General features: G+C 70.6%; 56 protein-coding genes and 2 tRNA genes (1 of these 58 cut by a window edge). 15 read left to right on the forward strand and 43 right to left on the reverse strand.

The features are described from left to right. Positions 1-351: 351 nt before the first annotated feature. The 7 genes from AC1ROY_RS31370 to AC1ROY_RS31400 all read right to left on the reverse strand — a co-directional run bounded on the left by AC1ROY_RS31370 (position 352) and on the right by AC1ROY_RS31400 (position 5,254). Positions 352-426 (reverse strand) — tRNA-Gly (locus AC1ROY_RS31370). 55 nt (positions 427-481) lie between these two features. After that, entirely contained in the window at positions 482-1,573 is a 1,092-nt protein-coding gene (locus AC1ROY_RS31375; RefSeq protein WP_493152883.1) for an enolase C-terminal domain-like protein, read from the reverse strand. Between the two features lie 52 nt (positions 1,574-1,625). Further along, on the reverse strand, positions 1,626-2,522 hold the full coding sequence (locus AC1ROY_RS31380; RefSeq protein ID WP_493152884.1) for an SAM-dependent methyltransferase: 897 nt from the start codon (positions 2,520-2,522) through the stop codon (positions 1,626-1,628). Continuing rightward, positions 2,519-2,857 carry a DUF423 domain-containing protein gene (locus tag AC1ROY_RS31385; RefSeq protein WP_493152885.1) on the reverse strand — a complete coding sequence of 113 codons (339 nt, stop codon included), beginning with the start codon at positions 2,855-2,857 and terminating at the stop codon, positions 2,519-2,521. Before AC1ROY_RS31385 ends, AC1ROY_RS31380 begins: the two co-directional genes overlap by 4 nt. Before the next feature lie 9 nt (positions 2,858-2,866). Then, positions 2,867-3,532, reverse strand: coding sequence for a deoxyribonuclease V (gene nfi / locus AC1ROY_RS31390; RefSeq protein ID WP_493152886.1), 666 nt, complete (start codon positions 3,530-3,532; stop codon positions 2,867-2,869). Continuing rightward, positions 3,525-4,448: a metal ABC transporter solute-binding protein, Zn/Mn family gene (locus AC1ROY_RS31395; protein WP_493152887.1), complete on the reverse strand. Its 924-nt coding sequence runs from the start codon at positions 4,446-4,448 to the stop codon at positions 3,525-3,527. Before AC1ROY_RS31395 ends, nfi begins: the two co-directional genes overlap by 8 nt. Positions 4,449-4,501: 53 nt before the next feature. Continuing rightward, positions 4,502-5,254 (reverse strand): hypothetical protein, encoded by a 753-nt coding sequence (locus AC1ROY_RS31400; protein WP_493152888.1) that lies wholly within the window; start codon positions 5,252-5,254, stop codon positions 4,502-4,504. Between the two features lie 152 nt (positions 5,255-5,406). On the opposite strand from AC1ROY_RS31400, the gene AC1ROY_RS31405 reads away from it, so the two are divergent. Together AC1ROY_RS31405 and pip are read left to right on the forward strand one after the other, a co-directional pair. Further along, the gene (locus tag AC1ROY_RS31405) at positions 5,407-6,048 is read left to right on the forward strand and encodes a class I SAM-dependent methyltransferase (protein WP_493152889.1); all 642 of its coding nucleotides are present in this window, start codon (positions 5,407-5,409) and stop codon (positions 6,046-6,048) included. A gap of 80 nt (positions 6,049-6,128) precedes the next feature. Continuing rightward, on the forward strand, positions 6,129-7,076 hold the full coding sequence (gene pip / locus AC1ROY_RS31410; RefSeq protein WP_131550120.1) for a prolyl aminopeptidase: 948 nt from the start codon (positions 6,129-6,131) through the stop codon (positions 7,074-7,076). Between the two features lie 143 nt (positions 7,077-7,219). Here the strand turns inward: pip and AC1ROY_RS31415 are convergent, their stop codons facing one another. The 5 genes from AC1ROY_RS31415 to rplU form a co-directional block, all read right to left on the reverse strand. Beyond that, positions 7,220-8,188, reverse strand: coding sequence for a Bug family tripartite tricarboxylate transporter substrate binding protein (locus AC1ROY_RS31415; RefSeq protein WP_493152890.1), 969 nt, complete (start codon positions 8,186-8,188; stop codon positions 7,220-7,222). Further along, positions 8,185-8,838, reverse strand: coding sequence for a polysaccharide deacetylase family protein (locus AC1ROY_RS31420; RefSeq protein ID WP_493152891.1), 654 nt, complete (start codon positions 8,836-8,838; stop codon positions 8,185-8,187). The genes AC1ROY_RS31415 and AC1ROY_RS31420 overlap by 4 nt, the downstream gene beginning before the upstream one ends. A 141-nt stretch (positions 8,839-8,979) precedes the next feature. Then, positions 8,980-9,972 carry a GTPase ObgE gene (obgE, locus tag AC1ROY_RS31425; protein ID WP_493152892.1) on the reverse strand — a complete coding sequence of 331 codons (993 nt, stop codon included), beginning with the start codon at positions 9,970-9,972 and terminating at the stop codon, positions 8,980-8,982. A 69-nt stretch (positions 9,973-10,041) separates the two neighbouring features. Then, entirely contained in the window at positions 10,042-10,311 is a 270-nt protein-coding gene (rpmA, locus tag AC1ROY_RS31430) for a 50S ribosomal protein L27 (protein ID WP_493152893.1), read from the reverse strand. A 12-nt stretch (positions 10,312-10,323) separates the two neighbouring features. Then, on the reverse strand, positions 10,324-10,638 hold the full coding sequence (gene rplU / locus AC1ROY_RS31435; RefSeq protein ID WP_493152894.1) for a 50S ribosomal protein L21: 315 nt from the start codon (positions 10,636-10,638) through the stop codon (positions 10,324-10,326). 218 nt (positions 10,639-10,856) lie between these two features. Here rplU and AC1ROY_RS31440 point away from each other — a divergent pair. Next, a tRNA-Ser gene (locus AC1ROY_RS31440) sits at positions 10,857-10,946 on the forward strand. Positions 10,947-11,029: 83 nt separating this feature from the next. On the opposite strand, the gene AC1ROY_RS31445 is transcribed toward AC1ROY_RS31440, so the two are convergent. Together AC1ROY_RS31445 and AC1ROY_RS31450 are read right to left on the reverse strand one after the other, a co-directional pair. Further along, positions 11,030-11,674: a hypothetical protein gene (locus AC1ROY_RS31445; RefSeq protein WP_493152895.1), complete on the reverse strand. Its 645-nt coding sequence runs from the start codon at positions 11,672-11,674 to the stop codon at positions 11,030-11,032. A 49-nt stretch (positions 11,675-11,723) separates the two neighbouring features. Then, on the reverse strand, positions 11,724-12,788 hold the full coding sequence (locus AC1ROY_RS31450; RefSeq protein ID WP_493152896.1) for an LLM class flavin-dependent oxidoreductase: 1,065 nt from the start codon (positions 12,786-12,788) through the stop codon (positions 11,724-11,726). Positions 12,789-12,896: 108 nt separating this feature from the next. Between AC1ROY_RS31450 and AC1ROY_RS31455 the strand changes: the two genes are divergently transcribed. After that, the gene (locus AC1ROY_RS31455) at positions 12,897-13,835 is read left to right on the forward strand and encodes a Bug family tripartite tricarboxylate transporter substrate binding protein (protein ID WP_493152897.1); all 939 of its coding nucleotides are present in this window, start codon (positions 12,897-12,899) and stop codon (positions 13,833-13,835) included. Between the two features lie 40 nt (positions 13,836-13,875). On the opposite strand, the gene AC1ROY_RS31460 is transcribed toward AC1ROY_RS31455, so the two are convergent. From AC1ROY_RS31460 to fabI, 4 genes are read right to left on the reverse strand one after another with little or no spacing between them, the layout of a single operon-like run. Further along, complete coding sequence (locus AC1ROY_RS31460) at positions 13,876-14,325, reverse strand: hypothetical protein (RefSeq protein ID WP_493152898.1); 450 nt, start codon at positions 14,323-14,325, stop codon at positions 13,876-13,878. 39 nt (positions 14,326-14,364) lie between these two features. After that, complete coding sequence (locus AC1ROY_RS31465; protein WP_493152899.1) at positions 14,365-15,549, reverse strand: acetate/propionate family kinase; 1,185 nt, start codon at positions 15,547-15,549, stop codon at positions 14,365-14,367. Positions 15,550-15,552: 3 nt separating this feature from the next. Continuing rightward, positions 15,553-16,500: a phosphate acetyltransferase gene (locus tag AC1ROY_RS31470; RefSeq protein WP_493152900.1), complete on the reverse strand. Its 948-nt coding sequence runs from the start codon at positions 16,498-16,500 to the stop codon at positions 15,553-15,555. A 20-nt stretch (positions 16,501-16,520) separates the two neighbouring features. Further along, complete coding sequence (gene fabI / locus AC1ROY_RS31475; RefSeq protein WP_493152901.1) at positions 16,521-17,300, reverse strand: enoyl-ACP reductase FabI; 780 nt, start codon at positions 17,298-17,300, stop codon at positions 16,521-16,523. A 352-nt stretch (positions 17,301-17,652) separates the two neighbouring features. Here fabI and AC1ROY_RS31480 point away from each other — a divergent pair, with 352 nt between their 5' ends. Next, complete coding sequence (locus AC1ROY_RS31480; protein WP_493152902.1) at positions 17,653-18,687, forward strand: NAD/NADP octopine/nopaline dehydrogenase family protein; 1,035 nt, start codon at positions 17,653-17,655, stop codon at positions 18,685-18,687. A 170-nt stretch (positions 18,688-18,857) separates the two neighbouring features. Next, positions 18,858-20,444, forward strand: a complete 1,587-nt coding sequence (locus AC1ROY_RS31485; RefSeq protein ID WP_493152903.1) for an ABC transporter substrate-binding protein — start codon at positions 18,858-18,860, stop codon at positions 20,442-20,444. A gap of 48 nt (positions 20,445-20,492) precedes the next feature. On the opposite strand, the gene AC1ROY_RS31490 is transcribed toward AC1ROY_RS31485, so the two are convergent. Genes AC1ROY_RS31490 through AC1ROY_RS31500 form a run of 3 tightly spaced genes read right to left on the reverse strand, consistent with a single transcriptional unit; the run spans position 20,493 to position 22,938 of the window. Then, positions 20,493-21,008, reverse strand: coding sequence for a DUF421 domain-containing protein (locus AC1ROY_RS31490; RefSeq protein ID WP_493152904.1), 516 nt, complete (start codon positions 21,006-21,008; stop codon positions 20,493-20,495). Between the two features lie 59 nt (positions 21,009-21,067). Further along, entirely contained in the window at positions 21,068-22,018 is a 951-nt protein-coding gene (locus AC1ROY_RS31495) for a tripartite tricarboxylate transporter substrate binding protein (RefSeq protein ID WP_493152905.1), read from the reverse strand. A 56-nt stretch (positions 22,019-22,074) separates the two neighbouring features. Next, positions 22,075-22,938, reverse strand: a complete 864-nt coding sequence (locus AC1ROY_RS31500; protein WP_493152906.1) for an isocitrate lyase/PEP mutase family protein — start codon at positions 22,936-22,938, stop codon at positions 22,075-22,077. 198 nt (positions 22,939-23,136) lie between these two features. Between AC1ROY_RS31500 and AC1ROY_RS31505 the strand changes: the two genes are divergently transcribed. After that, positions 23,137-24,438: an alkaline phosphatase family protein gene (locus AC1ROY_RS31505; protein ID WP_493152907.1), complete on the forward strand. Its 1,302-nt coding sequence runs from the start codon at positions 23,137-23,139 to the stop codon at positions 24,436-24,438. Here the strand turns inward: AC1ROY_RS31505 and AC1ROY_RS31510 are convergent. The 21 genes from AC1ROY_RS31510 to AC1ROY_RS31610 all read right to left on the reverse strand — a co-directional run bounded on the left by AC1ROY_RS31510 (position 24,435) and on the right by AC1ROY_RS31610 (position 44,361). Further along, positions 24,435-24,713 (reverse strand): hypothetical protein, encoded by a 279-nt coding sequence (locus AC1ROY_RS31510; RefSeq protein ID WP_493152908.1) that lies wholly within the window; start codon positions 24,711-24,713, stop codon positions 24,435-24,437. The genes AC1ROY_RS31505 and AC1ROY_RS31510 overlap by 4 nt on opposite strands. Before the next feature lie 339 nt (positions 24,714-25,052). After that, positions 25,053-25,931 (reverse strand): ABC transporter permease, encoded by an 879-nt coding sequence (locus AC1ROY_RS31515; RefSeq protein WP_493152909.1) that lies wholly within the window; start codon positions 25,929-25,931, stop codon positions 25,053-25,055. After that, positions 25,931-26,863 carry an ABC transporter permease gene (locus tag AC1ROY_RS31520; protein ID WP_493152910.1) on the reverse strand — a complete coding sequence of 311 codons (933 nt, stop codon included), beginning with the start codon at positions 26,861-26,863 and terminating at the stop codon, positions 25,931-25,933. Before AC1ROY_RS31520 ends, AC1ROY_RS31515 begins: the two co-directional genes overlap by 1 nt. Position 26,864: 1 nt before the next feature. Beyond that, positions 26,865-27,836, reverse strand: a complete 972-nt coding sequence (locus AC1ROY_RS31525) for an ABC transporter ATP-binding protein (protein ID WP_493152911.1) — start codon at positions 27,834-27,836, stop codon at positions 26,865-26,867. Further along, on the reverse strand, positions 27,833-28,801 hold the full coding sequence (locus AC1ROY_RS31530; RefSeq protein WP_493152912.1) for an ABC transporter ATP-binding protein: 969 nt from the start codon (positions 28,799-28,801) through the stop codon (positions 27,833-27,835). The genes AC1ROY_RS31525 and AC1ROY_RS31530 overlap by 4 nt, the downstream gene beginning before the upstream one ends. After that, positions 28,794-30,347: an ABC transporter substrate-binding protein gene (locus AC1ROY_RS31535; protein WP_493152913.1), complete on the reverse strand. Its 1,554-nt coding sequence runs from the start codon at positions 30,345-30,347 to the stop codon at positions 28,794-28,796. Before AC1ROY_RS31535 ends, AC1ROY_RS31530 begins: the two co-directional genes overlap by 8 nt. Positions 30,348-30,351: 4 nt before the next feature. After that, positions 30,352-31,968, reverse strand: coding sequence for an ABC transporter substrate-binding protein (locus AC1ROY_RS31540; RefSeq protein WP_493152914.1), 1,617 nt, complete (start codon positions 31,966-31,968; stop codon positions 30,352-30,354). After that, complete coding sequence (locus tag AC1ROY_RS31545; protein ID WP_493152915.1) at positions 31,965-33,197, reverse strand: alkaline phosphatase family protein; 1,233 nt, start codon at positions 33,195-33,197, stop codon at positions 31,965-31,967. The genes AC1ROY_RS31540 and AC1ROY_RS31545 overlap by 4 nt, the downstream gene beginning before the upstream one ends. Then, a complete protein-coding gene (locus AC1ROY_RS31550; RefSeq protein ID WP_493152916.1) occupies positions 33,197-34,738 on the reverse strand; it encodes an ABC transporter substrate-binding protein in 1,542 nt (513 codons plus the stop codon). Before AC1ROY_RS31550 ends, AC1ROY_RS31545 begins: the two co-directional genes overlap by 1 nt. A 14-nt stretch (positions 34,739-34,752) precedes the next feature. Continuing rightward, a complete protein-coding gene (pehA, locus tag AC1ROY_RS31555) occupies positions 34,753-36,321 on the reverse strand; it encodes a phosphoric/sulfuric ester hydrolase PehA (protein WP_493152917.1) in 1,569 nt (522 codons plus the stop codon). A gap of 89 nt (positions 36,322-36,410) precedes the next feature. Then, on the reverse strand, positions 36,411-36,674 hold the full coding sequence (locus AC1ROY_RS31560; RefSeq protein WP_493152918.1) for a MoaD/ThiS family protein: 264 nt from the start codon (positions 36,672-36,674) through the stop codon (positions 36,411-36,413). A 4-nt stretch (positions 36,675-36,678) separates the two neighbouring features. Continuing rightward, positions 36,679-37,758: a WD40/YVTN/BNR-like repeat-containing protein gene (locus AC1ROY_RS31565; protein ID WP_493152919.1), complete on the reverse strand. Its 1,080-nt coding sequence runs from the start codon at positions 37,756-37,758 to the stop codon at positions 36,679-36,681. 4 nt (positions 37,759-37,762) lie between these two features. After that, a complete protein-coding gene (locus tag AC1ROY_RS31570) occupies positions 37,763-38,242 on the reverse strand; it encodes a DUF1579 domain-containing protein (RefSeq protein ID WP_493152920.1) in 480 nt (159 codons plus the stop codon). Between the two features lie 24 nt (positions 38,243-38,266). After that, complete coding sequence (locus AC1ROY_RS31575) at positions 38,267-38,713, reverse strand: SRPBCC family protein (protein ID WP_493152921.1); 447 nt, start codon at positions 38,711-38,713, stop codon at positions 38,267-38,269. Continuing rightward, positions 38,710-39,060 (reverse strand): ArsR/SmtB family transcription factor, encoded by a 351-nt coding sequence (locus tag AC1ROY_RS31580; RefSeq protein ID WP_493152922.1) that lies wholly within the window; start codon positions 39,058-39,060, stop codon positions 38,710-38,712. The genes AC1ROY_RS31575 and AC1ROY_RS31580 overlap by 4 nt, the downstream gene beginning before the upstream one ends. A 41-nt stretch (positions 39,061-39,101) precedes the next feature. Beyond that, positions 39,102-39,902 carry a DUF72 domain-containing protein gene (locus tag AC1ROY_RS31585; protein WP_493152923.1) on the reverse strand — a complete coding sequence of 267 codons (801 nt, stop codon included), beginning with the start codon at positions 39,900-39,902 and terminating at the stop codon, positions 39,102-39,104. 24 nt (positions 39,903-39,926) lie between these two features. Beyond that, entirely contained in the window at positions 39,927-40,691 is a 765-nt protein-coding gene (locus AC1ROY_RS31590; protein WP_493152924.1) for a GntR family transcriptional regulator, read from the reverse strand. Beyond that, entirely contained in the window at positions 40,681-41,646 is a 966-nt protein-coding gene (locus AC1ROY_RS31595; protein WP_493152925.1) for a Gfo/Idh/MocA family protein, read from the reverse strand. Before AC1ROY_RS31595 ends, AC1ROY_RS31590 begins: the two co-directional genes overlap by 11 nt. Continuing rightward, the gene (locus tag AC1ROY_RS31600) at positions 41,643-42,512 is read right to left on the reverse strand and encodes an NAD(P)-dependent oxidoreductase (RefSeq protein ID WP_493152926.1); all 870 of its coding nucleotides are present in this window, start codon (positions 42,510-42,512) and stop codon (positions 41,643-41,645) included. Before AC1ROY_RS31600 ends, AC1ROY_RS31595 begins: the two co-directional genes overlap by 4 nt. Beyond that, positions 42,509-43,399, reverse strand: a complete 891-nt coding sequence (locus tag AC1ROY_RS31605) for an amidohydrolase family protein (protein ID WP_493152927.1) — start codon at positions 43,397-43,399, stop codon at positions 42,509-42,511. The genes AC1ROY_RS31600 and AC1ROY_RS31605 overlap by 4 nt, the downstream gene beginning before the upstream one ends. Next, positions 43,396-44,361: a Bug family tripartite tricarboxylate transporter substrate binding protein gene (locus tag AC1ROY_RS31610; RefSeq protein ID WP_493152928.1), complete on the reverse strand. Its 966-nt coding sequence runs from the start codon at positions 44,359-44,361 to the stop codon at positions 43,396-43,398. Before AC1ROY_RS31610 ends, AC1ROY_RS31605 begins: the two co-directional genes overlap by 4 nt. 153 nt (positions 44,362-44,514) lie before the next feature. On the opposite strand from AC1ROY_RS31610, the gene AC1ROY_RS31615 reads away from it, so the two are divergent. Both AC1ROY_RS31615 and AC1ROY_RS31620 read left to right on the forward strand, forming a co-directional pair. Next, entirely contained in the window at positions 44,515-44,907 is a 393-nt protein-coding gene (locus AC1ROY_RS31615) for a carboxymuconolactone decarboxylase family protein (protein WP_493152929.1), read from the forward strand. Beyond that, a complete protein-coding gene (locus AC1ROY_RS31620) occupies positions 44,904-45,764 on the forward strand; it encodes a TAXI family TRAP transporter solute-binding subunit (protein WP_493152930.1) in 861 nt (286 codons plus the stop codon). Before AC1ROY_RS31615 ends, AC1ROY_RS31620 begins: the two co-directional genes overlap by 4 nt. Positions 45,765-45,768: 4 nt before the next feature. Here the strand turns inward: AC1ROY_RS31620 and AC1ROY_RS31625 are convergent, their stop codons facing one another. After that, on the reverse strand, positions 45,769-47,382 hold the full coding sequence (locus tag AC1ROY_RS31625) for an ABC transporter substrate-binding protein (RefSeq protein ID WP_493152931.1): 1,614 nt from the start codon (positions 47,380-47,382) through the stop codon (positions 45,769-45,771). A gap of 304 nt (positions 47,383-47,686) precedes the next feature. Here AC1ROY_RS31625 and AC1ROY_RS31630 point away from each other — a divergent pair, with 304 nt between their 5' ends. The 6 genes from AC1ROY_RS31630 to AC1ROY_RS31655 form a co-directional block, all read left to right on the forward strand. Then, positions 47,687-48,658, forward strand: coding sequence for a Bug family tripartite tricarboxylate transporter substrate binding protein (locus tag AC1ROY_RS31630; protein ID WP_493152932.1), 972 nt, complete (start codon positions 47,687-47,689; stop codon positions 48,656-48,658). A gap of 8 nt (positions 48,659-48,666) precedes the next feature. After that, entirely contained in the window at positions 48,667-49,347 is a 681-nt protein-coding gene (locus AC1ROY_RS31635; RefSeq protein WP_493152933.1) for a TetR/AcrR family transcriptional regulator, read from the forward strand. Between the two features lie 112 nt (positions 49,348-49,459). Then, on the forward strand, positions 49,460-50,230 hold the full coding sequence (locus tag AC1ROY_RS31640) for an enoyl-CoA hydratase/isomerase family protein (RefSeq protein ID WP_493152934.1): 771 nt from the start codon (positions 49,460-49,462) through the stop codon (positions 50,228-50,230). Between the two features lie 3 nt (positions 50,231-50,233). Beyond that, positions 50,234-51,412, forward strand: a complete 1,179-nt coding sequence (locus AC1ROY_RS31645) for an acyl-CoA dehydrogenase family protein (protein WP_493152935.1) — start codon at positions 50,234-50,236, stop codon at positions 51,410-51,412. Positions 51,413-51,414: 2 nt separating this feature from the next. Next, complete coding sequence (locus tag AC1ROY_RS31650; RefSeq protein WP_493152936.1) at positions 51,415-52,488, forward strand: acyl-CoA dehydrogenase family protein; 1,074 nt, start codon at positions 51,415-51,417, stop codon at positions 52,486-52,488. 2 nt (positions 52,489-52,490) lie between these two features. Next, positions 52,491-53,632 carry the 5' portion of an acetate--CoA ligase family protein gene (locus AC1ROY_RS31655; RefSeq protein WP_493152937.1) on the forward strand. 952 nt of this gene lie beyond the right edge of the window, so 1,142 of the gene's 2,094 nt are visible here — the first part of the coding sequence; its start codon is at positions 52,491-52,493; its stop codon lies off the right edge, out of view.

Raw genomic sequence — 53,632 nt, forward strand, 5'->3', positions numbered from 1 at the left:
ATGTCGGCCATGAAATTCCTGGCGTGCTGCAAGAATGGAAGCGCCTGACAACGTTTGGTCGGGCGCTGATGGAACTCGCGCGATGCACGCTGGTTTTTTCCAGTCGATCGCTAGGCGATGTTAGCCCCAAGCAAAAATGAGTAGGCTAGGAAAAATGATCAACGAAATCAGTGGTTAAAGCTTGAGGGTAAAATCGGGCTACCCTCAAGGTTTGGAGAGTGTCTGCCCTCCGGAGAGAGAAAATGGTCTCCGTTCCGGCATCGAACCATCAAGGTAGTTCCGCGGAACTCGGCCAAACCTGCGCCTTAGCGCGCTGCCAACCGATGAGAGAAAGTTTGTTCGGGGAAAGACTGGAGCGGGCGAAGGGATTCGAACCCTCGACCCCGACCTTGGCAAGGTCGTGCTCTACCCCTGAGCTACGCCCGCCCGCTCCGTGGGGCAGCATGTGCCACGGGGTTTCGCGGTTGGCAACCCGCCCCCGTCATGCATTTGCAGCATGGTGCCGCAGCGCGGATTCATCCCATTCGAGGCCCAGCCCGGGCCGGTCCGGGATCGCCGCGCAGCCGTCCTTCACGACCAGCTTCTCCTTCAGCAGAACGCCCGCGATATCGAGGTGCTCCAGGTAGTGCCGCTGGGGCGAGACGCTCAGCAGATGCGCGCTCGCCTCGATGAAGATGTGCGACGACAGCGGCACCCGATGCGCCCCCGCCAGCGCCATCCCGCGCAGGAAGCCGGTCACGCCGCCCATCTTCATCACGTCGGGCATGCAGAGGTCGGTCGCGCGGGCGGCCAGGCTGCGGGCCATGCCGGTGACGCCCCACCAGTTCTCGCCGCCCTGCACCGGCATCTCGAGCTGGTTCGCGAGCCAGGCCAGCCCCTCGTCGTCGGTGACGTGCAGCGGCTCCTCGATCCAGCGCACGCCCTCGGCCTGGAGCGCGAGGCCGCGCCGCAGCGCCTCGGGCCGGTCGAGGCCCTGGTTGTAGTCCACCAGGATCTCCACCTCCGCGCCGACGGCCTCCCGCACCGCGCGCACGGTCGCGAGATCGTCGGCGAGTCGCGGCGCGCCCAGCTTGAACTTCACGGCCTTCACGCCGAGCGCCGCCACGGTCCGCCCGGCCTCCTCGGCCACCATGGCGGGCCCCCAGCCGCGCAGGCTGCCATAGGCCGGGATCGGCGTGAGATCGCCGCCCAGCAGCCGCGCCAGCGGCATCCGCGCGGCCTTCGCCAGCGCATCCCACAGCGCCATGTCGAGGACGGAGAGGGCCATCTCCACCAGCCCCTCGGTGCCGAGCAGGCGGTGGCCGTTCTGCAGCTCGTCCCAGAGCGCGGCCGGCGCCACCGCGCGCCCCACCAGCGAGGCGCCGATGTTGCGCGCCAGCGCGGCGAGCGGGCCGAGGGCGGTCGGCGCATAGGCGAAGGCATAGGCGGTGCCGCGGGGCCCCTGCTCGGTCTGGATCTCCGCGATGACCAGCGGCGCGCGGTCGATGACGTTGAGGCTGTTGCGCAGCGGCGGATCCATGGGCGCGTCGACGGCGCGGATCTCGACGCTGCGGATGGTCAGCGCTGGTGTCATCTCGTTCCTCCCGGATTTCTTGCCGACACCTCAGCGCGAATCGGAGGCCAAGTCAGCCCAGCAGGACGAAGGTCAGCTCGTGCTTGTTGTGCGCGGAGTGGAACAGCATCGCGCCGGGGATCGCCGCGAACTCGGCCGCGATGTCGTGATCCGTCTCGCCCTGGAACTTGATCGAGCAGAAGAAATTCTTCGCGAAGCCCTGCCAGCGCCCGACCAGCCCGAGCAGCCGCTTCGGGTAGCAGATCACGTCGCTGAACAGCCAGTCGACGGCCTCGGGCTCGAGGCCGAAGGCGCTCTCCTGCCGCCAGGACACGCCGGGCATGGCCATCACGCTGAGGTCGATCGGCGCCTTGTCCACTGCCGTGACCGTGGCGCCGAGCTTCGCCAGCGCCCAGGTCCAGCCGCCCGGCGAGGCGCCGAGATCGAGGCAGGTCTCGCCCGGGCCGGGATGCCGCCCGATCCGCGTCAGCCCCTCCCAGAGCTTGAGGTAGGCGCGCGAGGGCGGCCCCTCGCGGTCCTCCACGAAGCGCGGCGCACCGCCGGGGAAGGGGGAGGATTTCGTCGGCGAGGCGAGGATCGTCTCCGCCGTCAGCAAGGTCCAGCCGCCGAGGTGCCCGGTCGGCGCCGGCTCAGGGAAGGCGAGGGCGCGCCCCTTCACCGGCGGCAGCCGCTCCTCGATGAGCGCGGCGCGGCGGTGATGCGCCTCGCCCGGCACCAGCGACCAGTTGCGCTGGATCGCCCGCAGCCCGTCCGCCGCCAGCTTCACGGAAGGGGCGGCGATCTCCCGCGGCGCGTCCCAGACGTCGAGCGCCCAGGCTGCCGGCGCCGGCGGATCGGGCGAGAGCGCGAGCCGGCCGTGCCAGGACGAGATGCTGCGCCCGGAGCGCGCCAGCTCCTCGGCGAGGGGCTGTTCCAGCCCTTCGTCGGCCAGGTAGGCGGCGGCGATCATCGGCGCCAGGCGAGGATCGCCAGCAGCGCCCATCCCGCCATCAGGATCGTTCCGCCCGTCGGCGCGACCGGCCCGAGCGAGGTTCCCGTGAAGGCGCGGAACAGCACCGCCCCGGCGAAGAGGATCATCCCCAGCGCGAGCACGCCGGCGACGAGAAATCCCTGCCGCCGGTTCCAGACGCCGAGCCCGATCAGCGCTGGCGCGTGCCAGCCCAGCAGCATGGCCACGCTCCGCACCATCTCCGGCGCGTCCAGCGGCAGGTGCGCGCCCACGGCGGCGAGGGCGACGGCGACGAGGCCGAAGACCCCGGCGAGGCTGAAGCTGAGACGTTGCATGGGACGAAACTACCCGCCAGCGGCGCGCCGCACCATGCCGGCTGCCTCATGGGCGAGCCGCGTCGGCTCGGGGAGTCGCCGCCCGGCCGATGTCGCGCGCACCCAGCGCAGCGCCGTCGGCAACGAGATCCGATGGCCGATGGAGATCCAGAGCGGATTGGCTCGTGCCCGCGTGCGCAGCAGCGCGCCCACCTCCTCGCCGCGGTCGTAGATTCGCGTCTCGCTGCCGGCCGCCTCGCCGAGCGGCTCGATGGGCGTGCCCAGCAGCCGCGACTTGCCCACGCCGATGGTCGGCAGGTCCAGCTTCACGCCGAGATGCGAGGCGATCCCGAGCCGCCGCGGATGCGCGATGCCTTGCCCGTCGACCATCAGCAGATCGGGTTTCACCGTCAGCTTCTCGAAGGCCTCCATCGCGGCAGGGACCTCGCGGAAGGCCAGGAAGCCGGTGATGTAGGGCAAGTCCGGTGTGGCAATGGATTCGGCCCGATCGACCTCGATCAGCCCCGGCCATTCCAGCACGACGATGGCCGCATAGACCTGCTGCGTGGGATCGAAGCGCGAGCAGGAGATGTCCACGCCGCCGATGAAGCGCGGCCGCTCCGGCAGCGCATCCTCCGCGATCACGCGCATGGCGAGCGCGCGCTGCTCCTCGCGCAGGGCCGCGAGATCAGCCATCCCCGCGCATCGCGGGGACCAGCAGCCCGACATTGTATCGCATCATGGCCTCGTAACTCGCGGCCGGGCCGTCGGTCGCGGAGAGCGCGTCGGCATAGAGCCGGCCGCGGATCCGCACGCCGGCCTCCTCGGCGAGGCGCCGCAGCGTGGCGGGGCTGCCGATGTTCTCCAGGAAGACGGCGGTGACGCCCTGGGCGCGGATCTGCCGGATCAGCGTCGCCACCTGCTGGGCGGAAGGCTCGGCGCTCATGGAAACGCCCTGCGGCGCCCGGAAGCTCACGCCATAGGCCGCGCCGAAATAGCCGAAGGCCTCATGGCTCGTGACGACCACGCGCCGCGCCTCGGGCACGGTCGCGACCTGCGCGCGGATCCATGCGTCGAGCGCCTCCAGCCGTGCGGCATAGCCGGCAGCGCGGGAGCGGTAGGCCTCCGTGCCGGCGGGATCGGCGCGGGTCAGCCCGGCCTCGATGTTACGCACGTACTGGATGGCGAGCCGCACGTCCTGCCAGGCATGCGGGTCCTGCCCGCCATGGCCGTGGCCGCCTGAGGCCGGCCGCAGTGCCACGCCCTCGGTCGCCGTCACCGCCACGCCGGCGAAGCGCGTCGAGGACAGCAGCCGGTCGAACCAGGCGTCGAAGCCGGCGCCGTTGCGGATCGCGATCCGTGCGCCGCGCAGCGCCTCGGCATGCGAGGGGCGCGGCTGGAAGTGGTGTGCGTCCATGTCCGGCCCGACGATCACCTGCGCCGCCAGGCGATCGCCGCCGACCTCGCGCAGCATGTCGCCGAGGATGGAGAAGGAGGCCACAGCCGGCACGGAAGCCTGCGCGCGCGCGGCGCCGAGGGAGGCGCCAAGGGAGGCGCCAAGGGAGGCGAGGGGGAGGGCGGCCGTGGCGGCCAGCAGGGTACGGCGGTGCATCGGGCACTCGAAGAATGTTACTTTATAACCTATCGACCGCCGAAGCCGAAAGGTCAACGCCCGAGCAGGCGCTTGATCCAGCCACGCAGGCCCTCGCCGCGCTTGATGCTCTTCTGGTGCGCCACATGCGGCCGCCGGAGCGGCGGGGGCAGGGCGGTCGCCACGCTGTGGCGCGTGGTGTCCTCGGCCTCGATCAGCCGGAGCTCCAGCAGCAGCACCTGCGCCACCGCCTCGGGCGGGTCGTCGCGCAGCAGGGCGCGGGCGGTGTTGGCCGCGTCGTCCCATTCCTCGGCGCGGCGCAGCGCGTCGACGATGCGCACCGTCTGCTCGGCGTCGAGCGGCGGCCCGCTGCGCCAGAGCGCCACGGCCTCCAGCCGCCAGGACCGCGCGAGGTCGAGCTTGCCCAGGTCGTCCGCCGTCCAGGCCGCGTGCAGCGTGGCCTCGGCGGCGGCGTGCAGCGCGCCCGTTTCCTCCAGCACCAGCGCCCAGGCGAGGAAGCGCCGGGCCAGCGGCGGGTGCGAAGCGTCGTTCAGCAGCGCGCGGAAATTGGCCGCGCCCACGGCCTGGGCGGCGGCCGGATGCGCCTGGGTGATGTCGGGCGCCGCATAGCCGCAATGCGGGCATTGCTGCAGCCAGCGCGGCATCGTCCCGCGCACGGGGTGGCCGGGCCGAAGGTCGAGGTCCGGCGCCTGCTCGGGCGCTCCGGGCCGGAAGGGGTTCTGGCGGCTCTCGGTGCCGCAGACGCCGCAGACAGCATCGCGCGAGGCGACGGAAGCAGAACTCTGTGCGGGCCGCGGTTGTGACATTTCCCCTAAATTAGGGAAGAGATGGCGTTTGGCGAAGGGGCAAAAGCGCGCCGGGCCGCATCATTCTTCATCCATCCGCGATCCCCCGGGGTTCCGGTGCGGCGCAGCAACGCCTAACTTTCGCGCCTTCCTGGCCGAGGAGCCGTTTCTTCATGGGCGACCGCAACGCCGAGATGCGCCGCGCCATCGGGATGGATTGGACGGAGGCGCCCTATTATCGCGACGCCGAGGCGTGGCTCAGCACCTTCTGGGGCACCGGCAGCGCCTTCCTGCCGCTGTTCCGCCGGCTGGACCTCACGCGGGTGATCGAGCTGGCCTGCGGCCATGGCCGCCACACCGCGCAGATCCTGGACCAGGCGGGCGAGGTCACGCTCATCGACTTCGAGCCCCGCAACATCGAGGCCTGCCGCGCGCGCTTCGCGGGGCAGGACAAGGTCCGGTACATCGTCAATTCCGGGAACGACCTGCCGGGCTGCGAGGACGGCGGCTACAGCGCCGTCTTCTGCTACGACGCCATGGTGCATTTCGAGCTGCTGGACGTGATCGACTACCTCAGGGAGACGCATCGCGTGCTCAGGCCCGGCGGGCGGGCACTGCTGCATGTCTCGAACAACCGGCAGAACCCGGGCGGCTTCTACCACCAGAACACCCATTGGCGGAATTTCGGCAGCCTCGACGTCTTCCTGCACGTCGCCGACCGGCTGGGCTTCGACCGGCTGGCTGGCCGGACGCTGGACTGGTCGAGCGCGCCGCAGCTCGACGGGCTCATGCTGCTGGAGCGGCGCGCCCCCTGATTTCATGATTGGCTCTGGAGGCCGCGCGCCGTCTGACCTACATTGACGCCGCTTCACTTCGGCCCCTGAACCGGAACCCAATGCCGCGCGGCGATCTTTTCCCCGACATAGCCCCCTTCGAGACGGGCCTGCTGCCTTTGGGCGACGGCCACGTCATGTACTGGGAGCAGGTCGGCAATCCGCGGGGCCAGCCCGTGCTCTTCCTCCATGGAGGCCCCGGCGCGGGCGCGGGGGCGGTGCATCGCCGCTTCTTCGACCCGGCGCATTGGCGGCTGATCGTCTTCGACCAGCGCGGCGCCGGCCGCTCCCGCCCGCTCGGCGAGCTCAAGGCCAACACCACGCCGCACCTGGTCGAGGACATCGAGACGCTGCGGCGCTTCCTCGGCCTCGAGAAATGGCTGCTCTTCGGCGGCTCCTGGGGCTCGACCCTGGCGCTGGCCTATGCCCAGGCGCATCCGCAATGCGTGACGGGCTGCGTGCTGCGCGGCGTCTTCCTCGGCCGTGACGAGGAGGTGGACTGGTTCCTGCACGGGTTGCGCCGCTTCTTCCCCGACGCCTGGGCCGCCTTCGCCGAGCACATCCCCGAGGCCGAGCGGCACGACCTGCTGGGCGCCTATCTGCGCCGCCTGACCGATCCCGACCCTTCGGTGCACCTGCTCGCGGCGCGCTCCTGGAGCCATTACGAGGGCAGCTGCTCCACCCTGCTGCCGAGCCCGGAGACGGTGGCCTCCTTCGCGCAGGACCGCACGGCGCTGGGCCTTGCACGGATCGAGGCGCACTATTTCGCGCACAAGCTCTTCCTCCGCGAGGGCGGGCTGCTGGCGGGCATGCAGTCCATCGCGCAGATCCCGGCCGAGATCATTCAGGGCCGCTACGACATGGTCTGCCCGGCCGAGACGGCCTTCGAGCTGGCCCTCAACTGGCCGCGCGCGCGGCTGACGGTGGTGCCCGATGCGGGGCACTCGGCGCTGGAGCCGGGCATCCGGACGGCGCTGGTGAGCGCGGTGGAGCGGTTCCGAAGGCGGTGACCTTGAGGGGGCGTTGCCCCCTCAAACTCCCCCACCAAGAAACTCAGTTTCTTGGATCTTCGATCAGTTGAAGGGTCCAGGGCCAAAAGCCCTGGCGGGGGTTGGCGCCGAAGGCGAGACAACCGAGGGCAGGGCCCCTCGCATCAATCCGCCGTGATCCCGGCCGCGCGGATCACGGCGCGCCAGGTCGTCACCTCGCTCCGCGTCAGGTCGGCCAGGGCCTCCGCCGTGCCGCCCATCGGCTGCACGCCCTGGCGCTGCAGCGCGGCGAGCGTGTCCGCATCGGTCAGCGCCGCGTTCACCAGCCCGTTCAGCCGCGCGACGATGGGCGCCGGCGTGCCGGCCGGCGCGTAGATCGCCCACCAGCCCTCCACGACGAAATCGGCGAGGCCGGCCTCGGCCATCACCGGCACCTCCGGCAGCACGGGGCTGCGCGCCCGGCCGGTCACCGCCAGGGGCCGGATCGTGCCGGCCTGGATGTGCGGCAGGAAGCCGAGCGGGTGGTAGAACATCGCGTCCACCTGGCCGGCGATCAGGTCCGTCACCGCCTGCGCGCCGTCGCGATAGGGCACATGGGTGGTGTCGACGCCGCCGCGCAGGTTGAACATCGCCTGGGAGAGATGCCCGGTGGTGCCGATGCCGGCCGAGGCGAAGGTCAGGTTGCGCCGCTTCCCCAGCGCCACCAGCTCCGTCACGCTGGAAACGCCGAGCCCGGGCCGCACGCCGAGCACGACCGGCGTCTGCACATAGGTGGAGATCGGCGCGAAGTCCCGCACCGGATCGTAGCCGACGTCGCGGACGATGTTCGGATTCACCGCGTGGGTGCCGATGGTGCCGAGCAGCAGCGTGAGCCCGTCCGGCGCGGAGCGCGCCACCGCAGCCGCGCCCACGCTGCCGCCGGCGCCGGAGCGGTTCTCCGCGATCACCGGCTGGCCGAGCCGCTGCGAGAGGAAGTTGCCCAGCAGCCGGCCGAGCGTGTCCGTCGTCGTTCCCGGCGCGAAGGGCACCACCAGCCGCACCGGACGATCCGGCCAGGCGGCGGGCTGCGCGGAGGCGGCCACCGGCAGCAGCGCCATGCCGCTCAGCCAGCGGCGACGGGACAGGATGCTCATGTTGTTTCCTCTGTGACGTAGCGCGCGATATCGCCCTGATCGACGCCGCGGCGCAACGGCACGCAGGCTTCGGGCGGCTCCTGCGTGAAGACGGCGCCGGCGTCGATCAGGCCGCCGAGAAAGCGGTCGAGATGCCGCATGGCGCCGTTCGGCATGTCATGCAGCACCAGCAGCACCGGCTGTTCCGCCGTCTCGATCATGGTGCGCGCGGTCACGGGCCAGCCTTCCGGGTTGCGGAAATCGCCCGGCACCGCATTCCACAACACGACCGTATGCCGGTGCGCCACGAGATATTCCAGCGCCGCCGCATTCAGCAGATGCGGCCCGATCAGGCCGCCTCCGCCGTTGGGGCGGAACAGCCGATCCGGCCCATGCAGCGGGCCCATCAAGGCATCGGTCTCGGCGATCTCGGCCACCGCCTCCGCCGCGCTGCGGCCCCCGAGCGGCGCGCCGTGGGTCAGGGTGTGGTTGCCGATGCGATGTCCCTCCGCCTTCGCCCGTTCGGCGAGGGCAAAGGCGCCCGGCGCGCGCAGCTTCTGGCCGACGACGAAGAAGGTCGCCGCCAGCCCGCGGCGCGCCAGCACGTCCAGCACGCCGGGCGTCACCTCCGGCTCCGGCCCATTGTCGAAGCTCAGGCAGATCGGCTGCATCACGACCGCTTCCGCGCGGCCCGTCGCCGACTCGCAAGCTTCAGAAAAGTCATGCCGCTTCCCACTGACCGGACGGGAACAGGAGCGCACCCCGGCTGGTCGCGCAAGGTGCCGGAGCGCGGGTGCAGAAAGGGTGAACGCCTACTTCGCGCGGACGCGGTCCATCACGGCGCGCAGCACCGCCGGCACGCCCTCGCCGGTGGCACCCGCGGCCAGCATCACCTTGGTTCCGCAGGCCTTCTCCAGAGCCTTCACGCGCGAGGCCTTGGCCTGCGGCGTCATCGCATCAAGCTTGTTCAGCACGACGATCTCGGGCTTCTCGTCCAGCCCGCCGCCGTATTCCGCGAGCTCGTTGCGGATCATGCGGTAGGCGGCGGCCGGGTCGGCCTGGCTGCCGTCCACGAGGTGCAGCAGCACGCGGCAGCGCTCCACATGGCCGAGGAAGCGCGTGCCGAGGCCCGCGCCCTCGCTGGCGCCTTCGATCAGGCCGGGGATATCCGCCAGCACGAACTCCTCCGTGGCGTTCAGCCTGACGACGCCGAGTTGCGGATGCAGGGTCGTGAAGGGGTAGTCCGCGATCTTCGGCCGCGCGGCCGAGGCGGCGGCGAGGAAGGTGGATTTTCCCGCGTTGGGCAGCCCCACCAGCCCGGCATCGGCAATGAGCTTCAGCCGCAGCCAGACCCATTTCTCCTCGCCCGGCCAGCCCTTGTCGGCGCGGCGGGGGGCGCGGTTGGTGGAGCTCTTGAAGTTGGCATTGCCGAAGCCGCCGTCGCCGCCCTTGGCCAGCAGCGCGCGCTTGCCCGGCGCGTCGAGGTCCGCGATCAGGGTTTCCTTGTCCTCGTCGAGGATCTGCGTGCCGACGGGGACCTTCATCACCACGTCGTCGGCGCCGGCGCCGGTGCGGTCGCTGCCCGCGCCGTTGCCGCCCTTGCGGGCCTTGAAGTGCTGCGCGTAGCGGTAGTCGATGAGGGTGTTCAGCCCCTCCACCGCCTCGGCGTAGACGTTGCCGCCGCGGCCGCCATTGCCGCCGTCCGGCCCGCCGAACTCGATGAAGCGCTCGCGTCGGAAGGCGATGACGCCGTCGCCGCCGTCACCCGACTTGATGAACACCTTGGCTTCGTCGAGGAACTTCATGATGGGCCTTCAAACGCAAAACGGGGGCCACGAGGGCCCCCGCTGCCGTACTTCTGAGGAAGCGCAGACTTACTCGGCAGCCTGCTTCATGGGCTCGACGGAGACGTGGACCCGGTCCTCCGCCTTGCGCTCGAACTTCACGTGGCCCTCGACCAGCGAGAAGATCGTGTGGTCGCGGCCCAGGCCGACATTGCGGCCCGGCTTCATCTTCGTGCCGCGCTGCTTGACGAGGATGTTGCCGGCCAGCACGTGCTCGCCGCCAAACTTCTTCACGCCAAGCCGCTGGCCGGGCGAGTCGCGCCCGTTGCGCGAGGAGCCGCCTGCCTTTTTATGTGCCATCTCTGTAGCTCCTTACGCCGCGATGGTGGCGATGCGCAGAACGGTCTGCATCTGCCGGTGGCCACGCTTGCGGCGGCTGTTCTTGCGGCGGCGCTTCTTGAGGATCAGCACCTTGTCGCCGCGGTTCTGGTCGATGACCGTCGCGGTGACGGTCGCGCCCGGCACGGTCGGCGCGCCGAGCTGCAGCCCGGCCTCGCCGCCCAGGGCCAGCACCTCGTGGAAGGTGACGGTCGAGCCGGGCTCGGCCTCGAGCTTCTCGACGGCGAGCACCGCGTTCGGCGTCACCCGGTACTGTTTTCCGCCGGTACGGATCACTGCGAAGGTCATCACACGCGTCCTTGGGGCCGCCCGCGAGAGCGAACTGCCCGTGAAACTTGAAAAGATTTCGGCCGCTTGCCGGGAGAAGAACCCCCATGAACGACCTCGGGCGACACGCATGCGCCGCCCGGGAGGGGCCGTTTAGGGGGGAGGGCGGGTTTGAGTCAAGTCGTCTTGCTGGCCCCGTTGCGCAAGAGGCGGCCTCAGCCTATACGGCGCGCCGGCCAGGACAGGTGGCGGAGTGGTCGATCGCGCCGGTCTCGAAAACCGGAGTAGGTGCAAGCCTACCGTGGGTTCGAATCCCACCCTGTCCGCCAGTTCCATATAGGCGTGCTCGCCATCCGACCGATTGACGCCTTAGGGAATAGGCTTCAAGTCCCGCAAGCCGTCAGATCGGCGTTCACGTAAAGCCCGTCTCGTGAATAAGTTCGTGCCGGCGGGCCTTCTTCCTGGACAGCCACACATCCCCTCTTGGGTCCATGAAGGTGCCTTTGATTTCGATGCGAGGCGGGTTTGGCATCGGCAGCTGTGTGCCGTTGTTATAGCCGTCGTCACGCCAACGCTCTGGCATCAGTAGATTGTAATCGCCCCAATCCCCTGCCTTCTCGGGCGCCCAAAGCTTGCTGTCTACGCCCAGCAGGGAGCGTCGCGCGTCGCCCCAGGGGACAGGACCCGCAGCGTCCGCACGCCAAGCGATCTCACATGCACTCTCGACTGCCTGAACAAGCTGATCGTTGAAGCGGCGTCCATCATCAACGGACAGCCAGTACGCAGCGCGGTAGCTGCTGCGGCCGTTGAAAAGCCAGTCGAAGAGTTCGCCGGTTAGAGGGCAGGTCACCTCGATGCGAAAGAAGCCTAGCTGGCAGTCTGCTTCCTGCCAGAAGAGATCGAGCGTTCCGGCCTCAGCTTCCTGAAGCGCGGTGGACGAGAAGCGGTCGATGATTGCTTCTGGGGGCGGCGCATTCTCAAGCAGGAGCTTGCGGCGGATGGCAGGGACAGAGTTCGCGATAAACCACTGAGCAACTGGCACCATGGGAAGAGGCATCTTATCCATACCTGCATGCAGCCTACAAAGGCGGTGTCAGCCATTGGCCTCACTCCGCCGCCAGCGGCACCGGCCCGGCAAACCGCGGCGCCACCTCCGCCATGAACAGCCCGATCGACCGCGCCGCGACATCCGCCGCCATGGGCCCGAGCCGGAAGGACCCGATCACCCCGCCCACCCCGGTCGCGTCGAGCTGTGCCATGCGCGCGGCCACCGTCTCCGGCGAGCCGCAGATCAGCGCATGCTCGGGATCCACCCGCGCGGCGAGCGAGACCTCCTTCTTCATCATGATGCCCTGCTCGGCGTAGATCTTCGCCCGGAGGCTCTGCCGGTGCGCCTGCATCTCCTCGAAGGCCGGGATGCCGATCCGCCGCGCCTCCTCGTCCGTCTCAGCCACCACGACGTTGCGCCAGACCCAGCTCTCAGACAGGCATTTCGTCACATGCGCGGCATCGAACCCCGTCTCCGCCATCGTCGCGGCATAGCGCGCCAGCCGCTGCCGCGTCGTCTCCAGCGACTGCACGTTCATCAGGAAGGGCAGCCCGCGCCGCGCCAGGTGCAGCGCCCCCTCCTCGGAGGAGGCCGCGCGGATCACCGTGGGATGCGGCTTCGTGTAGGGCAGGGGCCGCAGGCGCGGCACGTTCAGCGTCCAGAAGCGGCCCTCGTGGTGGAAGCCGTCCGGGCTGGTCCAGGCGCGGAGCATGATGCCCTCCGCCTCCTCGTAGCGCTCGCCCGCCTCCTCGGCGGCGATGCCGTAGCCCTGGTACTCGTAGACGTTGTAGGCCGTGCCGCGGCCGAGCCCCACGATCACGCGGCCCTTGGAGATGTTGTCCAGCAGCGACATCTGCTCGGCCAACCGCATCGGATGGTGCAGCGAGACCTGCGCCACCGCGAAGCCGACCTTGATGCGCTTCGTGCAGGCCAGCACGGCGGCGGCGAAGCTCACGGGGTCGACATAGGCGCAGTTGCCGTCGAAGTGATGCTCGGCCAGCCACAGCACCTCCACGCCCAGCTCGTCGCAGAGCCGCGCCTCGGCCAGGCTCTCGTCGATGACGCGCGCGTCGAATTCCGGCTCGCGGCTTTCGGGGAAGAGGAAGTTGCTGAAGCGGAGCATGGGCTGGCCTCGGGCTGTGCGCGGGAAAGCTTAGCAGCGGCGCGGGGCGTCACAACCGCTTGCCGAAGTGGGTTGCCCCTGGGGATCGTTACGATGCTAGCCTGAGCCATGCCCTATCGCCGCGCCCTGCTCGCCGTCCCGCTGGCCACGCCGGCCCTGGCCCAGGAGCGCAGCGTGCAGCTGATGGTGGGCTTCGCGCCGGGCGGCAATATCGACCTTGCCGCCCGCATGGCGCAGCCCTTCCTCGAGCGCTACCTCGGCCTCGGGCCTCTCATCGTCGTGAACAAGCCCGGCGCCGGCGGGATGATCATGCTCCACGAGATGCTGGGCGTGCCGGTCGATGGCCGCAACGCCGCGCTTGTCTCCTTCCCGGCGCTTGTGACGGCGCTCTACGACAGCGCGCCGCGCTACCGGACCGACAGCTTCGCCTATGTCGGCCTGCTGACGGACGAGCCCTATACCCTCACCGTCGGTCCGCAGGCGCCCTGGCGGACGCTGGGCGAGCTCGTGGAGGAGGCGCGCCGGAAGCCGGAGGAGATTGCCATGGCCGGCGTCGGTGTCGGCAGCGCGCCGCACCTGGCGCTCATGGGCTTCGAGCGCGCGGCCGGCGTGCGCTTCACCTGGATCCCGACCCAGGGCGCCAGCCAGGCGATGCAGCTGGTTCAAGGCGGGCACGTGGCCGGCTTCGTCTCCACCGTCAGCCTCACGGTGCCCGCGCATGTGCAGGGGCAGATGCGCGTGCTGGCGCTGCTGGAGGCGCAGCGCTGGGAGCGGGCGCCGGACCTGCCCACCGCCGTCGAGCAGGGCTTTCCCACCACCGCCGGCTCCGCCCGCGGCTTCGCTCTCCCCGCCGCGACGCCCGCGCCCATGCAGCGGCGCTGGGAGGAGGCCGTGCGCGCCACCGCCGAGGATCCCGCGTTCCGCGCCCTGGCCGATCGCGACTACCTCATCGTCCGGCACATGGGCCAGGCCGCGATGACGCGCTTCGTGGCGGAACAGGCGGAGCTCTACGGCAGGCTCTGGCGCAGCGCGCCGTGGCGACGGTAGGGGCGGTCACCCCGCCCGACTGGCATGTGGGTCCCGGAGCCTATGGCTTCGGCGGTTCCTCCCAGGCGAGGAACAGCGCGGCGTCGCCGGGGATGCCGTCCTTGTACTCGACGATGCGCGCCCGCAGCAGGAAGCCGCGCGGCTCGAGCTCCCGCTGGAAGAACTCGTAGGCGCGCGCCGCCCCGCCCGTCAGCTCCTGCGTCCAGTCGCCGTACAGCGAGGTCAGCGACCGGCCGTTGTCCTTCATGAAGTCGCTGGAGAAGCGGTAGACCTGCGCCTCCTTGTGCCCGTCCTCCAGGGCGCGCTCCACCAGCCGCATGACGCGCTGCATGGCGTCCGGCGGAACCTGCACCTTCTCGAAGGCCTCGCGGAGCGCCCGGTGGTTCGCCTCATGCGCCTCGTGCTCGGCGAGCTCCGCCGCCAGCTTCTCCTCGCGCTTGCGCTGCAGCCGCACCTTGATTCCGGCGGCCGTGAACTCGCTCGGATCCATCTTCCTGCTCCTCTTTCCGCAATTCCGTCCCTTGCGCCGTCAGCCCGGAACGCCCCGCAGCACCGCATCCGTGTGGCGGGCGATCATGGCTTCCTCGTCGGTGGGCACGACCCAGGCGGCGACGGCGGAGCCCTCGGCGGTGATCCGGCCGTTCCCCGCGCGGTTGCGCGCCTCGTCCAGCCGAAGGCCGAGCCAGGCGCAGCCCGCCACGACCTCCGCCCGCGTGGCCGCGTCGTTCTCGCCGATGCCGGCCGTGAAGACGAGCGCGTCGAGCCCGCCCAGCGCGGCGGCCAGGGAGCCGACTTCGCGGACGATGCGGTAGGTGAAGAGCGACGTCGCCTCCGCGGCCCTGGGGTCGGTGGAGGCGCGGAGCGTCCGCATGTCCGACGAGATGCCAGAGACGCCGAGCAGCCCCGACTCGCGGTAGAGCAGCCGCTCCAGCGCGCGCGCGTCCATCCCCTTGATGTCCATCAGGTGGATCAGCACGCCCGGATCGATGGTGCCCGAGCGTGTGCCCATCATCAGCCCGTCCAGGGCGGTGAAGCCCATGGTGCTGGCGACGCTGCGGCCGCCCTGCATGGCGCAGAGGCTCGCGCCGTTGCCCAGATGCGCGACGATCACGCGCTGCGCCGCCAGCGCCGGATCGAGCTCCGGCAGGCGGCCGGCGATGAACTCGTAGGAGAGGCCGTGGAAGCCGTAGCGGCGGATCCCGGTCTCGCTCAGCGCGCGCGGCAGGGCGAAGGCCTGCGCGATCTCGGCCTGGCTGCGGTGGAAGGCCGTGTCGAAGCAGGCGACCTGCGGCAGCTCCGGCGCGAGCTCCGCCAGCGCGCGGATGGGCGCCAGGTTGTGCGGCTGGTGCAGGGGCGCCAGCGGGCACAGCGCCTCCAGCGCCGCGAGGACGGCGGCATCGACGAGGACGGGGCCGGAGAAGCCCATGCCGCCATGCACGACGCGATGCCCGAAGCCGCGCGGCTTCAGCCCGGCCATCGCCTCCGGATGGAGCTCCAGCATCACCCGCATGGCCGCGGCGTGGTCGAAGCCCTCCGGCGGGAAGCGGCGCTCCAGCAGGGTGGCGCCGGCTGCGTCGCGCAGGCGCAGGTGCGGCGCGGTGCCGATGCCCTCGATCAGGCCGCGCAGCAGCTCCCGGAAGGGCGCCGCGGCGGCATGGACCGCGAACTTGATGCTCGAGGAGCCCGCGTTCACGACGATGAGGCAGTCCTCCATCGCTCAGCCCGCCACGGCCGCGACCGGGTCCGCGCGGCGCGCGGCGGCGGCGAGCGCGGCCACGGCGCAGGAGGCGATGCGCGTCGTCAGGCTGTCCGCGCGGCTGGTCAGGATGATCGGCACGCGGGCGCCGAGCACGATGCCGGCGGCCGTGGCGCCCGCGAGGAAGGTGAGGCTCTTCGCCAGCATGTTGCCGGCCTCCAGGTTCGGCACGATGAGCACGTTGGCCTGGCCGGCCACGGGCGAGACGATGTGCTTGGTCTCCGCTGCCGCGAGGCTGATCGCGTTGTCCAGCGCCAGCGGCCCGTCCAGCACGGCGCCGGTGATCTGCCCGCGATCGGCCATCTTGCACAGCGCCGCCGCCTCCAGCGTGCTGGGCACGTCGGGATTGACCGTCTCCATCGCCGAGAGGATGGCCACGCGCACGACCGGGAAGCCCAGCGCATGGGCGAGGTCGATGGCGTTCTGCGTGATGTCGGCCTTCTCGGCGAGCGTCGGCGCGATGTTGACCGCGGCGTCGCTGATGATCAGCGGGACGTCGTGGCCCGGCACGTCCATGATGAAGCAGTGGCTGATGCGGCGCTTGGTCCGCAGGCCGTCCTTCGCGACCACCGGGCGCAGCAGCTCGTCCGTGTGCAGGCTGCCCTTCATAAGCGCCTCGCACCGCCCCGCGCGCACCAGCGCGACGCCGGCCTCGGCCGCGGCGTCGCTGTGCGGGGCGTCCTCGAGGGGGATGCCGGCGATGTCGAGCCCGGCCTTGTCCGCGGCGGCCAGGATCTTCGCGCGCGGCCCTACCAGGACCGGGGCGATGAGGCCGAGCTTCCGCGCCTCCAGCACGCCCTCCAGCGAGCACGCGTCGCAGGGATGGACCACGGCCACCGAGGTCGGCGGCAGCCGGGCGCAGGCGGCGATGAGCTGGTCGTAGCGCGGACGGTGTTCCGGCTTGGCCATGATGCGGTCGGGCTCCGGGTTCAGGCGACGATGTTGGCGCCGCCGTCGACGTAGATCGTGCCGCCGGTGACGCGCCGCGCATGCTTCGTGGCGAGGTAGGTGCAGGTGAAGCCGACATCCATGATGTCCGCGAGCTGGCCGAGCGGCGCATGCTGCGCCGCCTCGACGAGGAGCAGGTCGAAATCCTTCAGCCCGGAGGCCGCGCGCGTCTTCAGCGGCCCCGGCGAGATGGCGTGCACGCGGATGCCCTGGTGGCCGAGCTCGTGTGCCAGGTAGCGGCAGGAGGCCTCCAGCGCGGCCTTCACCGGGCCCATCACGTTGTAGTTGGGCACCACCCGCGTGGCGCCGTAGTAGCTCATGGCGAACATCGTGCCGCCTTCGGCCATCAGCGGGGCCGCTAGCTTCGCCATGCGCACGAAGGAGTGGCAGGAGATGTCCATCGCCCTGGCGAAGCCCTCGGCGGAGCAGTTCAGCAGCCCGCCCTGGAGGTCCTCCTTCGGCGCGAAGGCGATGGAGTGGACCAGGATGTCGAGCCGGCCCCAGCGCTCGCGCACCGTGTCGAAGACGGCCTCCAGCTGGCCGGGCACGGAGACGTCGAGCGGCGCGAGGATCTCCGCCCCCAGATCGGTCGCGAGCGGCTCGACGAAGCGCTTCGCCTTCTCGTTCAGGTAGGTGAGGGCGAGGCCGGCGCCGGCCTCGCGGAAGGCCCTGGCGCAGCCATAGGCGATCGAATGCTCGTTCGCGACGCCGACCACGAGCGCCCTTTGGCCGGCCAGCACCGGATGGCCTGTCGGTTCCATGTCCTGCTCCTTCAGGCCGGGCGCTTCCGCGGCGCGCCGATCGGCCTCGCGGCCCCGGGGAGGCTGTCGTGGAGCGCCTGGAGGGACAGCGTGGGCACCGATTCGTTCATGGCATCTTCCTCAGCAGTGGCGCCGCGTCCCGGCGAAGGCTTCGTCCCCGACTGGAGCCCGGGGGCGGAAAAGCCCTGGCGCCCAGCCTATCACCGGTCTCACCGCCCCGCGCGGGCGGGGTGGTGAGAGTTCCATGACGCCTGTCGTGAACGGCGCGACCTTGCGCGGGACGAGGGGCTGCGCTCCTGATGGAGATCAGGACTCGGCGCCGTCCGGCTGCGCGGGTGGAAGGAGAGGCGTGATGCGTCTGGCGATCCTGGGGGCGGGCGCCATCGGCCCGGCCTGCGCGGCCCTGGCGGCGAGCCGCGGCCATGAGGCGGTGATCTGGTCCCCCTCCGGTGCCGGGACGCGCGGCCTCGAGGGCCGGCTCCACGCCGAGGGCCTGCTGGAGGGCGATTTTCCCGTCGCCGTCGCCGCCACGCTGGACGAGGCCTTCGCCGGAGCCGACGTCGCGCTGCTGACGGTGCCGGCCTATGCGTTGCCCGGCCTGCTGCCGCGCATCGCCGCCGCGATCCCCCGGACCCTGCCGCTGCTGATCTCGCCCGCCGCCTCGCTGGCGCCGCTCGCCTTCGCGCGGCTGCGCGGCCCGGGCGCGCCGGTCGGTGCCATGGCGACCACGCCGGTCACGGGACGCCGGCTCGCTCCGGACCGTGTGCGCATCGCCGCCATCCGGGCCGAGGCGGAGATGGGCGCGGTCCCCGGCGCCGCCGCGCCCGGACTGGCCGCGCTGGCCGAGGCGCTCTTCGGCAACCGCTGGCCGACCGTGCCGGACGCGCTCGCGGCTGCCTTCATCAACACCAACCCGATCGCGCATGCTGCCCTCGCCCTGGGCAATGTGACGCGGATCGAGACCCGCGAGTCCTGGGGGCAGTACGGCCTCATGACCGAGGCCGTCTGCCGCGTGATGGACGCGCTGGGCGCCGAGCGCGACGCGCTGGCCGCGCGCTTCGGCCATCGCCCGCCGAGCATGGCCGAGGCCTTCCACCGCACCAACGGCGTGCCGCGCGGCAGGCTGCACGAGATGGCGCTCGCGATCGAGCGGGGCCGCGGCTTCGTCGCCGGGCCGACCGACATGGCCACGCGCTACGTCACCGAGGATGTGCCCTACGGCCTGGCCTTCTACCTCGCCGTGGCGGCGGCGGTGGGCCAGCCCATGCCGGTGACCTCGGCGACCGTGACGATGCTGGAGACCTTGTGGGGGCAGGGGCTGCGCGAAAATCCGTTGCTCGCCGGCCTCGACCTCGCGGACCTCCCGGCGGCCCTCGCGCGCGGCTGATACACACTGGATCAGACGAGTTCGCATCCGCTCACTCATCATGATCCAGTCCTTTGTATTGTCGCGGGATTCGGACCTCCGGCGCCTTCGCGCCTCCGGTCATCCCGCTTTAGGTCCGTTTCGGCACGAATATTGCATCGCACAATTCTTCCAACCGGGAGACTTGAGCCATGCATCGACGCAGCCTGCTTGTCGCCGCCGCCTCTCTCACCACCGCCCCGCTGGTAACACCCCGCATCGCACAGGGACAGGCGCGGACGACCCTGAACTTCGTCCCCTATGCCGACGTCGCCTCGCCCGATCCGATCTGGAGCAGCACCTATGCGACGCGCACCTCCGCGCTCGCCGTCTTCGACACGCTGTATGGCGTGGACGAGAACCTCGTCGCGCGGCCGCAGATGGTCGAGGGCCATGTCGTCGCCGAGGACGGCCGGCTCTGGACCCTGAAGCTGCGCGACGGCCTGGTCTTCCACGACGGCGAGCGCGTGCTGGCGCGCGACTGCGTCGCCTCGATCAACCGCTGGGGCAAGCGCGACGCCTTTGGCCAGCAGCTCCTCGCCGCGACCGACGAGCTGAGCGCGCCCGACGACCGCACCATCGTCTTCCGCCTCAAGCGGCCCTTCCCCGCGCTGCCGGATGCGCTGGCACGCCCGAGCTCGCTGGTCTGCGCCATGATGCCGGCCCGCATCGCCGCGACCGACCCCTATCGCCAGATGCCCGAATGCATCGGCAGCGGCCCGTTCAGGTATGTCGCGAACGAGCGCATCCCCGGCGCGCGCGTGGTCTACGAAAAGCACGCCGGCTACCAGCCGCGTCCGGACGGCACGCCGAGCTTCACCGCCGGCCCGCGCATCCCCTATCTCGACCGCGTCGTCTTCAACGTGATGCCCGATCCCGCCTCCGCCGCCTCTGCGCTGCAGGCCGGCGAGGTGGACTGGATCGAGCAGCCGCTGATCGACCTCCTGCCGCTGCTCCGCCGCTCGCGCGACATCACCGTCGAGGTGAAGGACCGCTTCGGCTATCTCGGGCAGTTCCGCTTCAACCACCTCAATCCGCCCTTCGACAACGTGGCGATCCGCCGCGTGGTGCTGGCGGCCATCAGCCAGGTGGACTGCATGCGTGCGGTGGTGGGCAACGAGGAATCCATCGCCAACAGCCGGGTCGGCATGTACTCGCCGGGCTCACCGATGGAGACAGATTCCGGCATGCGCTCCGGCCTGCCGGACTTCGACGCGCTGAAGCGGGATCTCGCGGCGGCCGGCTACAAGGGCGAGCGCGTGGTGATGCTCGCCGCCGCCGAGGTGCCGCGCATCACCGCCGTCTGCGAGGTGACGCGCGACGTGCTGGTGCGGCTCGGCTTCAACGTGGACTACGTGCAGGCCGACTGGGGCACGATCGGCGCGCGCACCACCAGCAAGGAGCCGGTCGAGCGCGGCGGGTTCAGCTGCTACTGCACCTATGTCGGCGGCATCGACGCGATGACGCCGGCCATGCATTCCTACCTCCGCGGCAACGGCGTGAACGGCGGCCCGGCCGGCTGGCCGACCAGCGCACGCATCGAGGAGCTGCGCGCGCAGTTCTTCACCGCGCCCGATGCCGACGCGCAGAAGGCAGTCGCGCGCGAGATGCAGTTGCAGGCCTTCCAGGACACGCTCTTCGTTCCGCTCGGCCAGTTCATCCAGCCGATCGCCTACCGGAAATCGCTGACGGGGATGGTGCGGGGCGTGCCGCTCTTCACCAACATCCGGAAGGCGTAGCTGGAGCGGGATGACCGGCGGCCTGAATCCCGCGCCGAGACAAGAGGGCTACCGCACCAGGCCCTGGATCAGCCCCGGCGCCGGCAGATCGGCGCTGGAGCTGCGGATGATCGAGAGCTGCCCACGGGACTCCAGCACGGCGAAGCGGACCTCGCCTGGGTCCTGGATGCCCTGCTGGCGCAGCAGGCTGTGCAGGTCCTCCTGCGTGAGGCCGCAGCGGCGCAGCTCGCCATCCAGGATCTCGCCCCGGGCCACCAGCAGATGCGGCGCCCGGTCCATGACGCGCGCCATCGCCGGCACATGCCGCAGCCTGGTGACGACGCCGTGCGTCAGCAGCACAGCGGCCAGCGTGGCGAAGCCCGCGAGGTAGCTGGCATCATGTGCGTTGGGCACGCGCCCGACGATGGCCCCCACCGCGACGGCCGCCACGAAGTCGAAGGGCGAGAGCTGGGACAGGGTCCGGCGCTCGCCGAGGCGGAATCCGAACACCGCCGTCAGATAGAGCAGGACGGCCTTCAGGGCGATCCAGCCCAGCGTGTCCGCCTCGCCGAAGAGATGTTCCAAGCCCAGCCTCCGCCTCGATCCTCGAAGGAGGCAGGTTGCTCCCGCCCGGCGCGCCGAAGCTAGTGCCCGAAATACGCCCGGTACTTCGTGTCCTGCTCGCCGAGGAAGGACCCGAAGGCCGGCGCGTCCAGGAAGCGCAGCCCGAAGCCCTGCTGGGCCATGAAGTGCTGGAAGACCTCGTCCTGCAGCGCCGCCTGCACGGCGCTCTCCAGCCGCGCCAGGACCGACGCCGGCGTGCCCTTCGACGTCGCGAGGCCGCGCCAGGTGCTGACGTCGAGGTCCAGGCCCTGCTCTCCGGCCGTCGGCACGTTGGGATAGGTCCGCATCCGCTCCGGCGCGGCGACGGCGATCATCCGCGCCTGTCCGCCGCCCACCGGCGCCCGCACCTCCACGGCGCTGAAGGTCACCGCGTCGATATGGCCGCCGACCAGGTCCTGCAGCGCGGGTCCCGCGCTGGCATAGGGCACGTGGATCAGCTCGATCCCCGCCTTCTTCTCCAGCTCGAGCGAGAGCATGTGCCAGGAGCCGCCCTGGCCGCTGTTGCCCACGCGGATGCTGCGGGGGTTGCGCCGCGCGTCCTCCAGGAACTCCGGCAGCGTCCGCCAGGGTTTTCCCGCGCCCACCGTGACCGAGCCCGGGTCGGTGTTCAGCAGCGCGAGCGGCTGCAGCTCGCGCCAGGTGATCGGCACCGTGCCCAGCAGCGGCCCGGTGATGAGCTGCGGCGTGATGAAGCCGATGGTGTAGCCGTCCGGCGCCGCGTCGCGGATCGCGACATGGCCGACCGTGCCGTTGCCGCCGGCCCGGTTCATCACCGGCACCGGCACGCCGAGGTTCTTCGAAAGCGCCAGCCCCAGCGCCCGGCCGACGGCATCCGTGCCACCGCCCGGCGCCCAGGGGACGATGAGCGTGACCGCCCGTGCCGGCCAGTCCGCCGCAAGGGGATGACCGGACAGCGCGGCGGCGCCGGCGACGCCGGCCCCCGCGCGCAACCACCAGCGCCTGCTTTGCATGGCCATCTGCTTCCTCCCTGGGCGGATGTCTCTCCGCTTCCGTAACCGTATCGTGCTCAGCCTTTCAGCAGGAAGGGCTTCGCCTGCGTGTCGTAGTCGCCGTAGCCGAGCGTCGTGCGCAGCTCCGCCGGCGACAGCGCCGTCGCGGATTCCGCCCCGCCTGCCAGCAGCGCCGCGAGCCCGGCCTTCACGCCGGCGATCGAGGGCGAGAGCATGCCCGTCGGATAAGTGCCGATCTTGATGCCGAGCGCGATCGCCTCCTCGCGATTCGGGATGCGCCGCCCCGGTCCGGGCGAGAGCACCGCGAAGGACGGCCGCCCCTGCGCGGCCGCGACGGCGCGCTTGAATTCCTCGTCGTCGGCGGGGCTGTCGAGGAAGAGGATGTCGGCGCCCTCATCGAAGAACATGCGGATCCGCGCCTCGGCCTCGTCGATGCCCTGGGTCGGGCGGCAATCCGTGCGCGCCATGACCAGGATGCCGGAGTCCTTCGCGGCCTCCACGGCGGCGCGGAGCTTCATGCGGGCTTCCTCGCGCGGCAGGCAGGGCTTGCCCGCGGACGTCAGCTCGCGCGGGGTGATCTTGTCCTCGATGAGGATCGCCGCGGCGCCGGCGCGGCCATAGGCGCGCACCGTGCGCTGCACGTTCATGGCATTGCCGTAGCCGTGGTCGCCATCGGCCAGCACCAGCAGGTCCGGCGCGGCGCCGTGCACCATGTTGAAGCTGTCGAACATCTCGCCGAAGGAGATGAGGTCGAGGTCGGGCCCGCCGAGCCGGCTGGCGGCCACGCAGGAGCCGGACAGGAAGGCCGTCGCGAAGCCGGCGCCGGCGGTGAGCTTGGCGGTCAGCCCGTCCCAGACGGCGGGCATGGTGACGAAATCGGGCTTGGCCAGCAGGGCGCGCAGACGTTCGGGGGCGGTCATGGAGTTCCTCGGGGATGTTCCTTATGAGGAACGCTATCGCCGATCGGCGCGGCCACCAAGGTGCCGGCACGAATTCGTCGCCGGCATCCGCCGTGCGGATGCGGATGGGCCGCCCGCGAGTCGCGGGAGCTTCATCGAAGTGATGCGCCACTGCCACCGGCGCGCCCTACCAACGGGAGCTTCGGGAGGTGATCCGCGATGTCCCCAGCCGGCGAGCGCCTCGCCCTTCTGATCATCCTGGACGGGCTGCGGCGCGACGCGGTCTCGTCGGCCCGCACGCCGAACCTCTGGCGGCTGACGCGCCGCGGCACGCGCTTCGGCACCTACCGCTCCATGTTCCCCTCGGCGACGCGCGTGGTCTCCGCCTCGACGGCGACGGGCTGCCTGCCGGCGCGGCACGGGCTGCTGGGGAATTCCTTCGCGCTGCTGGACGGGCAGGGGCGGCTGCACGCGCACGACGCCGGCGCGCCGGGCTTTCTCGACGCGCGCCGGGCCCTGCGCGGCCGCGCCCTCGACATGCCGACGCTGGCGGAGCGCCTCGCGCTGGAGGGCGGCGCCTTCCTCTGCAGCAACGTCTCGCCCGGCGCTGCGCTGGCCCATGATCCGGAGCGCGCCGGCTGGCTTCTGCATCGTGCCGTCGCGCATGCGCCGCATCGCGAGATCGCGCCGCCCGAGGCCATCACGCTCAGCATCGCCGGCGACGCGCTGCTCACCGCGCGCTTCATCGCCGAGGCCGTGCTGCCGACCGGCCGGCGCCCCGCCTTCGGCCTGCTCTGGCTCGGCGAGCCCGACGCCGCGCAGCACGCGCACCCGCCCGGCTCGCCCGAGGCCTGGGCGGCCATCGCCGCCGCCGATGCGCGCCTCGGCGAGGTGCTGGAGGCGGTGGAGCGCCGCCGCCGCACGGGCGACGAGGTGCTGGTCCTGGCCGGCTCCGACCATGGCCACGAGACGGTGGAAGGCGTGATCGACGTCGACGCCGAGCTGGAGGCCGCGGGCCTGCGTCCCGGCGCCGAGCATGGGCTGGTCGCGCTGTCCAACGGCACGGCTGTCATGGTGCACATGGCGCCCCACCGCGACGCCGCGCCGGTCCTTGCCTTCCTCCGCTCGTGCCCCTGGGCAGGCCGCCTGTTGGAGGGCGAATCCCTGCGCGCCTTCGGCCAGCGCCAGGGCGCGGAGGGGCTGGTCTGTGTCGTCGCGATGCGGCGCCGCGATGCGCCCAACGCCTTCGGGCTGCCCGGCCTCGCGCTGGTGGCGAAGCCGGCCGGCGGCAAGCCGGACCGCCTCGGCTGCGGCCAGCATGGCGGCCTCGGCGCGGCCGAGCAGGCGCCGGTGATGATCGCCGAAGGCCCGGGCTTCGCCGCCGATGCGCTGGATCCCGCGCCCGCCTCGCCGATCGACCTGGCGCCGAGCATCCTGGCCTTCCTGGGCCGGGGGCAGGGCGGGCCGGCGATGGACGGCGCCGCGCTGCAGGGGCGGCCGGCGCTGCGGGCCGCGGCCTAGGTCCGGAAGCCAACCTCGCTCATGTCGATCGAGATCATCAGCATGTCGAGGATGGGCCGCCGGTCCGGTCCGCGCGTGTAGGCGCGGCGCTTCGTCGGCAGGCGCATGCCCTGGACCTCCACGTAGTCCGACGTCAGCTGCGCCGCGGGGAAGCCGCCGGCGATGTTCACGTGGTAGTCGTGGCGGCGCATCATCAGGTCCTCGCCGAAGAAGAAGTCCTGCGCCTGGCTGTGCGTCTCGATCGTTCCGGGGAAATGCGCGCGCAGCACGCGCATGTCTCCGGCCCCTCCTGCCAGGGGGCCGTCTCCTCGACCCGGACGCCCTCCAGGGCGAGCAGGAAGGGCGTCGTCGGATAGGTCCAGAGCGCCTCGCCGTTGAAATAGGCGCGATGCAGCCCGTCCCATGGCGTGCTCATCTGGTGGCCGGCGAAAGAATCGCGCGGGTCGAAGCGCTCGGCGACCACGGTTCCGTCCAGCTTCTCGATGGCGATCCGGTCGGGCGTGCACCTCATCGAGGATGCGGGACAGCAGCTCGTTCATGATCATCTCCACCCGGACGGCCGAGCTTATCCGGGGGATCCCGCGTGCCTCCTAGAACGGTTGGTCCGTTCCGGCTCAGCCCAGCGTCGGGTCCAGCCGGTCGCGCAGCCAGTCGCCGAGCGCCGAGACGCAGAAGGTCGTCACCACGATCACCGTTGCGGGCGAGAGCAGGATCCAGGGCGCGCGCGTCAGGTACTCGCGGCCGTAGCCGACCATGGAGCCCAGCGAGGTCGCCGGCGGCTGGACGCCGAGGCCGAGGAAGGAGAGCCCGCTCTCCAGCAGAATGATCTCGGGGAAGGCCAGGGTCATCGAGACGATCAGCGTCGAGGCGATGTTGGGCAGGATGTGGCGCCCGTAGATGCGCCAGGGCGTGGCGCCAAGCTGGCGGACGGCGGCGGCGTAGCCCTGGGCATTGGCGCCAATGGCCAGCCCGCGGGCGATGCGCGCGTAGCGCTCCCAGGCATGCAGGCCCAGCAGCGCCACGAAGAGGCCGAGCGAGTTGCCGAAGAATGCCAGCACCGAGAGCGCGAGGATCAGGAAGGGCAGGCTCGCGGAGAAGTCCACCAGCGCCATCACCGCCTGCTCCGCGATCCCGCGGAAATGCGCCGCCAGCAGCCCGAGCGAGGTGCCGATGGCCGCGCCGATCAGCGTGGCGCCGAAGGCGATGAGCAGGCTCGTGCGGATGGAGTAGATCAGCCGCGAGAACACGTCCCGCCCGAGCTCGTCGGTGCCCAGGGGATGGAGCCAGATCCCGCCCAGGCCGATCGGCGGCGAGAGCCGGTTGCGCAGGTCCAGCGAGGTATAGGCATAGGGCGCGATCACATCGGCCAGCAGCGCGGTGGCCAGCATCAGCGCGAGCCAGCCCAGCGCGAAGATCGCGAGCAGCGGCAGCCCGGACTTCGCGCGCTTCGGCGCCTCGACGACGGGTGGCGGGAGGAGGGGGGCTTCGGGCATCAGTGCGCTCCGCCCGGATTGGCGCGCAGCCGCGGGTCGAGGGCGCCGTAGAGCAGATCCACCACCAGGTTCGAGACCACCATCGTCGCCGCCACCAGCAGCAGGATGCATTGCACGACGGCGAGGTCGCGGTTCGCCACAGCCACCACCAGCAGGCGTCCCACGCCGGGCCAGGAGAAGACGCTCTCCACCACGACGGCGCCGGCGATCAGGCTGCCCACCATGAAGCCCACGATGGTCACGGTCGGGATGGCGGCATTGGGCAGCGCGTGTCCCCAGACCACGGCGCGCCAGGGCACGCCCTTGGCGGAGGCGGTACGGATGTAGGACTGGCCCAGCACCTCGAGCATCGCCGAGCGCGTGAAGCGGGCGAGCACCGCCGCGCCGCCGACGCCGAGCGTGATCACCGGCAGGATGGCGTGGCGCCAGCTCTCCTGCCCGCCCGAGGGCAGCCATCCCAGCTGCACGGCGAAGACCAGCACCAGCAGCAGCCCCAGCACGAAGGAGGGCACGGTGAAGCCCGCCACGGCCAGCGCCATCACCAGCCGGTCGATGACGGAGTTCCGGTGCAGCGCGGCGACGATGCCGGCGGGGATGCCGATAGCCAGCTTGATGAGCAGCGCCGGAATGGTCAGCGCCAGCGTCGCCGGGATGCGCTCGGCGACGAGGGCGATGGCGTCGCGCCCGTCGCGCATGGAGCGGCCGAGATCGCCGTTCAGGATGGCGCCGAAGTAGCGAAAATATTGCTGCCAGAGCGGGTCGTCGAGGCCCCAGGCGGCGCGGAAGGCGGCGACGGCCTCGGGCGGCGCGTCGGCGCCCATGATGATCTGCGCGGGATCGCCCGAAAGCCGCAGCACGATGAAGGCGAAGGTCACGACCATGGCGATGGTCAGCGCGGCCCGGAACAGGCGCGAGGCGAGGAAGCGCAGCATCTCAGGCGGCCTTCGCGACGGGGTTGTGCGCCAGGTGGCAGGCGACCATCCGGCCGTCCTGCGGGCGCCGCAGCAGCGCCGGCGCCTCGACGCGGCAGCGGGCGATCGCCTCGGAGCAGCGCGGATGGAAGGCGCAGCCGGTCGGGCGGTCGGCGGGGTTGGGCGGGTCGCCGGTCAGCAGGATGCGCTTGCCGCGCCGCGTGGGATGCGGGATGGCCGAGACCAGCGCGCGCGCATAGGGATGCGCCGGGTCGTGCAGCACCGCGTCCGGCTCGCCCTCCTCGACGATGCGGCCGAGATACATCACCGCCACGCGATGGCTCACCTGCCGCACGGCGCGCAGGTCGTGGCTGATGAAGAGCATCGCCATGCCGCGCCGCGCCTGCAGCTCCATGAGCAGGTTCATCACCTGCGCCTGGATCGAGACGTCGAGCGCCGAGATCGGCTCGTCGCAGACCAGCAGGTCCGGCGAGGTCGCGAGCGCGCGGGCCAGCACGGCGCGCTGGCGCTGGCCGCCGGAGAGCTCGTGCGGGTAGCGTGCGCCATGGTCCTCGCGCAGGCCGACCTCGGTGAGGAGCGAGGCCACCCGCGCGGCATCCGCAGGCTGGCCATGGATGGCGAGGGGCTCGGCCACCTGGGTGCCGATGGTCAGGCGGCGATCCAGCGCGCCGAGCGGGTCCTGGAAGACCATCTGCATCCGCGCGCGCTGGGCGCGCCAGGCGGAGGTGCCCGGTGCCGGCATGGACGCGCCTTCGAAGCTCACGCTGCCGGAATCCGGCGTCTCCAGCCCGAGCACGAGGCGCCCGGTGGTGGATTTCCCGCAGCCGCTCTCGCCGACGAGGCCGAGCGTGCGGCCCTCCTCCAGCGTGAGGCTCACCCCATCCAGCGCGCGCACCTCGGTCGCCTTGCCGAAGGGGCCGCGGCGCATCCAGTAGCGGCGCACGAGGTCGCGCGCCTCCAGCAGCGCGCTCATGCCGGCTCCAGAACGGGCTGGGCGAGGAGGCAGGCGGCGCGGTGCTCCGGCTCCATGGCGCGCAGGCCTGGGATCTCGCCGGCGCAGACAGGCCGCGCCTGCGGGCAGCGCGGCGCGAAGGCGCAGCCGGACGGCATGGCCCAGGGCTCCGGCACGCCGCCGGGGATGGCAGTGAGGGGCCGGCGCTCGCCCTCCAGCGGCGGCAGGGCGCCGAGCAGCCCCTGCGCGTAGGGGTGCAACGGCGCGGCGAAGAGGCGATCCACCGGCGCCTCCTCGACGATGCGGCCGGCATACATCACGGCCACGCGCTCGCAGGTCTCGGCGACGACGCCGAGGTCGTGGGTGATGAGCACCAGCGCCATGTTCCGCTCGCGCCGCAGCGATTGCAGCAGGTCCAGGATCTGCGCCTGGATGGTGACGTCGAGCGCGGTGGTCGGCTCGTCCGCCACCAGCAGCTCGGGCTGGCCGGCGAGGGCCATGGCGATCATCACGCGCTGGTTCTGCCCGCCGGAAAGCTCGTGCGGATAGGCGTCGAGCCGCCGCGCCGCATCGGGCATGCCGACGAGGTCCAGCAGGCGCTTCGCCTCCGCCCGCGCCGCGGCGCCGGAGAGATCCTGGTGCAGCCCCAGCGCCTCGACGATCTGCTTGCCGATGCGGTGCACCGGATTGAGGCTGCTGGCGGGATCCTGGAAGATCATCGCGACGGTCCCGCCGCGCAGGTGGTCCAGCCGGGCCGGCCTCGCGCCGAGCATCTCCTCGCCGCGGAGCGTCACGCTGCCGGTGATACCAGCCGTCCTCGGCAGCAGGCCGAGCGCCGCCAGCCAGGTGACGGACTTGCCGCAGCCGCTCTCGCCGACCAGCCCGAGCGCCTCGCCCGGATGCACGTCGAGGCTGATGCCGCGCAGCGCCGGCGACCCGCCGAAGGCCACGGCGAGATCGCGGATGGAGAGCAGCGCCTCAGCCACCCCAGTTCCCCGGCCGGAAATCCATCAGGAAGGATTGCGCGGCCTTCCACTTGATGTCCCGCCGCTTGCCGGTGAAGTTCGCCGCCTGGTGCAGGATCGCATAAGCGGGATCGTCATGCTCCAGCACGGTGAGCAGCTTGCGCATCGCCTCGCGACGGCGGGGCTCGTCCATCTCGGCCTCCAGCGCGTCGGCGGCGGCGAAGGCCTCCTCGTTTCGCCACTCGCCGCCCGCCTGGTAGGAGCCATGCCGGCCCCAGGTGTTCGGCATGTTCGAGACGGGATCGGCGATGAAGACGGTGCTCGACCAGTCGCGCAGCCCGCGGTCGCCGGGGGCGGTGATCTGCCCCCAGTTCTCGCGCATCTGGATCTGCACGTTCAGCCCCGCTGCGCGCCACATCTCCACCAGCACCTGCGCCGTCGGCGTCTGGGCGGTGTAGTAGTTGTTGAGGAGACGGTAGGGGATCGGCTCGCCGCGATAGCCCGCCTCGCGCAGCAGGCGGCGGGCCTCGGCGAGGTCGAAGCGCGGCTTCGGCCAGTCGGCGAGGTACATGCTGCCGTAGAAGGGGAACTGCATGCCGCGCGGCACCTCGGTGCGGCCGGACCAGAGGCCCTGCACGATCGCGTCGCGGTCGATGGAGAGCGAGACGGCGCGCCGCACGCGCGGATCGGCGAGCTGGGCGTGGTTCTTGTCGAAGGTGATGAAGCGGTGGTTGGCGATGAGGCCGCCCAGCACCTCGAAGCCGCGGTTGCGCTCGATCTCGGGAATCTGGTCGGGCGGGATGTCGCAGGCGAAGTGGTACTCGCCGGAGAGCAGGCCCGCGATGCGCGCCGAGACCTCCGGTACCTCCACGAAGCGGATGCGGCGCAGCGGCGGGCGGCCGCCCCAGTATTCGTCGAAGGCCTCCAGGATGAGCATGTTGTCCGGCCGGAACTCGGCGATGCGATACGGCCCGGTGCCGATCGGCTTGCGCGACCAGGCGAGCCAGTTCGGCGCCTCCTCGATCGCGCGCTTGTTGACGACGATGCCGATGCGGTGGCCGAGCCGCTTGTCCAGCACCGGATCGGGCCGCTCGGTGATGAAGCGGATCGAGTGGCGGCCGGTGATCTCGGTGGTGAGGCCGGGATAGACGGCGCGGCCGTAGTTGCGGACCTCGTTGGGCACGCGCGCGGCGGCGCCGGAGGGGCCGCCCATCAGCCGCTCCGGCCCGAAGGAGGCGGCGACGTCCTCGGCGGTCATCTCGTCGCCGTTGTGGAAGCGCACGCCGGGGCGCAGCGCGACGTCGACGCTGTGCGCGTCCCGCCGCTCCCAGCTCAGCGCGAGGCCGGGGCGGGGCTGGAGCGTGTCGATCCAGTCCGTGTCGACCAGCACCTCCGTGTAGCAGGAGAAGTGCCGCGTCCCGACATTGCTGTTCTCGCGCGCGATGTCGAGCGTGTTGCTGTTCGCGACCTTCTGGACCGCGACCGTGATGCTGGGCCGGTTGTCCGTCTGCGCCCGGCCAATGGCGGGCGCGGCAAGGGACGCGGCGATGAGGGACCGACGGTACATCCGCTCAGCTCCCGAAGTTGCCGGGGCGGAAGTCCATCGCGAAGGCGGGGCTCGCCTTCCATCGCGTCTCGCGGCGCTTGGCCGTGAAGGTCGCGTTCTGGTGCAGCACCGTGTAGGCGGGGTCCTCGCGCTCGCAGATCTCGAGCATGCGGCGGAAGGCCACCTTGCGGCGCGCGCGGTCCGTGCTGCTCTCCAGCTCGACGGAGAGGCGGTTCATCTCCTCGTTCGTCCACTCGCCGACCTGCTGCTGCTGGCCGTTCGGCCCATGCTGGTTCACCAGCGAGGAGACGGGATCGTTGAAGGCGGCGCTGTTCGACCAGTCGCGGACGGCGCGGGTGGGGCCGCGCTCCAGGATCTGCGACCAGTTCTCCTTCATCTCGATCTGCACGTTCAGGCCGGCGGCGCGCCACATCTCCGTCAGCACCTGCGCCGTCGCGGTCTGGTTCGTGTAGTAGTTGTTGAGCAGGCGGTAGGGGATGGGCTCGCCGCGGTAGTTGGCCTCGCGCAGCAGGCGGCGGGCTTCGGCCAGATCGAAGCGTGGCACCGTCCAGTCCTGGATCAGCATGTCGCCGTAGAAGGGCCATTGCAGCCCCTTCGGTACCTCGGTGCGGCCGGCCCAGAGCGCGTCCACGATGGCCTGCCGGTCGATCGCGTGGGTGAAGGCGCGGCGGATGCGCGGGTCGCGCAGGGTGGCGTGGTTCTTGTCGAACACCGTGAGGCGGTGGTTCAGGATGGTGCCGCCCTGCACCTCGAAGCCGCGGTTGCGCTCGATGCCGGTGATCTGGTCGGGCGGGATGTCGCAGGCGAAGGTGTAGTCGCCGCTGAGCAGGCCGTTGATGCGGCTCGCCACCTCCGGCACCTCGACGAAACGGATCTGGCGGATCGGCGGGCGGCCGCCCCAGTACTCGTCATGCGCGGCGAGCGTCAGCACCGCATCGGCGCGATAGTCGACGACCTTGTAGGGGCCTGTCGTGATGGGCTTGCGCGCCCAGTCGAGCCAGGTGGCGGCCTCGTCATAGCCGCGGCGGCTGACGATGTCGGCGCCGTAGCGGGAGAGGCGGCCTTCCAGCGTCACGTCGGGCGTGGCGTTGTGGAAGCGGACGGTGAGGCGGTCCACGGCCTCGACGCGCTCCAGCGCGGGGAAGGCGCGGCGGGCGATGGCGGGGACCTCGGCCGGCAGCTCCTTGCCGGGGCGCGGCGTCGGGATGTTCTCGCCATAGGCGATGGTGCGGCCCTGGGCGGTCGCCAGCGTGTCGCCGAACATGCGCACGCGGCCGAAGGAGAAGACCACGTCCTCAGCGGTCATCTCGTCGCCGTTGTGGAAGCGCACGCCGGGGCGCAGCGAAAGCTCCAGCACGGAATCCGAGACGCGGCGCCACTCGGTGGCGAGGCCCGGGCGCGCGGAGAGATCGCCCAGCCAGTCGCGCCCGATCAGCCCTTCCCAGAGCGAGGAGTAGAAGACGCGCTCGCCCACGTTGGACTGCTCGCGCAGCGGCTCCAGCGTGTTGGTGTTGCTGATCTTCTGGACCGCGATGGTGATGGAGGGGCGGTTGTCGGACTGCCCCAGCGCGGGGGCTGCGAGCAGCGTGGGCAAGGCGAGCAGGGGACGGCGGGAGATCATGCGAAGACCCTCCTGGGGAGAAGTGCGGGTTCGGTGCCGGGCAGAGGCGGGAGGCCCAGCAGGTGAAGGATGGCGGGCGCGAGGTCGCGCAGGCTGGTGCGCGGGATCACGCCCTGCGGCATGCCGCCGCCGGCGAGGAAGGCGACCGCGTCATCACCCGGCGAGCCCGGCGCATTGCCGTGCGTCGCCACGACGATGGGCGCGCCGCTGGGCGTGGTGACATCGGCGCGGCGCTCGAAGGCCTGGCCCTCGGGAGCGACGAAGGTGGTGACGCGGCCCTGCATCGCGACCGGCAGATGCGTGCCGTCGATCGGGCGGATGCTGTGGGCGGCCAGCGCATCGTGATCCACGCCCGTCGGCTCCAGCACGTGCAGCGCGCCGCCCTCGGAGGCCCAGACCCGGCCGGGCAGGATGGCGCCGGGATAGAGCGCGGTGCCGATCGGCGAATGGCCGTGGTCGCTGGAGACCACGATCAGCGTGTCGTGCAGCCGCCCGGCCTGCTCCAGCCGATGCACCAGCCGCCCGACCAGCATGTCGGCCATGGCGATCGAGAGGTCCGCCGCGGCGCTGTCCAGCCCGTGGTAGTGCAGCGCGGCGTCGGGCGTCGCGATCTCGGTCAGCACCAGCCGCGGCGGCGCTGCGCCGCAGAGCAGGTCGGCGGCCGCGTCCACCTGCGCCATGTCGCAGGCGAAGCCGACCATCTGCGGCTGCACCATGCCGTGCATCGTGGCGCGTGGGCCAAAAGTATATGGCATGCGGCGCAGCGCCGCTTCCAGCCGCCCGGCCGGATCGTGGCGCAGCCGCAGCGGCATGGGCGAGGGACCCTTGGTGTTGGCCCGCTCCTGCTCGTCGAGGTGCTGCCACCAGGCGTCGGAGGCCATGTCGGTGTCGTCGGGGTCGACCAGCGCGAAGCCGATGCTCGCGACTTCGCCGCCGGCCGCGCGCACCGCGGCGGCGAGCGTCGGCACCGCGATGTCGCCCGGCTGCGCGGTGCGGAAGCGCGTGCCGTCGAAGATCGAGTTGCCCCAGACGCCGTTCTCCGCCGGCGGCCGGCCCGTCAGCATCTCGCCGCGGCCGGGGTAGGAGAGCGAGGGCTGGGCCGGTGTCACGCGTTCCAGATGCGCGCCGCGCGCGGCGAGGGCGGAGAGGTGCGGCAGCCGCGACGCCTGCTCGGCAAAGACGTCGGCCGGCAGCCCGTCGATGAGCAGGAGGATGGCGCGCTCGGCCATCAGCGCGCGCCCGTGCGGAGGAAGGCAGGCCGGAAATCCATCCATTCGACCGGCAGCGGCGTCCAGTCCACGTCGCGGCGCTTGCCGTAGAAGAGGCCGAACTGGTGCAGCACCGTGCCCGGCGGATCCGTGTTGTCGTAGATCTCCAGCATGCGCGCCCAGGCCGCGCGGCGGGCGGCAGTGTCGACCGAGCCCTCCAGGATCGCGCCATCACGGTTGAAGTCGGCGTTGGTCCATTCGCGGTAGCTGCCCTGGACCGGGCCGTTGCGGCCGTTCAGGCGCCAGAGGCTGCCGACGGGATCCGGCAGCGTCATGGTGTTGGACCAGTTGCGGATGGAGGTGCCTGGCTGTCCCGTGATCTGGGCGAAGTTCTCCTTCACCTCGATCACGACGTTCAGCCCGACGGCGCGCCACATCTCGACCAGCACCTGCGCGGTGGCGATCTCATTCGTGTAGTAGTTGTTGAGCACGCGGTAGGTGATGGGCTGGCCGCGATAGCCGGCTTCGGCCAGCAGGCGGCGCGCCGCGGCGGGGTCGAAGCGCGGCATCGGCCAGTCGGCGAGGTAGAGCTCGCGATAGGCGGGGAACTGGTGGCTGCGCGTCACCGGCAGGCGATTCTCCCACAGCGCTGACACGATGGTCTCGCGGTCGATGGCGAGGCTCAGCGCGCGGCGGATACGAGGGTCGCGCAGCACGGGATCGTTGGTGTTGTAGGAGAGCACGCGGTGGTTCGCGACGCCGCCGCCCACGATCTCCAGCCTGTTGTCGGCCGCCACGACGGGGAACTGGTCGGGCGGGATGTCGGTGGCGATCTGCACCTCGCTGCTGCGCAGCGCGGCCACGCGCGCCGCGACCTCGGGCACCGCCCAGAAGCGCAGGCGCTGGGCCGGCGGGCGGCCGCCCCAATAGGCGTCGTGCGCCTCCAGGATCAGCTCGTTGCCGGTGCGGTAGGCCCGGACACGGTAGGGGCCGGTGCCGATGGAATGCTGGTTCCAGGCGGCGAAGCTGGGGGCCGCGCGATAGGCGCGCGCGCTGATGATGCTGCCGGGCAGCGTGCCAAGGCGCTGCTCGATCAGCGGGTCGTCCGAGGCGGTGGTGATGCGGACCGTGCGCGCGTCCACCGCCTCGACCGAGGCGAAGGTGCTGAAGAAGGTGCGGCCGACGCCATAGCCGGGCGCGCCCTCGTTGCGCATGTGCTCGGGGCCGAAGGTGAAGGCGACGTCCTCGGCGGTGAGGGGGCTGCCGTCGTGGAAGGTGACGCCCTGACGCAGGGTCAGCTCCAGCGTGCGGCCGTCGATGCGGCGCCAGCTCTCGGCGAGCGCAGGAAGCGGCCGGAAGTCGCCGGCGAAGTCCATGGTGAGCAGGCCGTCGAACATGTTGGCGTAGCCGCGCCAGTCGACATTGCCGAACTGCGTCATCGGATCGAGCGAGCGCGGCACGTCCTGCACCGCGACGGTGATGGCGGGACGCGTGTCCTGTGCCAACGCCGGCGCCACGAAGCCCAGGGCCGTGGTGGCGGCGAGGAGAAGGCGTCGCATCATGGGATGTCCTCGGCTCATTCGGCAGCGTCGCGCAGAGGCGCGGCTGATGGCGCCGGATGGCGCTCCTCCAGCCCCTGCGGCGTGGCGCGGAAATGGGTCAGCGTGCGTTCGGCATGCGACAGCCGCCAGGACAGCGCCTTCTGGGCGTAGTCCTTCACGATCGATGCGTAGGCCGGGTCTTCCGCGAGGTTGCGGAACTGGTGCGGGTCCGCGGCGAGGTCGAAGAAGAGCGGCGGCAGGGCGGCGAAGTGGACGTATTTGTACCGCTCGTCCTGCACGACGCAGAGGCTGCTCTCGTCCATCGAGAGGCCCAGCGAGCTCTCCGGCTTCGAGTAGAAGATGTCCCGGAAGTCGTATTCGTAATGCAGCAGGTCGCGCCAGTCGGCGGGCGCCGGGCCTTCCAGCAGCGGCCGCAGCGAGCGGCCGTCGCAGGCGCGCGGAATCTCGCCGCCGAGATGCTCGAGGATGGTCGGCATCACGTCGATGCTTTCGGTGAAGGCGCTCTCGATGGCGCCCGCACGCCGCGGCTTGCCGCGCTCCTTCACCACCAGCGGGATCCGGAAGCTCTCGTCGAAATAGCCGATCTTGCCCAGGAGAAAATGGTCGCCCAGCTGCTCGCCATGATCTGACGTGAAGATGATCGTGGTGTCGTCCCACTGGCCCGTCTGGTCGAGGTATTCGAAGACGCGGCCGAGATTGTCGTCGATCTCCGTCATCATGCCGGCATAGGTCGCGCGCATCTGGCGGATGGCGGCCTCGTCCAGCTCCGTCGCGGCGCCGCCGGCGCCGTGGAAGAAGCTGCCCTGGCTGATGCCGTGCAGGTAGAAGTCGAGCAGCGGGTGCTGCGCCGCCTCGTGCCGCCAGTCCTCGGCGCGGATGGGCGCCGGCATGTCCTCGGCGCGGTACATGGCGTGGTAGGGCGCGGGCGCGATGAAGGGCGGGTGCGGCCGGTAGTAGCCGAGATGCAGGAACCATGGCTTCGGGCCGACACCCTTCAGGTAGGTCAGCGCGCGCTCGGTGAAGTAGGCGGTGTCGGAGAGCTCGGCCGGGATGCGGCTGGGGCGGGTGGTGACGCCGGGCTCGCTGTCCTCGCCCTCCGGCAGCCAGATGTTTTCGCGCTTTTCCGGCAGCTCGTAGCCGTTATGCGCGAGCCAGCCGAAATAGCCGTCCATGGTCGGCTCGAAGGCGCCGACGCTACGGAAGCCGTCCATGAGGTCGCCGAGGTAGGTGAAGCGCGGGTCGCGGGGCCCGGTGCTGCGCGGATCGGGCGTGGAGGTCGTGTACCCGATCAATGCAGGGTCGTAGCCGATGCTGCGGAGCTGCTTGGCGAGGTTGGTATGCCGTGCATCCAGCGGCACCGTGTTCTGCACGGCGCGATGGTTCATCAGGTAGAGGCCCGTCAGCAGGCTGGCGCGCGCCGGGCCGCAGGGGACGGTTGTCGTGACGTGGTTCCGGAATGTGACGCCCTCGCGGCAGAGCCGGTCGATGTTCGGCGTCCGCAGGAAATCCGCGCCGAGATTCGAGAGAAAATCCGCCCGCCACTGATCCACGACGATCAGCAGCACATTGCGCCGTCCAGTCATCACGCCTCGCTCAATCTGCGGGCGTGGGCCTAGCCCCCGGCGGCGATGAACCGATGACAGATCGGTTTCAGAACCGTGAAACCGGGCCCTTATCCACCGCTCATCGCGGTCAGGATGAGCACCTCGGAATCCGCTGATATCGGCGTCTCTAGACAAGCTTTCTGGCTGTCTACGAACACATTGAGATGTCGTCGTATCCGGGGCGTGGAGTCGGCCACCCGGTCGCGCAGGCCGGGCCAGCTGATGTCCATGATATCGAGCAGTCCCGCGACATCGGCAGCCTCGATCTCGAGCTGCCGCGGCGCGCCGGGGAAGAGCCGGGCCAGCGCGTCGGCGAGGATCACGGTGGCCATGCGCTCAGCCCGGGACGCGCAGCGTCTCGACCGAGAGGATCGGCGGGAGATGCTGCGCGAGGCAGTGCCAGCTCTCGCCCTCGTCCGCGCTGCCGTAGAGCTCGCCGGTGCTGGTGCCGAAGTAGATGCCGGCCTGGTCGAGCCCATCCACCGCCATCGCCTGGCGCAGCACGCCGGCATAGCAGTCCTTCTGGGGCAGTCCCTCACGCAGCGCCTGCCAGTGGCGCCCGCCGTCGCGGGTGCGCCAGACGGCGGCCTTCGCGTCGGGCATGAAGCGGCCGAGGGAGTCGCCGTTGAGCGGCAGCAGGTACAGCGTGTCCGGATCGCGCGGATGCGCCGCGGCGGGGAAGCCGAAGCTGGAGGGCAGCCCTTCCTCGATGCTCTGCCAGCTCTGCCCGCCATCGTCGCTGCGGTACATGCCGCAATGGTTCTGCTGATAGAGCCGGCCCGAGCCACCGGCCGCCATGGTCAGGCAGTGCACGCATTGCCCCAGTTCGGGATAGCGCTGGTCCTCGGGGGCGTAGTCGCAGCGGATGCCGCGGTTGCGTGGCGTCCAGCTCGTCCCGCCATCCGCCGTGTGGAAGACGCCGACCGAGGAGATGGCGACCCACATCTGCGCGGCATCCTCCGGATGCGGCAGGATGCCGTGCAGGATCAGTCCCGCGCCGCCCGGCTGCCATTGCGGCCGCGAGGGATGGTCGCGCAGGCCCTGGACGTGCTCCCAGCTCTCGCCGCCGTCGGTGCTGCGGAAGAGGCCGGCCGGCTGGACGCCCGCATAGAGAGCGCCATCGGCGACGGCCAGCGACCAGGCGGTCTTCACGGGCTCCTCGCCCTCGGGATAAGCGAGGCCCTGGCTGGAATGCGTCCAGGTCCTGCCGAGATCGGTGGATTTCCAAACGGCCGGCCCGAACCACTCATTGCCGCCGGCGCCCCAGATGGTGCCGGTCACGGGGTCGGCGACGACATGGTTCAGCGGCCAGGTCTCGCAGAAGGGGCCGCGGAGCGCCCAGTCGCGTCGGAGCTCGTCGCCCTCCAGCAGGAAGGCGCCCTTCTTCGTGCCGAGCAGCAGCAGGAGCCGGGACATGGCCTCAGCCGACCCGCCGGTAATGCGCCTGCATGATCTGGTGCCACTGCCCGTCCGGCCCCTTCATGCGCGAGGTCAGCGTGCGGTGGTCATCGCTGACCAGCTCGACGATGTCCTTGTAGGAGCCGGTCTGGCCTGGATTGGCGAAGTCCGGCCCCTCGCAGTCCAGCGTGAGCACCTCGCCGGACAGGCTGCCCTCGTAGATCCAGAGATTGCCCATCGCCGAACTGATGAAACTGCCCACGAAGCGGGCCTTCGCCGGGTCGTAGCCCAGCGTGATGATGTTCTGCGCCTCGCCGCCGCCTAGCATCTCGCCGCGGCTCTCGCCGAGGATCCAGAGCCCGCCCAGCGCGCGCACCGTCTCGGTGCCGGTGGTCTTCTCGGGCGGTTTGCCGGGGCCCATCTCGCAGCTGCCTTCCATGGTCCAGGTGCCGAGCATGCGCTGCAGCCAGCGGTGTTCCGCCTGGGGATCGGGCATCATCATGGTTCGTTTCCTCCCTGTGGATGTTCAGGCCGCGTCGGCCTCGGTGAAGGCCCCGGCAAGGCGCTCGAAGCTTTCCGTCCAGCCGCGGCGGTGGTTGGTGGCGGACTGCGCATCCACGAAGCGGTCGTGGATGAGCGTGACCTCGGTCCCCTCCGGCACGGGCCGGAAGGTCACCATCACGCGGGACTCGCGCTCGGGCGTGGAGACCCAGGCCCAGGTGAAGACCAACAGCCGCGCCGGCTCGAACTCCGTGTAGCGGCCGGAGACCTGGTGGCGCTCGCCATTGTCCTCGATGAGCCGGACGGTGAAGCCGCCGCCGTGCCGGGCGTCGATCTCGGCGGAATCCACCTTCGTGCGATGCGGGCCGAACCAGCGCGCCAGCGCCTCCGGCTGCGTCCAGGCCTCGAAGACGCGTGCGGGCGACGCCTTGATGCGACGGACGATCGTGACGCTGGGCATGGCAGTGGTCATGGGTTCTTTTCCACGAGAGGGTTCTCCTCCACGAAGGCGGCGAGGCGCTCGAGGCTTTCGGTCCAGAAGCGCGCGTAGCGGGCGAGCCAGGACATGGCGTCCTCCATGGGCGCGGCGGTCAGCCGGCATTCGACGGTCCGCCCGGTCTTTCGGCGCGCGATGAGGCCCGCGCCCTCCAGCACGTCGAGATGCTTCATCACTGCCGGCAGCGACATGTCGAAGGGCCGCGCCAGTTCCGAGACGGAGAGGCCGTCCTCCGCGTCCAGCCGCGCGAGCAGGGCGCGGCGGGTCGGGTCGGTGAGCGCGCCGAAGACGCGGTCGAGCTGCGCGGGCTGATGGTTAACCATTTGGTTTAGATTACGCGGTGGTTAATCCATGCGTCAAGAGGTTATTCGGCGAGGCGCTCGATCATCGCCATGGCGGCGGCGGGGTTGTGCGCCTTGTGGCCGCTGATGACGTAGAGGAAGACGTCGCGCGGCTTGCCGTCGGGCTTGTGCTTGCCGAAGGTCTCCAGCCCCTTGGGCGCCTTGCCCTCGGCCCATTCCTTTGCCCGCTCGACCCATTTCGTGAGCGTCGCGGTGGGGTAGCCGAGCTTCTCCTCCTCCTTGGTGCCCATGATGCGGGCATAGACGAAATCAGCGGTGACGTCGGCGATCTGCGGAAAGTCGGAATCGCCGGCCGTGACGATGGCGACGCCGTGTTCGCGCATGACGGCGACGAAGTCGGGCGACTGGAAGCTCGGATGCCGAACCTCGACGGCATGGCGGATCGCGTGGCCCTCGTACCTGTGCGGCAGCAGTTTCAGAAAACCCTCGAAATCCTTGGGATCGAACTGCTTGGTCGGCGCCATCTGCCAGTTGATGGGGCCGAGCTTGTCCTTCAGCTCCAGCAATCCGCTGCCGAGGAAGCGCTCGATGGATTCGCCGGCCTCGGCAAGGACGCGGCGGTTGGTGGTGTAGCGCGTGCCCTTCAGCGAGAAGACGAAGCCCTCGGGGACCTCGTCATGCCACTTCCTGAAGCTGGCGGGCTTCTGGCTGCCGTAATAGGTGCCGTTGATCTCGATGGAAGTGAGCTTGCCGGCCGCGTATTCCAGTTCGCGCTTCTGCGTCAGGCCCTCGGGATAAAAAGCGCCGCGCCAGGGCTCGTAGGTCCAGCCGCCGACGCCGATATGGATCTTCCCCTTGGCCATGCATCCCTCCCTGGGGCGCCAAGCTCAGGAAACGCCCGGCGCGCGACTCAGTTCCATGCTGTAGGTGTAGCGACCCTCGGGATGTGTGGTGACGGTAATCTCGAACAAGCCGCTGCGCGCGCCATAGTAGCGGCGGACGACGGTGAGGGCAGGGGAGTCCGCCTCCGCTTCGAGCGCTTCCGAAAGATCGGCCGGGATGCGGCTGACGAAGATGTCCAACTCCGCATGCTCGATCGCCTCGCCGAACATCTTTGCGACCTGCTCATGCACGGGCGCGCGGCCGTGGTCGGGGCGCGTCTCCACCGCCGCGTATTTGGGCAGCACGTAGATCTCGGTCCAGGCGAGCGGCGTCGTCATTCCCAGCCCGCGGCGGATGGAGGAGATGCGGAACCAATGCTTGCCCGGCTCGCATTTCAGCAGCGCCGCGAGCGTCCGGTCGGCCGCGATCTCGGCGGAGCGCTGGGTCTCGCGCCAGGTCTCCGTCGGATAGCGCAGCCATTCCGACAGCGAGGTCACGCTATGGTGGAAATGTGCCGGCGGCTCGCTCGCCATCACCACGGAGCCTAGGCCGGCGCGCCGCTTGATCAGCCCCTGCTCGGAGACGATGCGCAGCGCATCGCGCACCGTGTGCCGCCCGGCGGCGAAGCGCAGCCCAAGCTCCACCTCGGTGGGCAGCAGCGCGCCGGGCGGGTAGACGCCGCGGCGGATCTCCTCCGTCAGCTCGGCCGCGACCTCGCGGTAGCGGGGGAGGGGCTTCGCGGACGGATCTTCGATCCGCCTAGGGCTCATCGCAGTCGATCGGGATTCCGGCATCGAGCGACCTTACCACGGCCTCGAAGCCGATCATGGTGGCGAGCACGTCACGCTCGGCGATGGCCGGCGGCGCGCCGTGCTCCACCTGGGCCGCGAAGGCGTCCAGCTCCGCGCGCAGCGAATCCTCGGGCGGGAAGGTGATGCGCTCGGGCCCGGCATTGGCGCGGCGCACCACCATCTCCGTCTCGCCCAGCACCTCGGCCGAGCCTGCGGTGCCGAAGACATGCACGCGCCAGAAGAAGGGCGTGGCGCGGATCGTGGCCATCATCCCGCTCGTGCCGTTCGCGAATTCCAGGATGACGGAGATGGAATCGCGCGGCGCCGGCGCGGGCGGATGCTCCATGAGCCGCGCCGTCACGCGCCGCACCGGGCCGAAGAGGCCGATGCAGGCGTCCAGCGCGTGCAGCCCGGCGCCGGTCATGCCGCCGCCGGGCGATTCGCCGGGCGAAACGCGCCATCCGACCGTCACCGCGTCGGAATTGAGGTTGCTGTTGTGGCCCTCGATGTGCAGGAGCTGGCCCAGCGAGCCCTCGGCGATCATGCCGCGCAGGGCCTTGATCGCGGGCCAGAAGCGCCGGTTGTGGCCGACCGCCATCGGCACGCCGGCCTGGCGGCAGGCATCCAGCATGGCGCGGGCATCGACGGTGTTGAGCGCCAGCGGCTTCTCGCAGAAGACGGCCTTGCCGGCGGCGGCCGCGGCCTCCACCTGGGCCCGGTGCAGCGAATGCGGCGTCGCCAGCACGACGGCTCGGATGGACGGATCGGCCAGAACCTCCGCCTGGGTCGAAGGCCGCAGCCCGTGCTTCGCGGCGAAATCGGCGGCCGGCGCCATCTCCGGGTCGATCGCCCGCGTGAAGCGCAGCCCGCCGCCCGAGGCCTCCACCAGCGCCCGGCCCCACCGCCCGAGGCCGAAGATCGCGGCCTCGATCACGTGGGCCGCCCGGGCCGGATCGCCTCGATCACCGCCGAGCTGTCCAGGTCGCCGCCGACGAGCGCGACCGCGTGGCGCAGCAGCTCGCGCTGCGCCGCCATCAGCGGCAGCTCCTGGCCGGATGAGCGGGCCGTTTCGAGAATCATGTCGGCGTCCTTGAGCGACTGGGCGATGCGGGATTCGGGCCGGAAGTCACGCGCGGCCATCTTCGGGCCCTTGCCCGCCATCACGGCGGAGGCGGCGGCGCTGCGCCGCAGCGCGGTCAGGAAGACGGCGGGCTCCAGCCCCAGCGCCTCGGCGAAGGCGAGCCCCTCGGCCAGGGCGGCGCGGTTGAGCTGCAGCACGAGGTTGATGCCGAGCTTGGCGCGGGCGGCGTCGCCGGCCGGGCCGAATTCCAGAAGCTGCGGGCAGAGGGCGGCGAGCAGTGCGGCATGCTCCGCGCGCGCCTCGATGTCGCCGGCCACGAGGCCCGTCGCCTCGCCGCGGCGGATCTGCGCGCTGGTGCCGGAGATCGGAAACTCGATGAACGCGTGGCCGCCCTGGGCCATGCGCCGCGCGACGGCGGCGGCGCGATCGGGCGTGCAGGTGGTGACGCAGAGGCAGGTCAGCCGGTCCGCGCCTTCCGTCAGGCCTTCGGTGCCGAACAGCACCTCTTCGACCTGCTCGGCGCTGTACACCGCGACGATCGCGGCCGCACAGGCGCGCGCCATCTGCACGAGCGAGGACGCGACATGACCGCCCTGCGACGCGAGCAGCGCGCCGCGGGCGGGATCGGGGTCCAGGCCCATCACCTCCTCGCCGGCCTCCAGCAGGCGCTCGGCGAGCGCCATGCCGACGAAGCCGAGGCCGACGATCCCGACCGTCACAGCCGGTACACCCGCAGCGCGTTGTCATGCAGCACCGCCGCGCGCTCCTCGCGGGTGAGGCCGACGAGGCATTCTCGCGTGGTGGCGATGATGGCGGCGTAGTCGGTCCAGAGCGTCTCGATCGGCCAGTTGCTGCCGAAGAGGCAGCGTGCCGGCGAAAAGATCTCCAGCGTCTCCTGGGTCACGGGCTTCCAAAGCTCGACCGAGCAGGCGTGCTCGAAGGTGCCGAGGCCGGAGAGCTTGGACACGACGTTCGGGCAGGTCGCGAGCTGCCGCATGCCCGCGCGCCAGGATTCCCAGCCTTCGGCGCTGCGATCCTCCAGCATGCCGGCGTGCTGGAGGATGAAGGTCGTTTCCGGATGCGCGCGCGCCAGCTCCGCCGCGTCGGCCATCTGGCTGGTGAAGACCTGCAGGTCGAAGGAGAGGCCGCGGCGGCCGAGCTCCGCCAGCCCCGCCAGCCAGGCCGGTTCCTTCATCAGCGTCGGGCTTTGCGCAAATCGGTAGAGCGGCGTCTCGTGCCAGTGCAACTGCTGCCGGACGCCGCGCAGGTTGGCGAAGGCGCCCTGCCGATCCAGCACCTCGCCGATATCCGGCGCGGCGAGGTTCGCGTAGCCCACGATGCCATGCGGGAAGCCGTCGATATCCGCCACCGATTGCGCCCAGGCGACCTCCTCCACCTCGGCGTCCGGTGCCACGTTGATCTGGATGAAGACCGATTTCACCACGCCCTGGGCGCGGCAGTTCTCCAGGTACTCGTCGATGAGATGGTCGCGCCGCAGTGGCCCGTAGTCGCCGAAGATGCGCGGCACCTGCGGCCCCTTGAGCCAGGGCACCGCATCCAGCCGCCAGATGTGATGATGCGCATCGACGATCGGCTGATCCGTCACTGCGGTTCGATCCCCGCCTCGCGCGCGGCCGCCGTCCACTTCACGATCTCGGCGCGGATGAAGTCCTGGAACTCCGCCGGCGTCTGCGGTGCGGTGCTGAGGCCGATCTCCGCCATGCGCGTGCGCGTCTGCGGCAGCGAGAAATAGCCGGAGACCAGCGTAGCCAGCCGGTCCACGATCGGCTGCGGCGTGCGCGCCGGTGCGGCGAAGCCGTACCAGATCGTCACGTCGAAGCCTGGCAGGAACTCGGCCATGGCGGGCAGGTCGGGCATGAGCTCGCTGCGCGTGCTTCCCGTCACGGCCAGGCCGCGCAGCACATTGGCCTGCATCTGCTGCAGCGAGATGGCGTAGTCGGCCAACGAGAAGGTCAGGCTGCCCTGGATCACATCCGCCACGGCGAGCGGCACGCCGCGATAGGGCACCGGCTCGGCCATCACGCCGCCCGCGCTCCGCAGCCGCGCCAGCGACATCTGCGCCGCGCCGGAGCCGTAGCCGCCGGACATGGTGTTCGGGTTGCGGCGCGCATATTCCAGGAATTCCGGGAAGGTCCGCGCCGGGAACTCCGGTCGCACCAGCAGCACCATCGCCGTCGTGATCGCACGGCCGATCAGGGCAAAGTCGGTGATCGGGTCGTAGGCCAGCCGCCGGAACATCGAGACGTTCGAGGCATGCGTGCTGTTGGTGATGATGCCGAGCGTGTGTCCGTCCGGCGCCGCGCGCGCGATCTCCAGCGCGCCGATGCTGCCGAGCGCGCCCGGCCGGTTGTCGATCACCACCGGCTGGCCGAGATTTTCCCGCAGGTGCTCGGCGACCAGGCGCGCGACGAGGTCCGGCCCGGCACCGGCCGGGAAGGGGACGACCATCCGCAGCGGGCGGGTCGGGTAGTCCTGCGCGGTGGCGGGGAACACCCCTCCGAGCAGGCACAGGATGGGCAGCAGGAGGCGGCGCAGGGCCCGGCGCATGGCGAATCTTCCCTTTGATGACGGGGCCGGTTGGTCCGGCCTCGCAGATAAATATCCGGATATTTGAGCTGGCGCGCAACCCTTCCCGTCGACATATTTCTGCGCCTATAGATGGGGAAGCCCGGAGCTTTATCCGGATAAAGGGAGGGGTTGATGGAGCTCGACGATCTGGCGGTCCGCGACTTGCGCGAGCGGGGCCTGGCCCTGCGCAAGGCCATGTTCGGCGAGGCCGGCGTCGAGGCGCGCATGAAGGCGGCCGGGGAATTCGGAGCGCCACTTCAGAACATCATCAACGCCTATGTCTATGGCGATATCTGGAGCCGCGACGGGCTCTCGCCCGAGATGCGCAGCCTGGTGATGCTCGGCATCACCGCCGCCTCCGACCGGACCGAGGAGTTCAAGGTGCACATGAAGGGCGCCATCGCCAATGGCTGCACGGCGGCGCAGATCCAGGGCGTGCTGCTGCTCGTCGCGATGTATTGCGGCGTGCCGGCGGCGATCCACACCCACACCATCGCCGCCGAGATGCTGGAGTCCGCCAAGTGAGCCAACTCACCGTCACCCTCGCCACCGCGACCCCCGGCGGCGGCTTTCCCGCCTATGGCGACGCCTTCGCGGGCGCCATCATGGCCGCCGATCCCTCGATCACGGTGGAGTGCCGGAACACCAAGGGCAGCCTCGAGAACGTGAACCTGCTGGCCGAGGGTTCCGTGGATCTCGGCCTCGTCGCGGGCGAGACGGCGACCACGGCGCTCAACAACGGCAAGGGCATCACCATCCTGACGGCGATGTACGCGACGCCCGGCATGTTCGCGCTGCGCGGCGACGCGCCGGAACGGACGATCGAGGAGCTGCGCGGCAAGACCATCGCCTGGGGCGCGAAGGGCTCCGGCTTCGTCGTGCTGGCGCGGCAGGTGATGGCCGGCCTCGGCCTGGACATCGATCGCGATTTCAACGCGATCCTGCTCGACAAGGCGGGCGACGGGCCGGCCATGGTGCTGGACGGGCGCGTCGCGGCGCTCTGGGGCGGCGGCGCGGGATGGCCGGGCTTCGCGGGCGTGGCCAAGGGCGAGCATGGTATCCGCTTCCTGCCGCCGAGCCCGGCGGAATGTGCACAGATCATGAAGGCGGACTCGACGCTGCAGCCCATGTCCCTGCCGGCCGGAAGCTATGCCGGGCAGGAGGCGGCGATCCCGTCCGTCGGCACCTGGAGCCTGGTGCTGGCGCGGCCGGAGCTGGACGAGGAGGCGGGCCATCGCCTCGCGCAGGCGCTGCATGCGGCGCGCGAGGATATCGCGAGGCGGCTGCCGCAGGCCTCGGAGACGACGGGGGAGAACACGCTGGCCGCGGCGGCTTCGGCGGCGATGATCCATCCGGGCGTGCGGAAGTTTCTGAAGGCGTAGCGAATTACCTTGCCGGCCGCACCGTCGCCGGGTCGTTCCGCTCATCCGACCGCGCCTCGTAGGTGATGTTGGAGCGCATCGCCCAGATCGCGTTCTGCAGGTAGAGCGGCACGATCGGATAGTCCTCCAGCACGAGGCGCGTCGCCTGCTGCAGCAGCGCCTCGCGCTTCGCGTCGTCGAGCTCCACCTCGGCCTGGCCGATCAGCCCGTCCAGCGCTGGGTTCGAGTATTGGATCCGGTTCGACGAGCCGTGCCCGCGCTCGCGATTCACCGTGCGCAGCACCGAGTTCAGGAGGACGGAAACCTCGCCGGTGGAATTGCCCCAGCTCAGCAGGTTCGCCGGCGCCTCGCGCCGCGACGCGCGGCCGATGAAGGTGGCGTAGGGCTGCGCCTCGATGGTCGTGCGGATGCCGATGCGCGTCCACATCTGCCCGATCGCCTGCACCACGCGCGCATCGTTCATGTAGCGGTCGTTCGAGCCGGCGAGCGTGAGCGAGAAGCCCTGCGGGTAGCCGGCCTCGGCCAGTAGGCGGCGCGCCGTATCAGGGTCGGCGGCCGGCACCGGCAGGTCGGGCACGTAGCTGAAGCTGTCCGGCGGCATGAACTGTGCGGTGGCGAGCGCCGAGTTCTCCATCACGCGGTCCTGGATCATCCGCCGGTCGATCGCGAGCGAGAGCGCGCGCCGCACGCGCACATCGGCCAGCGGGTTGCGGTCCAGCGCCGCGCCCGTGCTGGAGGCCAGCGCCGGCACGGGCGGCGCGCGCACGCCGTCGAGCGTAAGGTACATGGTGCGCAGGCTCGTCGTCTCGGCGACGCGGAAGCGGCTGTCGCGCCGCATGCGGCCGATATCGCTGGTCGGCACCTGATCGATGAAGTCCACGTCGCCGGCCAGCAGCGCCGCGGTGCGCGCGGTGTCGTTGGTGATGATGCGGTAGTTCACCTCGGCCCAATGGGGCTTCTCGCCCCAGTATTGCTCGTTGCGCGCCAACACGATGCGGTCGTTGTTCGTGTAGGAGACGAGGCGGAAGGGCCCCGTGCCGACGGCGACACGGCCGCTGTTGAAGTCGGCCGTGGTGGCGCCGGTGTGGATCTTCCGGCTCAGCATCACGACCTGGCTGAGATAGGTCGGCAGCAGCGGCGAGGGGCCGCTGGTGTAGAGGCGGATCGTGCGGTCATCCACCACCTCCACGCGGTTCACGGGACGGATGAGCCCCGAATAGGAGGCGCCGGGGCCGGTGACGGTCGGGATGCGCTCCAGCGTGAAGGCGATGTCGTCGGCGGTGAAGGGGGTGCCGTCGTGGAAGCGGACGCCCTCGCGCAGCCGGAACTCCCAGCCCTCGGTGCCGAGCGCGCGCCAGCTCTCGGCCATGCGGGGGTGGATGCGCGCATGCGGGTCGGTCTCGGTCAGCGTGTCGAAGATCGCCTGCGCGATCTCGCCGTTGGAGCGGAGCTGGTGGTAGTGCGGATCGAGCGAGGAGATGGGCGAGCCCACGCCCATGGTGAGCGTCTGCGCCCTGGCGCCGGCGGCGCCTACGAGCGCGCCGGCCGTGCAGGCCAGGCCGGCGGCGGCGCCGAGCAGCGCCCGGCGGACGAAGGACCGGCCAACGAGATTCCGCATGGAAAATTCCCTCCCGCGCGCCGGTTCGGCGCATTGATTATAACCAATCCGTGATCGACCGACCGACCGGTCGATCGGCCCGGAAACTAGGCTGGAGAGAGCCCCGACGCAAGACGCGAAGACCCGATTGCGAAGGCACGCATTGCGACATATGCTCGGATGAGAAACCGACCGACCGTCCGGTCAGCGGTGCGAACTTCGCCGTCGTCCGCAGAGGCGGCGGCTCGGGACAGGAAACGCTCCCATGACGAGATCCGACCGCGGCACGACCGCATCCTTATCATCTTTGCCGGCCGGCGGCGGCGTGTCACGCCGCGCCGCAATATCGGGTGTCCTGGCGGCGCCCTTCCTGGCGACGGCGGCGCGCGCCCAGGCGGACTACCCGAACCGGCCTATCCGCATGGTCGTCCCCTTCGTCCCCGGCGGCGGCGCCGACATCACGGCGCGCTTCCTGGTCGAGCCGCTGGGCGCCGAGCTCGGCCAGAGCATCATCATCGAGAACCGCGGCGGCGCGGGCGGCACCATCGGCACCGCCAATGTCGCGACCTCGCCGGCCGACGGCTACACGCTGCTCTACGGCACGCCCGGTCCGCTCATCACCAACCGCTTCCTGATGCCGAACCTGCCCTATGATTCGGACAAGGACTTTTCCCCCGTCAGCCTGCTGACCCGTGGCGCCTATCTGCTGGCCGTCCACAAGGACGTGCCGGCGCGCACCATGTCGGAGCTGCTGGCCCTCGCCCGCGCGCGGCCCGGCGAGCTCACCTTCGCCAGCGCGGGCAACGGCGCCGGCAGCCACCTCTCGGGCGAGCTGCTTTGCATGATGACCGGCGTGCGCATGACGCATGTGCCCTATCGCGGCACCTCGCAGGCCGTGCAGGACGTGGCCTCGGGCCGCGTCACCATGTCCATCGACACCTATGGCGTCATGATTCCGCAGATCCAGGCGGGCAACCTCCGCCCCGTCGCGGTGACGAGCCTGGAGCGCTTCGCCGAGCTGCCGGACGTGCCTACCATCGCCGAGACCGTGCCGGGCTTCGACGTCGGCGTCGTGAACTATGTCTGCGTCCGTTCCGGCACGCCGCGGCCGATCATCGATCGGCTCAACGCCGCCTTCGTGAAGGTGCTCGCCGATCCGGGCCTCGGGCAGCGCATGCGGGATTCCGGCAGCAGCCCGCCGGCCTCCAGCACGCCGGAGGGCCTGGCGGACATCCTGCGCTCCGAGGTGGCGAAGTGGGGTCCGGTGATCCGCCGGGCCGGCATCACCGCGGGGTGAGGGGCCGCATGGAGAGGCTTGCGGAGCGGCCGGGCGGCGTGTCATCGCGGGGCATGGACGATCTCGCCGACATCCTGGAACTCGACGCCGCCGGCAACCCGCTGCAGGGGAGGATCGTGCAGATCTTCCAGGTGGCCTGCCGGCTCTTCGCCCAGCGCGGCTTCGACGGCGTGTCGATGCGCGACATCGCCGCCGAGTGCGGCATCTCCAAGGCCACGCTGTACCATTATTTCCCGGACAAGGATTCCATCCTGCGCCCGCTGGCGATGGGCACGACGAAGTCGATCTTCGTGCATGTCCAGAAGCACGACGATCCCTCGAAGCCGCCGCTCGACCGCCTGCGCGTCTTCCTGATCGAGACCGCCGTTTTCTTCGAGAAGTTCCGCTGGGCCTGGATCGCCGGCTCGACCGCCTTCTGGAGCGACCCCAAGGCGCGCTCCCGCAAGGAGCGCATCGGCTGGCGCGACCGCTACGAGCAGCTGCTGCGCGACATCCTGCAGGCAGGCGTGGAATCCGGCGAGATCAAGGTGGCCGACGTGCGGATGGCTGGGCGCTTCGTGCTCGGCAGCATCAACTGGATGGCGCGCTGGTACGACCCCGACGGACCGCTGACCGCCTCCGACGTGGCCGACCAGTTCTGCGACATGATCGTGGACGGCATCCGCGCGCCCGCGCCACGGAAGCGCTGAATATAAGGATTGAGGGTGGGTTGCGCGCGGCTGCTGGCCGGCCTAGCTTCCCGACCGATCGGTCGGTCGAATGCCGGCCAGCAGCCATCGCGTGGCGGAGGGAACCAAGAGCATGTCATCTGACACCGTGAAATTCGAAGTGTCCGACTATATCGGCGTCGCGACGCTGAACCGCCCGCCGGTGAATGCGGTCAATGCCGAGATGAAGGACCGGCTCATCGAGATCTTCGATGCGGCGACAGACCGCGAAGATGTCCGGGTCGTCGTGCTGACCGCACAGGGCGGCATCTTCTGCGCCGGCGCCGACCTCAAGCAGCGCCCGGATCCGAACGTCCCCGGCCAGTACTGGCACCACAACCGCACCACCCGCGAGCTGGGCAACTCGATCAAGGAGTGCACCAAGCCCGTCATCGCCGCGGTGAACGGCACGGCGCTGGGCGCGGGCTTCGGCCTGATGGCCGCCTGCGACATCATGATGGCCTCGGAGAATGCGGTCTTCGGCATGCCGGAGATCGACGTCGGCCTGGCCGGCGGCGCGGCCATGATCCGCGAGATGTTCGGCAAGTCCTGGACGCGCCGGCTCATGTTCACCGGCGACCGCATCCCCTCCGCCGAGCTGTATCGCCAGGGCATCATCGACAGCATCTGGCCGCAGGACCAGCTGCTGCCCGAGGCGCTGAAGATGGCTGCGCGCATCGCCTCCAAGAGCCCGCTCGGCATCAAATACGCGAAGAACAGCTGCAATTTCGTCGAGCTGATGTCGCCGAAGGACGCGTATCGCTTCGAGCAGAACTTCACCTACGAGCTCTCCAAGACGGAGGACGCGAAGGAGGCCCGCATGGCCCAGCTCGAGAAGCGCAAGCCGAACTTCAAGGGCCGCTGAGGTATGAGCGCCACCATCGACTACGAGGCCTTCCGCGCGGAGGTGCGCGACTTCGCGCTGCAGAACTGCCCGCCGGAGATTCGCGCGGTGGTGGCGAGCTACCGCAAGCTGTCGCGGAAGATCTGGTATCCCTGGCAGAAGATCCTGTTCGAGCATGGCTGGGGCGCGCCGAACTGGCCGAGGGAGTTCGGCGGCACCGGCTGGGACACGCGCCAGCGCGTCATCTTCGACGAGGTGATGGCCGAGTGCGATTGCCCGCCGCAATACCATCACGGTCTCAGGCACCTCGGTCCCGTCATCATCGAGTTCGGCAACAAGGAGCAGCAGGACCGCTTCCTGCCCGGTATCCTGAACGGCACGGACTGGTGGTGCCAGGGCTATTCCGAGCCGGGCGCGGGCTCGGACCTCGCCTCGCTGCGCACTTCGGCGCGGCGCGAGGGCGACGAGTACATCGTGGAGGGCCAGAAGACCTGGACCTCGCACGCGCATGAGTCGGACTGGATGTACACGCTGGTCCGCACCTCGAAGGAGCCGAAGAAGCAGCAGGGCATCAGCCTGCTGCTGATCCCGCTGAACTCTTCCGGCATCACCATCCGACCGATCCGTACGATCGACGGCTGGCATCACGTGAACGAGGTGTTCCTCGACGATGTCCGCGTGCCTGTCGCCAACCGGATCGGCGAGGAAGGGCAGGGCTGGACCTACGGAAAATTCCTGCTGGAGCGCGAGCGGCTGGGCAACGCGAACATCGCTCCGCACCGCATGGCGCTGGCGCGCGTGCGCGACCTCGTCGGCAAGGAGCTGACCGGCGAGACCCGCCGTGCCGAACGCGACCTGCTGCAGCACAAGCTGCTGCTGGCCGAGGCCGAGCTGCTCGGTGCGTCCGAGCTCGGGCGGGAATCGGTGGAGGCCGTCATCGCCGGGCGCTCGCTCGGGCTGATGCCGGCCGTCATCAAGCTCAGCACATCAGTGACCATGCAGACCATCAGCCAGGTCGCGTTGGATGCGGTCGGCGAGCGCCTCGCGCCGCGCTTCGCGCGCATCGACGGCGAGGGGGCGAATGCCGAGGCGCCCGGCATCGAATGGGTGCAGAACTACATGTACGCCCGCGTGCGCACGATCTACGGCGGTAGCAGCGAGGTGCAGAAGAACGTCATCGCCAAGCAGCTGTTCGGAATCTGAAAATGGGTTTTGAAACCAAGCCGATCGTCTCCGGCGAGATGTACGACATGGCCTCCCGCTTCGCGGTGGATGCAGGCGAGGAACTGGCCTCCATCGCCGAGGCCCCCGCGCAGGCCGCCTGCATCGGCAGGCACTGGAACGCCATCGCCGAGCTCGGCTGGATGGCAACGGCCATCCCGGAGGAGCAGGGCGGCGCCGGCGGCGATCTCTCCGACCTCGCGGCGATGGCCGCCGGCGCCGGGCGCGCCGCGCTGGCGCTGCCGGTCGCCGGAAGTTGCGGCGTGGTGCCGACCTTGCTCTCGGGCCATCCCATCCTCGCCGATGTGGCGAGCGGGGCCGCGCGTGTGGCCGCCATCCTGCCGGGAGTCTCGCGCGATGCGGACGGCAAGGCGCCGAAGGCGGGGGCGACCCTCGACGGCGACGCCGTCGGCGTGGAGACGCCGCCGAACCCGACGCATCTCGCGGTGGTCGTCGACGGCGACGAGCCCCTGCTGCTCCTGGTTCCCGCCGACACCGCCGGCATCCAGACCGCGACCTTCCTCCGCATCGACTGGCGCCTCGCCGCCGATTTCCACTTCGGCCATGTTGCCGTCCAGCCCGAATGGATCATCGCGCGTGGCCCCGAGGTGCTGGAGCGCGCCGACGCCGCGCGCGACATCGGCGCGCTGCTCACCTGTATCGAGGGCGTCTCGGCGATGGGCGCGCTGGTCGAGCAGACCATCCAGTACCTGCTGAACCGCGTGCAGTTCGGCCAGCCGCTCGCGACCTACCAGGCGCTGCGCCATCGCGTCGCCGACATGTATGTCGAGTACGAGAACCTCCGCGGCATCGTGGCCCGTGCGCTGCGCGCGGCGCAGTCGGGCGAGGGGGCCTGGCAGGCCATTGCCTTCGCCAAGCTGCGCCTCGGCGAGGCCGGGCGCGCCGCCGCGGAATCCGCCATCCAGTGCCATGGCGGCATGGGCATGACGGAGGAGCTGCCGGCCAACCGGCTCTGCAAGAGACTCATGATGGCCGAGTTCGAATACGGCAATCGCGTGTTCCACGCGTCGCGCCTGCTCGCGGACCAGGAAGGCTGAACATGCACAATCTGGAAAAGATGTTCCGGCCGCGCTCGGTCGCGGTGATCGGCGCCTCGGCCGATCCCGAGAAGCTGGGCGGCCGCGCGCTCTGGCACATCAAGGAGCTGGGCTTCCAGGGGAAGATCTACCCCATCAACGTGACGGCGAAGGAGGTGCAGGGGCTACCCGCCTATCCCAGCGTGCTCGACCTGCCCGAGGTCCCGGACACGGCGATCATGGTCCTGCCCGCGAAGCTCGTCGCGAAGGCGCTGGAGGAATGCGGCCAGAAGGGCATCAAGCTCGTGCAGGTGCTGTCCTCCGGCTTCGCGGAGGAGGGCGGCGAGGGCATCGCCATGCAGGCGGAGCTCGTCGACATCGTGAAGCGGCACGGCCTGCGCATCACGGGGCCCAACGCGCTCGGCAGCATCAGCCCGCCGGATGCCTATTTCGCCACCTTCTCGAGCCTGCTCGCCACCGCACGGCCTGGTCCCGGGACGGTCGGCGTGGCCACGCAGAGCGGCGCGTATGGCTCGCACATCTACGCCGTGGCCGGCTTCCGGGGCGTCGGCATCAGCCGCGCCATCGCGACGGGCAACGAGGCCGACATCGACGTTGCCACCTGCATCGATTACCTGGCCGACGATCCTGGCACGGCGGTCATCTGCGCCTCGTTGGAGGGCTGCAAGGACGGCGCCGGTCTGCGCCGCGCTCTGCTGAAGGCCGCTGCCGCGAAGAAGCCGGTCATCATCATGAAGGTCGGCAGCACGGAGGAGGGCGCCGCGGCCGCGGCGACCCACACGGGCTCGCTGGCCGGCGAGGACCGGATCATCGACACGGTGTTCCGCGAATGCGGCGCCATCCGTGCGCAGTCGATCGAGGAGATGATCGACATCGCCTATGTCTGCTCGATCGCCCCGCTGCCGCCGTCGCGCGGCGTGGGTATCCTGAGCGTCTCGGGCGGTCTCGGCGTGCTGATGGCCGATGGCGGTGTGAATGCCGGGCTGAAGGTCCCGGCCATGTCGGACGAGGTGCTGGCGACGATCCGCGAGATCCAGCCGCCCGCCGGTGGCCGCAACCCGATCGACACGACGGCGCAGCTCAACGGCCGCATGCATATCTTCGAGAGCATCAGTCAGGCGATGCTGGGCGGAGCGGAGCTCGG

This window comes from Roseococcus sp. GW821-FHT12F05 (assembly GCF_058806835.1).

What these genes read in the sequence shown, in the direction of transcription:
- AC1ROY_RS31495 (WP_493152905.1), bottom strand. Translation starts at nt 22,018, where the DNA reads ATGCAAAGCAGGCGCTGGTGGTTGCGCGCGGGGGCCGGCGTCGCCGGC.
- AC1ROY_RS31535 (WP_493152913.1), bottom strand. Translation starts at nt 30,347, where the DNA reads ATGTACCGTCGGTCCCTCATCGCCGCGTCCCTTGCCGCGCCCGCCATT.
- AC1ROY_RS31515 (WP_493152909.1), bottom strand. Translation starts at nt 25,931, where the DNA reads ATGCCCGAAGCCCCCCTCCTCCCGCCACCCGTCGTCGAGGCGCCGAAG.
- AC1ROY_RS31450 (WP_493152896.1), bottom strand. Translation starts at nt 12,788, where the DNA reads ATGCTCCGCTTCAGCAACTTCCTCTTCCCCGAAAGCCGCGAGCCGGAA.
- AC1ROY_RS31480 (WP_493152902.1), top strand. Translation starts at nt 17,653, where the DNA reads ATGCGTCTGGCGATCCTGGGGGCGGGCGCCATCGGCCCGGCCTGCGCG.
- AC1ROY_RS31415 (WP_493152890.1), bottom strand. Translation starts at nt 8,188, where the DNA reads ATGAGCATCCTGTCCCGTCGCCGCTGGCTGAGCGGCATGGCGCTGCTG.
- nfi (WP_493152886.1), bottom strand. Translation starts at nt 3,532, where the DNA reads ATGGCTGATCTCGCGGCCCTGCGCGAGGAGCAGCGCGCGCTCGCCATG.
- AC1ROY_RS31465 (WP_493152899.1), bottom strand. Translation starts at nt 15,549, where the DNA reads ATGGAGGACTGCCTCATCGTCGTGAACGCGGGCTCCTCGAGCATCAAG.
- AC1ROY_RS31525 (WP_493152911.1), bottom strand. Translation starts at nt 27,836, where the DNA reads ATGAGCGCGCTGCTGGAGGCGCGCGACCTCGTGCGCCGCTACTGGATG.
- AC1ROY_RS31635 (WP_493152933.1), top strand. Translation starts at nt 48,667, where the DNA reads ATGGAGAGGCTTGCGGAGCGGCCGGGCGGCGTGTCATCGCGGGGCATG.
- AC1ROY_RS31590 (WP_493152924.1), bottom strand. Translation starts at nt 40,691, where the DNA reads ATGAGCCCTAGGCGGATCGAAGATCCGTCCGCGAAGCCCCTCCCCCGC.
- AC1ROY_RS31650 (WP_493152936.1), top strand. Translation starts at nt 51,415, where the DNA reads ATGGGTTTTGAAACCAAGCCGATCGTCTCCGGCGAGATGTACGACATG.
- AC1ROY_RS31405 (WP_493152889.1), top strand. Translation starts at nt 5,407, where the DNA reads ATGGGCGACCGCAACGCCGAGATGCGCCGCGCCATCGGGATGGATTGG.
- AC1ROY_RS31385 (WP_493152885.1), bottom strand. Translation starts at nt 2,857, where the DNA reads ATGCAACGTCTCAGCTTCAGCCTCGCCGGGGTCTTCGGCCTCGTCGCC.
- AC1ROY_RS31560 (WP_493152918.1), bottom strand. Translation starts at nt 36,674, where the DNA reads ATGGCCACCGTGATCCTCGCCGACGCGCTGGCCCGGCTCTTCCCCGGC.
- AC1ROY_RS31580 (WP_493152922.1), bottom strand. Translation starts at nt 39,060, where the DNA reads ATGGTTAACCATCAGCCCGCGCAGCTCGACCGCGTCTTCGGCGCGCTC.
- rplU (WP_493152894.1), bottom strand. Translation starts at nt 10,638, where the DNA reads ATGACCTTCGCAGTGATCCGTACCGGCGGAAAACAGTACCGGGTGACG.
- AC1ROY_RS31640 (WP_493152934.1), top strand. Translation starts at nt 49,460, where the DNA reads ATGTCATCTGACACCGTGAAATTCGAAGTGTCCGACTATATCGGCGTC.
- AC1ROY_RS31540 (WP_493152914.1), bottom strand. Translation starts at nt 31,968, where the DNA reads ATGATCTCCCGCCGTCCCCTGCTCGCCTTGCCCACGCTGCTCGCAGCC.
- AC1ROY_RS31545 (WP_493152915.1), bottom strand. Translation starts at nt 33,197, where the DNA reads ATGGCCGAGCGCGCCATCCTCCTGCTCATCGACGGGCTGCCGGCCGAC.
- fabI (WP_493152901.1), bottom strand. Translation starts at nt 17,300, where the DNA reads ATGGAACCGACAGGCCATCCGGTGCTGGCCGGCCAAAGGGCGCTCGTG.
- AC1ROY_RS31520 (WP_493152910.1), bottom strand. Translation starts at nt 26,863, where the DNA reads ATGCTGCGCTTCCTCGCCTCGCGCCTGTTCCGGGCCGCGCTGACCATC.
- AC1ROY_RS31460 (WP_493152898.1), bottom strand. Translation starts at nt 14,325, where the DNA reads ATGGATCCGAGCGAGTTCACGGCCGCCGGAATCAAGGTGCGGCTGCAG.
- AC1ROY_RS31445 (WP_493152895.1), bottom strand. Translation starts at nt 11,674, where the DNA reads ATGCCTCTTCCCATGGTGCCAGTTGCTCAGTGGTTTATCGCGAACTCT.
- AC1ROY_RS31395 (WP_493152887.1), bottom strand. Translation starts at nt 4,448, where the DNA reads ATGCACCGCCGTACCCTGCTGGCCGCCACGGCCGCCCTCCCCCTCGCC.
- AC1ROY_RS31505 (WP_493152907.1), top strand. Translation starts at nt 23,137, where the DNA reads ATGTCCCCAGCCGGCGAGCGCCTCGCCCTTCTGATCATCCTGGACGGG.
- pehA (WP_493152917.1), bottom strand. Translation starts at nt 36,321, where the DNA reads ATGACTGGACGGCGCAATGTGCTGCTGATCGTCGTGGATCAGTGGCGG.
- AC1ROY_RS31615 (WP_493152929.1), top strand. Translation starts at nt 44,515, where the DNA reads ATGGAGCTCGACGATCTGGCGGTCCGCGACTTGCGCGAGCGGGGCCTG.
- AC1ROY_RS31625 (WP_493152931.1), bottom strand. Translation starts at nt 47,382, where the DNA reads ATGCGGAATCTCGTTGGCCGGTCCTTCGTCCGCCGGGCGCTGCTCGGC.
- AC1ROY_RS31610 (WP_493152928.1), bottom strand. Translation starts at nt 44,361, where the DNA reads ATGCGCCGGGCCCTGCGCCGCCTCCTGCTGCCCATCCTGTGCCTGCTC.
- AC1ROY_RS31470 (WP_493152900.1), bottom strand. Translation starts at nt 16,500, where the DNA reads ATGGCCAAGCCGGAACACCGTCCGCGCTACGACCAGCTCATCGCCGCC.
- AC1ROY_RS31550 (WP_493152916.1), bottom strand. Translation starts at nt 34,738, where the DNA reads ATGATGCGACGCCTTCTCCTCGCCGCCACCACGGCCCTGGGCTTCGTG.
- AC1ROY_RS31570 (WP_493152920.1), bottom strand. Translation starts at nt 38,242, where the DNA reads ATGATGATGCCCGATCCCCAGGCGGAACACCGCTGGCTGCAGCGCATG.
- AC1ROY_RS31400 (WP_493152888.1), bottom strand. Translation starts at nt 5,254, where the DNA reads ATGTCACAACCGCGGCCCGCACAGAGTTCTGCTTCCGTCGCCTCGCGC.
- AC1ROY_RS31380 (WP_493152884.1), bottom strand. Translation starts at nt 2,522, where the DNA reads ATGATCGCCGCCGCCTACCTGGCCGACGAAGGGCTGGAACAGCCCCTC.
- AC1ROY_RS31420 (WP_493152891.1), bottom strand. Translation starts at nt 8,838, where the DNA reads ATGCAGCCGATCTGCCTGAGCTTCGACAATGGGCCGGAGCCGGAGGTG.
- AC1ROY_RS31455 (WP_493152897.1), top strand. Translation starts at nt 12,897, where the DNA reads ATGCCCTATCGCCGCGCCCTGCTCGCCGTCCCGCTGGCCACGCCGGCC.
- AC1ROY_RS31485 (WP_493152903.1), top strand. Translation starts at nt 18,858, where the DNA reads ATGCATCGACGCAGCCTGCTTGTCGCCGCCGCCTCTCTCACCACCGCC.
- AC1ROY_RS31645 (WP_493152935.1), top strand. Translation starts at nt 50,234, where the DNA reads ATGAGCGCCACCATCGACTACGAGGCCTTCCGCGCGGAGGTGCGCGAC.
- AC1ROY_RS31585 (WP_493152923.1), bottom strand. Translation starts at nt 39,902, where the DNA reads ATGGCCAAGGGGAAGATCCATATCGGCGTCGGCGGCTGGACCTACGAG.
- AC1ROY_RS31575 (WP_493152921.1), bottom strand. Translation starts at nt 38,713, where the DNA reads ATGACCACTGCCATGCCCAGCGTCACGATCGTCCGTCGCATCAAGGCG.
- AC1ROY_RS31375 (WP_493152883.1), bottom strand. Translation starts at nt 1,573, where the DNA reads ATGACACCAGCGCTGACCATCCGCAGCGTCGAGATCCGCGCCGTCGAC.
- AC1ROY_RS31500 (WP_493152906.1), bottom strand. Translation starts at nt 22,938, where the DNA reads ATGACCGCCCCCGAACGTCTGCGCGCCCTGCTGGCCAAGCCCGATTTC.
- obgE (WP_493152892.1), bottom strand. Translation starts at nt 9,972, where the DNA reads ATGAAGTTCCTCGACGAAGCCAAGGTGTTCATCAAGTCGGGTGACGGC.
- rpmA (WP_493152893.1), bottom strand. Translation starts at nt 10,311, where the DNA reads ATGGCACATAAAAAGGCAGGCGGCTCCTCGCGCAACGGGCGCGACTCG.
- AC1ROY_RS31565 (WP_493152919.1), bottom strand. Translation starts at nt 37,758, where the DNA reads ATGTCCCGGCTCCTGCTGCTGCTCGGCACGAAGAAGGGCGCCTTCCTG.
- pip (WP_131550120.1), top strand. Translation starts at nt 6,129, where the DNA reads ATGCCGCGCGGCGATCTTTTCCCCGACATAGCCCCCTTCGAGACGGGC.
- AC1ROY_RS31510 (WP_493152908.1), bottom strand. Translation starts at nt 24,713, where the DNA reads ATGCGCGTGCTGCGCGCGCATTTCCCCGGAACGATCGAGACGCACAGC.